The sequence below is a fragment of the Pseudomonas tolaasii NCPPB 2192 genome (genome assembly GCF_002813445.1).
GTDB classification, from domain to species: domain Bacteria; phylum Pseudomonadota; class Gammaproteobacteria; order Pseudomonadales; family Pseudomonadaceae; genus Aquipseudomonas; species Aquipseudomonas tolaasii.
This window is the reverse complement of sequence record NZ_PHHD01000001.1, coordinates 4,403,466-4,460,446: the sequence shown is the minus strand read 5'-3', so window position 1 is coordinate 4,460,446 and position 56,981 is coordinate 4,403,466. Positions and strand designations below refer to the sequence as shown.

General features: G+C 62.1%; 48 protein-coding genes, 2 pseudogenes and 1 riboswitch (2 of these 51 cut by a window edge). Of the genes and pseudogenes, 27 read left to right on the top strand and 23 right to left on the bottom strand.

Annotation, left to right across the window (positions count from 1 at the left end; all coding sequences use genetic code 11):
* A protein-coding gene (locus ATI14_RS20730; protein WP_080520695.1) for an ATP-binding protein crosses the window boundary here: on the bottom strand, window positions 1–623 show its 5' end (the start). It extends 2,683 nt beyond the left edge of the window; 623 of the gene's 3,306 nt are visible here — the first part of the coding sequence; its start codon is at window positions 621–623; its stop codon lies off the left edge, out of view.
* A gap of 214 nt (window positions 624–837) precedes the next feature.
* Window positions 838–1,617, bottom strand: coding sequence for an IclR family transcriptional regulator (locus tag ATI14_RS20725; protein ID WP_016970504.1), 780 nt, complete (start codon window positions 1,615–1,617; stop codon window positions 838–840).
* A gap of 216 nt (window positions 1,618–1,833) precedes the next feature.
* On the opposite strand from ATI14_RS20725, the gene ATI14_RS20720 reads away from it, so the two are divergent.
* The 6 genes from ATI14_RS20720 (at window position 1,834) to ATI14_RS20690 (ending at window position 6,583) form a co-directional block, all read left to right on the top strand.
* Entirely contained in the window at window positions 1,834–2,616 is a 783-nt protein-coding gene (locus tag ATI14_RS20720) for an ABC transporter substrate-binding protein (RefSeq protein WP_080520694.1), read from the top strand.
* Window positions 2,613–3,281, top strand: a complete 669-nt coding sequence (locus ATI14_RS20715; RefSeq protein WP_016970502.1) for an amino acid ABC transporter permease — start codon at window positions 2,613–2,615, stop codon at window positions 3,279–3,281. Before ATI14_RS20720 ends, ATI14_RS20715 begins: the two co-directional genes overlap by 4 nt.
* Entirely contained in the window at window positions 3,278–4,030 is a 753-nt protein-coding gene (locus ATI14_RS20710) for an amino acid ABC transporter ATP-binding protein (RefSeq protein WP_016970501.1), read from the top strand. Before ATI14_RS20715 ends, ATI14_RS20710 begins: the two co-directional genes overlap by 4 nt.
* Window positions 4,027–5,292, top strand: a complete 1,266-nt coding sequence (locus ATI14_RS20705) for an NAD(P)/FAD-dependent oxidoreductase (RefSeq protein ID WP_016970500.1) — start codon at window positions 4,027–4,029, stop codon at window positions 5,290–5,292. Before ATI14_RS20710 ends, ATI14_RS20705 begins: the two co-directional genes overlap by 4 nt.
* Before the next feature lie 87 nt (window positions 5,293–5,379).
* Window positions 5,380–5,823: a cupin domain-containing protein gene (locus ATI14_RS20700; RefSeq protein ID WP_016970499.1), complete on the top strand. Its 444-nt coding sequence runs from the start codon at window positions 5,380–5,382 to the stop codon at window positions 5,821–5,823.
* A 424-nt stretch (window positions 5,824–6,247) separates the two neighbouring features.
* Window positions 6,248–6,583 (top strand): DUF6124 family protein, encoded by a 336-nt coding sequence (locus ATI14_RS20690; RefSeq protein ID WP_016970498.1) that lies wholly within the window; start codon window positions 6,248–6,250, stop codon window positions 6,581–6,583.
* Between the two features lie 54 nt (window positions 6,584–6,637).
* Here the strand turns inward: ATI14_RS20690 and ATI14_RS20685 are convergent, their stop codons facing one another.
* Complete coding sequence (locus ATI14_RS20685; RefSeq protein ID WP_031319677.1) at window positions 6,638–7,006, bottom strand: hypothetical protein; 369 nt, start codon at window positions 7,004–7,006, stop codon at window positions 6,638–6,640.
* Between the two features lie 217 nt (window positions 7,007–7,223).
* On the opposite strand from ATI14_RS20685, the gene ATI14_RS20680 reads away from it, so the two are divergent.
* On the top strand, window positions 7,224–7,736 hold the full coding sequence (locus tag ATI14_RS20680; protein ID WP_031319675.1) for a signal peptidase II: 513 nt from the start codon (window positions 7,224–7,226) through the stop codon (window positions 7,734–7,736).
* A gap of 146 nt (window positions 7,737–7,882) precedes the next feature.
* Here the strand turns inward: ATI14_RS20680 and glsB are convergent, their stop codons facing one another.
* Both glsB and ATI14_RS20670 read right to left on the bottom strand, forming a co-directional pair.
* A complete protein-coding gene (glsB, locus tag ATI14_RS20675; protein WP_016970495.1) occupies window positions 7,883–8,791 on the bottom strand; it encodes a glutaminase B in 909 nt (302 codons plus the stop codon).
* 227 nt (window positions 8,792–9,018) lie between these two features.
* Window positions 9,019–9,429: a hypothetical protein gene (locus ATI14_RS20670; protein ID WP_016970494.1), complete on the bottom strand. Its 411-nt coding sequence runs from the start codon at window positions 9,427–9,429 to the stop codon at window positions 9,019–9,021.
* 109 nt (window positions 9,430–9,538) lie between these two features.
* Between ATI14_RS20670 and ATI14_RS20665 the strand changes: the two genes are divergently transcribed.
* Together ATI14_RS20665 and ATI14_RS20660 are read left to right on the top strand one after the other, a co-directional pair.
* Entirely contained in the window at window positions 9,539–10,438 is a 900-nt protein-coding gene (locus ATI14_RS20665; protein ID WP_016970493.1) for an AraC family transcriptional regulator, read from the top strand.
* Window positions 10,439–10,621: 183 nt separating this feature from the next.
* Window positions 10,622–11,710 (top strand): LLM class flavin-dependent oxidoreductase, encoded by a 1,089-nt coding sequence (locus ATI14_RS20660; RefSeq protein ID WP_016970492.1) that lies wholly within the window; start codon window positions 10,622–10,624, stop codon window positions 11,708–11,710.
* Window positions 11,711–11,728: 18 nt separating this feature from the next.
* Here ATI14_RS20660 and ATI14_RS20655 read toward each other — a convergent pair whose 3' ends face one another.
* Genes ATI14_RS20655 through ATI14_RS20645 form a run of 3 tightly spaced genes read right to left on the bottom strand, consistent with a single transcriptional unit; the run spans window position 11,729 to window position 15,815 of the window.
* Window positions 11,729–13,057, bottom strand: coding sequence for an MFS transporter (locus ATI14_RS20655; RefSeq protein WP_016970491.1), 1,329 nt, complete (start codon window positions 13,055–13,057; stop codon window positions 11,729–11,731).
* A gap of 43 nt (window positions 13,058–13,100) precedes the next feature.
* On the bottom strand, window positions 13,101–14,633 hold the full coding sequence (locus ATI14_RS20650; protein WP_080520693.1) for a class I adenylate-forming enzyme family protein: 1,533 nt from the start codon (window positions 14,631–14,633) through the stop codon (window positions 13,101–13,103).
* A 3-nt stretch (window positions 14,634–14,636) separates the two neighbouring features.
* Window positions 14,637–15,815, bottom strand: coding sequence for an acetyl-CoA acetyltransferase (locus ATI14_RS20645; protein WP_017255598.1), 1,179 nt, complete (start codon window positions 15,813–15,815; stop codon window positions 14,637–14,639).
* A 130-nt stretch (window positions 15,816–15,945) separates the two neighbouring features.
* Here ATI14_RS20645 and ATI14_RS20640 point away from each other — a divergent pair, with 130 nt between their 5' ends.
* Window positions 15,946–16,518, top strand: coding sequence for a LuxR C-terminal-related transcriptional regulator (locus ATI14_RS20640; protein ID WP_016971735.1), 573 nt, complete (start codon window positions 15,946–15,948; stop codon window positions 16,516–16,518).
* Here the strand turns inward: ATI14_RS20640 and ATI14_RS20635 are convergent.
* Window positions 16,505–17,428 (bottom strand): LysR substrate-binding domain-containing protein, encoded by a 924-nt coding sequence (locus ATI14_RS20635; protein ID WP_016971736.1) that lies wholly within the window; start codon window positions 17,426–17,428, stop codon window positions 16,505–16,507. The two genes, ATI14_RS20640 and ATI14_RS20635, sit on opposite strands and share 14 nt — an antisense overlap.
* Before the next feature lie 136 nt (window positions 17,429–17,564).
* Between ATI14_RS20635 and ATI14_RS20630 the strand changes: the two genes are divergently transcribed.
* From ATI14_RS20630 to mntP, 4 genes are all read left to right on the top strand, one after another.
* Window positions 17,565–18,860 (top strand): MFS transporter, encoded by a 1,296-nt coding sequence (locus ATI14_RS20630; protein ID WP_080520692.1) that lies wholly within the window; start codon window positions 17,565–17,567, stop codon window positions 18,858–18,860.
* 15 nt (window positions 18,861–18,875) lie between these two features.
* Window positions 18,876–20,099, top strand: a complete 1,224-nt coding sequence (locus ATI14_RS20625; protein ID WP_080520691.1) for a CaiB/BaiF CoA transferase family protein — start codon at window positions 18,876–18,878, stop codon at window positions 20,097–20,099.
* Window positions 20,096–20,878, top strand: coding sequence for a methylmalonyl-CoA decarboxylase (gene scpB, locus ATI14_RS20620; protein WP_016971739.1), 783 nt, complete (start codon window positions 20,096–20,098; stop codon window positions 20,876–20,878). The genes ATI14_RS20625 and scpB overlap by 4 nt, the downstream gene beginning before the upstream one ends.
* Before the next feature lie 29 nt (window positions 20,879–20,907).
* Window positions 20,908–21,076: riboswitch (yybP-ykoY riboswitch) on the top strand.
* Window positions 21,077–21,088: 12 nt separating this feature from the next.
* Complete coding sequence (gene mntP / locus ATI14_RS20615; protein ID WP_017255593.1) at window positions 21,089–21,652, top strand: manganese efflux pump MntP; 564 nt, start codon at window positions 21,089–21,091, stop codon at window positions 21,650–21,652.
* Window positions 21,653–21,901: 249 nt separating this feature from the next.
* Here mntP and ATI14_RS20610 read toward each other — a convergent pair whose 3' ends face one another.
* A complete protein-coding gene (locus ATI14_RS20610) occupies window positions 21,902–22,777 on the bottom strand; it encodes a LysR family transcriptional regulator (protein WP_080520798.1) in 876 nt (291 codons plus the stop codon).
* 158 nt (window positions 22,778–22,935) lie between these two features.
* Here ATI14_RS20610 and ATI14_RS20605 point away from each other — a divergent pair, with 158 nt between their 5' ends.
* Window positions 22,936–23,934, top strand: coding sequence for an NAD(P)H-quinone oxidoreductase (locus ATI14_RS20605; protein ID WP_016969456.1), 999 nt, complete (start codon window positions 22,936–22,938; stop codon window positions 23,932–23,934).
* A 205-nt stretch (window positions 23,935–24,139) separates the two neighbouring features.
* On the opposite strand, the pseudogene ATI14_RS20600 reads toward ATI14_RS20605, so the two are convergent.
* The 3 genes and pseudogenes from ATI14_RS20600 to ATI14_RS20590 form a co-directional block, all read right to left on the bottom strand.
* A pseudogene (locus tag ATI14_RS20600) lies at window positions 24,140–24,866 on the bottom strand (oxidoreductase); the annotation flags it as partial.
* A 114-nt stretch (window positions 24,867–24,980) separates the two neighbouring features.
* Window positions 24,981–25,658, bottom strand: coding sequence for a type 1 glutamine amidotransferase domain-containing protein (locus tag ATI14_RS20595; protein WP_016969455.1), 678 nt, complete (start codon window positions 25,656–25,658; stop codon window positions 24,981–24,983).
* A gap of 25 nt (window positions 25,659–25,683) precedes the next feature.
* Window positions 25,684–26,034, bottom strand: a pseudogene (locus ATI14_RS20590) (TetR family transcriptional regulator C-terminal domain-containing protein); the annotation flags it as partial.
* 145 nt (window positions 26,035–26,179) lie between these two features.
* On the opposite strand from ATI14_RS20590, the gene ATI14_RS20585 reads away from it, so the two are divergent.
* Window positions 26,180–27,115 carry a GlxA family transcriptional regulator gene (locus ATI14_RS20585; protein ID WP_016969453.1) on the top strand — a complete coding sequence of 312 codons (936 nt, stop codon included), beginning with the start codon at window positions 26,180–26,182 and terminating at the stop codon, window positions 27,113–27,115.
* Between the two features lie 93 nt (window positions 27,116–27,208).
* On the opposite strand, the gene ATI14_RS20580 is transcribed toward ATI14_RS20585, so the two are convergent.
* Window positions 27,209–27,715: a GNAT family N-acetyltransferase gene (locus ATI14_RS20580; RefSeq protein ID WP_026083322.1), complete on the bottom strand. Its 507-nt coding sequence runs from the start codon at window positions 27,713–27,715 to the stop codon at window positions 27,209–27,211.
* Between the two features lie 178 nt (window positions 27,716–27,893).
* Here ATI14_RS20580 and ATI14_RS20575 point away from each other — a divergent pair, with 178 nt between their 5' ends.
* Window positions 27,894–28,766 carry an undecaprenyl-diphosphate phosphatase gene (locus ATI14_RS20575; RefSeq protein WP_016969451.1) on the top strand — a complete coding sequence of 291 codons (873 nt, stop codon included), beginning with the start codon at window positions 27,894–27,896 and terminating at the stop codon, window positions 28,764–28,766.
* Window positions 28,767–28,890: 124 nt separating this feature from the next.
* On the opposite strand, the gene ATI14_RS20570 is transcribed toward ATI14_RS20575, so the two are convergent.
* From ATI14_RS20570 to ATI14_RS20550, 5 genes are all read right to left on the bottom strand, one after another.
* Complete coding sequence (locus ATI14_RS20570; protein WP_016969450.1) at window positions 28,891–29,853, bottom strand: Dyp-type peroxidase; 963 nt, start codon at window positions 29,851–29,853, stop codon at window positions 28,891–28,893.
* A 49-nt stretch (window positions 29,854–29,902) separates the two neighbouring features.
* Complete coding sequence (locus ATI14_RS20565; RefSeq protein ID WP_016969449.1) at window positions 29,903–30,721, bottom strand: sugar phosphate isomerase/epimerase family protein; 819 nt, start codon at window positions 30,719–30,721, stop codon at window positions 29,903–29,905.
* 1 nt (window position 30,722) lies between these two features.
* The gene (locus tag ATI14_RS20560) at window positions 30,723–31,922 is read right to left on the bottom strand and encodes an NAD(P)/FAD-dependent oxidoreductase (protein WP_080520140.1); all 1,200 of its coding nucleotides are present in this window, start codon (window positions 31,920–31,922) and stop codon (window positions 30,723–30,725) included.
* Between the two features lie 2 nt (window positions 31,923–31,924).
* On the bottom strand, window positions 31,925–32,245 hold the full coding sequence (locus ATI14_RS20555; RefSeq protein ID WP_016969448.1) for a MocE family 2Fe-2S type ferredoxin: 321 nt from the start codon (window positions 32,243–32,245) through the stop codon (window positions 31,925–31,927).
* A 123-nt stretch (window positions 32,246–32,368) separates the two neighbouring features.
* Entirely contained in the window at window positions 32,369–33,466 is a 1,098-nt protein-coding gene (locus tag ATI14_RS20550) for a fatty acid desaturase family protein (protein WP_016969447.1), read from the bottom strand.
* 161 nt (window positions 33,467–33,627) lie between these two features.
* Between ATI14_RS20550 and ATI14_RS20545 the strand changes: the two genes are divergently transcribed.
* The 4 genes from ATI14_RS20545 to ATI14_RS20530 all read left to right on the top strand — a co-directional run bounded on the left by ATI14_RS20545 (window position 33,628) and on the right by ATI14_RS20530 (window position 37,034).
* Entirely contained in the window at window positions 33,628–34,677 is a 1,050-nt protein-coding gene (locus ATI14_RS20545) for a LacI family DNA-binding transcriptional regulator (protein ID WP_016969446.1), read from the top strand.
* 99 nt (window positions 34,678–34,776) lie between these two features.
* Window positions 34,777–35,631, top strand: a complete 855-nt coding sequence (locus tag ATI14_RS20540) for an oxidoreductase (protein WP_080520139.1) — start codon at window positions 34,777–34,779, stop codon at window positions 35,629–35,631.
* 184 nt (window positions 35,632–35,815) lie between these two features.
* On the top strand, window positions 35,816–36,538 hold the full coding sequence (locus tag ATI14_RS20535) for a pirin family protein (protein ID WP_016969444.1): 723 nt from the start codon (window positions 35,816–35,818) through the stop codon (window positions 36,536–36,538).
* A gap of 148 nt (window positions 36,539–36,686) precedes the next feature.
* A complete protein-coding gene (locus ATI14_RS20530) occupies window positions 36,687–37,034 on the top strand; it encodes a hypothetical protein (RefSeq protein ID WP_016969443.1) in 348 nt (115 codons plus the stop codon).
* 61 nt (window positions 37,035–37,095) lie between these two features.
* On the opposite strand, the gene ATI14_RS20525 is transcribed toward ATI14_RS20530, so the two are convergent.
* A complete protein-coding gene (locus ATI14_RS20525; RefSeq protein ID WP_016969442.1) occupies window positions 37,096–38,100 on the bottom strand; it encodes a quinone oxidoreductase family protein in 1,005 nt (334 codons plus the stop codon).
* Window positions 38,101–38,202: 102 nt separating this feature from the next.
* On the opposite strand from ATI14_RS20525, the gene ATI14_RS20520 reads away from it, so the two are divergent.
* On the top strand, window positions 38,203–39,066 hold the full coding sequence (locus ATI14_RS20520; RefSeq protein ID WP_016969441.1) for a LysR family transcriptional regulator: 864 nt from the start codon (window positions 38,203–38,205) through the stop codon (window positions 39,064–39,066).
* A gap of 16 nt (window positions 39,067–39,082) precedes the next feature.
* Here ATI14_RS20520 and pvdP read toward each other — a convergent pair whose 3' ends face one another.
* Window positions 39,083–40,711, bottom strand: a complete 1,629-nt coding sequence (pvdP, locus tag ATI14_RS20515; protein WP_016969440.1) for a pyoverdine maturation tyrosinase PvdP — start codon at window positions 40,709–40,711, stop codon at window positions 39,083–39,085.
* A gap of 141 nt (window positions 40,712–40,852) precedes the next feature.
* Here pvdP and pvdM point away from each other — a divergent pair, with 141 nt between their 5' ends.
* The 5 genes from pvdM to ATI14_RS20490 all read left to right on the top strand — a co-directional run bounded on the left by pvdM (window position 40,853) and on the right by ATI14_RS20490 (window position 48,744).
* Window positions 40,853–42,202 carry a pyoverdine-tailoring dipeptidase-like protein PvdM gene (gene pvdM / locus ATI14_RS20510; protein WP_016969439.1) on the top strand — a complete coding sequence of 450 codons (1,350 nt, stop codon included), beginning with the start codon at window positions 40,853–40,855 and terminating at the stop codon, window positions 42,200–42,202.
* 19 nt (window positions 42,203–42,221) lie between these two features.
* Window positions 42,222–43,493: a pyoverdine-tailoring periplasmic protein PvdN gene (pvdN, locus tag ATI14_RS20505; RefSeq protein ID WP_080520138.1), complete on the top strand. Its 1,272-nt coding sequence runs from the start codon at window positions 42,222–42,224 to the stop codon at window positions 43,491–43,493.
* An 82-nt stretch (window positions 43,494–43,575) separates the two neighbouring features.
* Entirely contained in the window at window positions 43,576–44,448 is an 873-nt protein-coding gene (pvdO, locus tag ATI14_RS20500; protein ID WP_016969437.1) for a dihydropyoverdine dehydrogenase, read from the top strand.
* Between the two features lie 107 nt (window positions 44,449–44,555).
* Window positions 44,556–46,205: a cyclic peptide export ABC transporter gene (locus tag ATI14_RS20495; RefSeq protein ID WP_016969436.1), complete on the top strand. Its 1,650-nt coding sequence runs from the start codon at window positions 44,556–44,558 to the stop codon at window positions 46,203–46,205.
* A gap of 115 nt (window positions 46,206–46,320) precedes the next feature.
* Window positions 46,321–48,744, top strand: a complete 2,424-nt coding sequence (locus ATI14_RS20490) for a TonB-dependent siderophore receptor (protein ID WP_016969435.1) — start codon at window positions 46,321–46,323, stop codon at window positions 48,742–48,744.
* Between the two features lie 70 nt (window positions 48,745–48,814).
* Here the strand turns inward: ATI14_RS20490 and ATI14_RS20485 are convergent, their stop codons facing one another.
* Together ATI14_RS20485 and ATI14_RS20480 are read right to left on the bottom strand one after the other, a co-directional pair.
* A complete protein-coding gene (locus tag ATI14_RS20485) occupies window positions 48,815–49,756 on the bottom strand; it encodes an alpha/beta hydrolase (protein ID WP_016969434.1) in 942 nt (313 codons plus the stop codon).
* A 60-nt stretch (window positions 49,757–49,816) separates the two neighbouring features.
* Window positions 49,817–56,981, bottom strand: partial view of a non-ribosomal peptide synthetase gene (locus ATI14_RS20480; RefSeq protein ID WP_100831510.1) — the 3' portion only. 1,967 nt of this gene lie beyond the right edge of the window; the window shows 7,165 of its 9,132 coding nt (coding positions 1,968–9,132); the start codon falls outside the window, past its right edge; its stop codon occupies window positions 49,817–49,819.

Below are 56,981 nucleotides of genomic sequence, written 5' to 3'. Positions count from 1 at the left end.
GCATTCACGGCATCATCTTCGGCTGGCCAGAGTGCAGCCGTACTCACGACCGCTTCATCGGGTACAAACAAAACCTGCGTTGCTGACCAGAGCTCATCGAACAATTTTTTGAAGCCGAACGCTTTAGCCTCATCTTGCCATTGCGCAAGGTCGCTGCCCTTTGCGGCAGCTTGTTGAACAGTTCTTAAAAAATGCGCACGCACTTCAGTCTTTTTTTTCAATGCTCCTGGCAAGTCGCGGAACTCGGCGTAAGCAACGTCGCTAGTCACAAGGCGCAGACTCAGGCGCTCGCGCTGCGTGTCCGCTGTCCACAACCACTTAGGCGCAAAACCGGAAAAGACGGTGGCCAATTTAGCGGGTTCGGTCCAATCGTTACCTTGCTTGCATTGCCACAAGGTGATACCACCATTGGTGTCCAGCTCATCGATATCCTCCGCCCATTCATAACGTATCCACGCCGGAATCTGCGTACTGCATCCCTTGACGACGTGACCAATCAGCATGGATACCAGTCGCAATGTTGCAAAGGCACGCTGGTACTCGAAACCGGCCAGCGCTACGCGCCCACCTCGAGTGGCGGCCAAGCCCTTGAGGCGATCAAGGTCGATAGGGAATCCTTTCAAACAAGCCTCCAAGGCCCACGACAATAAAGGTAGTGCAGTATCGAGACGTGACAAGCGCCGAGAATTCTACTTGATTGGTCCGGATATAAAAGACTGCCAATTGGCAAAAGGCTATCAAAGCGAAATCGCCTGCAGGAACGCCTCGTACTCGGTGGCCCGTAGATGGTTCGTGTAAAAAAAAGGGCAACGCAACACAGGCCGGCCAGAATTTTTGTTATTCCAGGTTCCGCGCCGAGTTGCTCAGCGCCCTTGAACACTGCAACAACGCCGGTGCCAGCTGCCGTTCAGCATCCGCCCTGCTCCAGCGGCTGGTCGGCGCCACCACATGCACCGCCGCCACGGGGCGGCCGTTGGCGCCCAACACGGGCGCGCCGATGGTCATGTCACCCAGAAACAACTCCTGGCCATTCACGGCGTAACCCTGCTCACGCACCTGTTGCAGCGACGCCAGAATCTGGTCGACGTCCGTCAGCGTCTGGCTGGTGTGCGCCACGCGCTGGCTGTTCTCGATCAGCCCCAGCGCCTCATCCTGCGGCAACGCGCTCAAATACGCCCTGCCCGACGCCGTGCAGTACATCGGCACCCGAGAACCGATCGGCATATGCACCGGCACGAACCCGGAGCTTACAAAGCGCGCGATGTAGGTCATGTCGTAGCCCGCAGGCTCGGTGAGGCACGAGGTTTCGCCGGTCAGCCGGGTCAGTTCCGAAAGAAACGGGTTGGCCACCTCGATCAACGAATGCGCATCCAGATAGCTGAAGCCCAGCTCCAGCACCCGGGGTGTGAGTTGGTAATGCCGTGTGCGCGAGTGTTTCCGAAGGTAACCCAGGCTCTCGAGGGTAAACACCATGCGCTGGGCCGAGCTTTTGGTCATGCCGGCCGCCTCGGCCACCTCTGCAAGGCTCATGCTGCGGCGCTGGGCGCTGAATGCCTTGAGCACCGACAGGCCTTTTTCCAGGGATTGATTGTGCAGACTGTTGCGTTCTTCGGACATGGCGAACTCACGACGTTATTCGATCAGACGTGGCGGCATTTCTACCGCAAATCACAAAAATAGACCACTAAATATCGCATATCGATACGAATGGTTCATTTTGTCTATTTTGTATAGCGATAAACGATTTATATCAATCGAAATGGCACAGAGCTTGCGGTTTCATCGCCAGCCGCTCGCGGTACTGACTTTCCGTTTTCCTTCTGGAGTAACCCGATGAACAGTCTTCTGCCCTTGTTTCGCCGCCTTGCCTTCGGTGTGTGCGCCACGCTCTGCGTGACGGCCGTGCACGCAGAAAGTGCGTCCTCGTACAAAGTCGGTGCAACCGCCAGTGGTTCGCCGTTTACCTTCCTCGACATCAAGAGCAACAGCATTCAAGGGGTGATGGTTGACGTGGCCGAAGCCGTCGGCAAGGCCGGCGGGTTTACCAGCCAGATCGAGCAGACCAATTTCGCCGCGCTGATCCCCTCCCTCACCTCCGGCAAGCTGGACTTCATTGCCGCCGGCATGCTCAAGACCGAGGAGCGCACCAAGGTCGTCGATTTCAGCGCCCCGGTGTACGCCTACGGTGAAGGCCTGATCGTCAACGCCGATGACAACGCCGCCTACCCCGACCTTACGCCGCTGAAAGACCAGGTGGTCGGCGTGCAGGCCGGCACCGTGTTCTACGACCAGTTGAACAAACTCGGCATCTTCAAGGAGATCCGCACCTACGACTCCATTGGCGAGATGGTGCGCGACCTGTCCCTGGGCCGCATCAAGGCAGCCGTGGGCGACCAGCCAGTGGTGGCCTACCAGATCCGCCAAAAGCTGTTCAAAGGCGTGAAACTCGCCCCGGACTACAAGCCCACCAACGTCGGCGAAGTGTGCCTGGTGGTACGCAAGGGCGACGCCGACACCCTCAACCGCCTGAACACCGCCATCGCCGCCATCAAGGCCGACGGCACCCTCGACGCCATCCTCAAGAAGTGGGGGCTTGATACCCAGGTGCGCCCATGAACCTGAGTGAATTCCTGCAAAACGCCCAGGACTTCCTGCCGATTTTGCTGCAGGGCGCCTGGGTGACGATCCAGATCACCGTGCTGTCGTTCCTGCTCAGCAGTGCGATTGGTTTGGTGCTGGCGCTGCTCAAACTGTCGCCGATTCGTGCGCTGTCGTGGGCGGCCAGCACCATCATCAACGTGATTCGTGGCCTGCCGATCATCGTGCAGCTGTTCTACATCTACTTCGTGCTGCCGGACATGGGCGTGCACCTCACCGCGTTTTACGCGGGCGTGATCGGCATGGGCATCGCCTACTCGGCGTACCAGGCCGAAAACTTCCGCACCGGCATCATCGCGGTCGAACAGGGCCAGCGTGAAGCCGCCGAAGCGCTGGGCATGCGCTCGGTGCTGATGATGCGCCGGGTGATCTTGCCCCAGGCGTTTCGCATCGCGCTGCCGCCCTATGGCAACACGCTGGTGATGATGCTCAAGGATTCGTCGCTGGTGTCCACCATCACCGTGGCGGAGATGACCCGCCAGGGCCAACTGATCGCCTCGTCGACCTTTCAGAACATGACCGTCTACACCCTGGTCGCCCTGCTCTACCTGCTGATGAGCCTGCCGCTGGTGTATGGCCTGCGCCGCATGGAACAGCACCTGGGCCGGAGGAAAAAAGCATGATCGAGATTCGCCAACTGCAAAAACATTACGGCAGCCACCGTGTGCTGCACGGCGTGGACCTGGACGTGGCCAAGGGCGAAGTGGTGTGCCTGATCGGCCCGTCGGGCTCGGGCAAATCCACCCTGCTGCGCTGCATCAATGCGCTGGAAGCCTACGACGGCGGGCACATCAGCGTGTTCGGCGAAGCCGTGCAGCGCGGCAGCAAAACCGTGCACGCCCTGCGCAGCCGCATGGGCATGGTGTTCCAGCGCTTCAACCTGTTCCCCCACCGCACCGTGCTGGAAAACGTAATGGAAGGCCCGGTGTACGTCAAAGGTGAACCACCGAGGCAAGCCCGCGAGGAAGCCCTGGTGTTGCTGGAGAAAGTCGGCCTCAGCGCCAAGGCCGACGCCTACCCGGAACAACTGTCCGGCGGCCAGCAACAACGCGTGGCCATCGCCCGCGCCCTGGCGATGAAGCCCGATGCCATGCTGTTCGATGAACCCACCTCGGCGCTTGACCCCGAGCTGGTCGGCGACGTGCTGGCCGTTATGCGCACCCTCGCCGATGAAGGCATGACCATGATCGTGGTCACCCACGAAATGGGCTTCGCCCGCGAAGTCGCCGACCGCGTGTGCTTCCTGCACGGCGGCTACATCGTCGAGAGCGGCGCGGCCGAGCAGGTGCTGGGTAACCCGCAGCATCCGCGCACTCAAGACTTTTTGCGACGCGTGCTGCACCCCACCGGCGCTGTGCGGAGCCTGCCATGAAATCATTGTGGTCGGCGACGGCGCCGCAGGCGGTGCCCACGCCTGCGTTGAACGAATCGGTGAAGGTCGATGTGGCAATTGTCGGCGCCGGGTATACGGGGCTGTCCACGGCGCTGCATTTGGCCGAACGCGGGGTGAGCGTGTGTGTGCTGGAGGCCAATGAGCCGGGCTGGGGCGCGTCGGGGCGCAATGGCGGGCAGGTCAACCCCACGCTCAAATACGACCCCGAACAACTGGTGCAGATGTACGGGCCGGAACGGGCCGAGCCATTGATTGCCAGTGTGTCGAACTCGGCGGATCTGGTGTTCAAGCTGATCGAAAAGCACGGCATCGATTGCGCGCCCGTCCGCAAAGGCTGGATGCAGGTGTCGTACACCGAAAAAGGTGTGAACGGCTTGCACGCCCGGGCCGATCAATGGGCCCGTCGTGGTGTGCCGGTGCAACGGCTGGATGCGGCGGCGGTGGCCTCGCGCATGGGCAGTGAAGCCTTTGCCGGCGGCTGGCTGGATGGCCGCGCCGGGGCGATTCAGCCGTTGGCGTATGCCCGTGGCCTGGTCGGCGCGGCGTTGGCGGCAGGTGTGCGCATTCATGGGCAAAGCGCCGTGACCGGGTTGCAGCGCCAGGCATCGGGCTGGCAGTTACACACGGCGAGCGGCGCGCAAGTCAGCGCCGACCAGGTGGTGCTGGCCACCAACGGCTACAGCGGCAACCTGTGGCCGGGCATGGCGCAAAGCATTTTGGCGGCGAACAGTTTTATCGTCGCCACCAAGCCGTTGAGCGGGCGCGCAGCGGACAGCATCCTGCCGGGGCAGGAAACCGTGTCCACGGCGCAGCGCTTGTTGCTGTACTTTCGCAAGGACAGCCACGGCCGTTTGCTGATGGGCGGACGCGGGCTGTTCAACGACCCCACTGCACCGACGGATTTCGCACACCTGGAGCGCTCGCTGGCGTTGCTGTTTCCGCAACTGGAGCGGTTGGAGTTTGAATACCGCTGGGCGGGCCGCATCGCGATCACACGGGACTTTATGCCCCACGTTCACGAACCGGCGCCGGGGCTGACACTGGCCCTGGGCTGCAATGGTCGCGGCATCGCCTTGTGTACCAGCCTGGGTCAGCAACTGGCCGGAAGGTTGTGCGAGCGCAACGCCGAGTTCGCCTACCCGGTGACGCCGCTGCAGCGCTTGCCCATGCATGGGCTGCAACGGTTTTACATTGGCGCGGGCGTGGCCTGGTACAGCCTGCTGGATCGGCTCGCGCTGTAACCGTTATCGCCCGTCAGGAATATTCTCCGGCGCCCAGGCGTTATATCGGCGAATATTCCTGACATCAGGCCCTACGGAAGACAGCCCATGAAAAACACCCTCGCGACTGCCTGCTTTATCGTTCCGCTCCTGTGCACCAGCCTTGCAATGGCCGACACGCTCAAGCCCACCAAAACCTCCCACGCCGACGTCGCCGGCAGCATTTTTTCCCGCGCCGACGCGGTCAAAAGTGTGCCCGGCGAGCCCAAAACCGTCGACGTGGTCACCCATGAATCAGCGGACAAAGCCTTCCAGACCGGCATGTACAAATCCGGCCCCATGCGCGAAGAACTGGGCGCGCCGGGCACGCCGTATGAAGAGTTTTTATACTTCACCGCCGGCGGCGTGACCCTGACCTCCAGTGACGGCACGGTGATGACCGTGAAGGCTGGCGAGTCGGTATCGATTCCCAAGGGCTGGACCGGCGTGTTCGAAACCAAGGGCTACGAGAAGATCTACGCGATCTACGATGTGGCAGCCACCCAAAAATAACCGTGAAAACCAATCAAACGTGTGGGAGCTGGCTTGCCTGCAATAGCGGCGAGCCAGGATTGACACGGCTGGCTGAAACACTGCAATCGCAGGCAAGCCAGCTCCCACAGAGATCGTCACCGCTCGGAGTTTTCCCACAGCGGTTTCAGGTTGTCGCTCGGAACCTCGCTGACTAACCTCGCCAACGTCGTTGCCAATTCAGCGACCGGATTTGACCGTCCGACTTCAAAAGAGCAACTGTGCCAACACCGATCTTGGGCGTTTTTTCTATGCCTGATGTATCTTGTCGCGGCAGCTGTACGCGGGATACCTTCGGGTATGCCGGTTTTGCTCCTTTTGGCCGGTCGGTCAACCCGCGTATAGCTGCCACCCTATTTCGTTTGACCGCGGATCGTGGCAGCTCCATTTATAAAGGAGCTTCACCATGATTAAAGACAGCCCAAATCCCCCAAGCCATCAAGACTTCGATACCAGCATCCTGCACGAAGTGGCTTGCCGCGCGATCGACCACTACCTGAATCCCGGCAAATCCCTACCTGTACCCAGCGAAGGCCTCTTCACCGTGCGCGCTGATCTGGGCACGGAAACCCTGTTGGTCAACGCATCACAGGACCTGGCGTCCATCTGCGATATCGCCAGCCATATGGCTTTTGAAATAGAGGGCTCCCAACGCAATGTCGCGCTGGGCATTTGCCGCATGTTGGAAGGAGTGCAGTTGCTGGTGGACAAGGCACTGAATATGGCCCACCCAACTGTTTGAGAAAATGGCCGTTCCCACGCTTCGCGTGGGAACGGCCATTATAAAACTCAGCTTTTAATTCGTGGCGGTTGTACTGCCGGGGCTAGGCCCTTCGGTAAAAGTGTAATTGATTACGGTGTTGTCCCTGATCAAAACATCCAGGGTTTTCTGAGTGCCTGTGTTAGTGACCTTCATGGTAACGATATAACTCTGAGCATGAGCCGAACCGTTCACATAAGTGTAAACCCACTTTTCGTCCGTTTCGTTCACTGGGCTTTTGGCAAAAGGCTCACCAAAAAGCGCCTTGAGCTCGTTAGCCGTCGTTTTCCCTTTGACGATGCTTGAGACATTTGCTGAAGGAAAGTCTTTGCCACTCGTATAGTGGGACGTTGCACAGCCACTCAGTAAAATGGCGACGACCATTGCAGCCAATACGTGTTTCATATCCATCCTTGATGACGTTATTTTCCGCAGCATAAACCGACCAAAAAGCAAAATGCCATCATCTATTAGCATTTCTTGATAAAAACCTGTCCCTCAATGGCGCAACGATCATTTCCCTTCTGAGTGGTTACGATCCAAACACCAGACAATGGACGAGCTAAAGCGCCTGAGCTATCTTCGAGCGCTATATCGAAAGCCCAAACTAGGAAGTTACCGCTTGAGCACGTCGCCCCTATTGCGAGGCCGCACCTTTGCCCTTCTCGCGGGCATCGCCTTTATTGCCGTGGACCAGTGGGTCAAGTTGCTGGCCTTGGTTTCACTGTCCGCCCACAGCTTCAAAATCGGCGTCACCCCGTTCAACCTCGCGTTGGAACTGAGCCTGAATCCCGGCGCATTCCTGAGCTTGGGCGCCGCTCTTCCCCCTAAGGCTAAACAACTGATTTTTATTGTGGGGGTTGCCGTTGTGGTGGTCTGGGCAATGTGGTGGTCGCTGTCAAACTGGAGCCAACCACTGCGCAAAGTGTTGCCGCTGTACGCCATTGCCTTGGGCGGCATCGCCAACCTGATTGACCGTGTATTCCGGGATGGCCATGTTGTGGACTACATGGTGCTGAACGTCGGGCCGACGCATACCGGCGTGTTTAATATTGCCGATATTGCGATTACTGCCGGGGCGTTGTTCTTGATGATGGATTTGTTTTTGAAACCTAAGACTCAAAGAGATCGCTAACCCCAGTTGTTACGGGCATGCCCGCGAGTGTGGTGTGCCAGCCAATTAATGCATAGCTGACACATCGCCTTCGCGGGCAAGCCCGCTCCCACAGGGGAAATGTGTAGCTGGTAGATTGCATTTCAGCAGATTGATTACATCACACTTCAAAACACCGACCAGCCAATCCGCTCGCTCAGCAACTCCAGCGCCTTCATCCCCGCGAGCGAGTTCCCCGCCGTATTCAGCTCCGGCGACCACACGCACACCGTGAATTGCCCCGGCACCACCGCGACGATCCCGCCGCCGACCCCGCTCTTGCCCGGCAAGCCCACCCGATAGGCAAAATTGCCCGCCTCGTCGTACAGGCCGCTGGTGGCCATGATCGAGTTGACTTGCTTGGTTTGGCGCGCGGTGAGGATTTGCTCGCCGCTGTGGGCGCTCACGCCTTCGTTGGCCAGGAAGCTGAAGGCGCGGGCCAGGTCCAGGCAGCTCATCTGCAGCGCGCAATAGTTGAAATAACTGTGCAGCACCGCGTCCACGTCATTGTGGAAGTTGCCGAACGATTTCATCAGGTAAGCCATGGCCGCGTTGCGCGCGCCATGCTGGGCTTCGGACTCGGCGACGATGCTGTTGACCAGGATCTGCGGGTTGCCCGACAGGCGCCGCACGAAGTCGCGCATCGACAGAATCGGCACGGCGAAGCGGGACTGGTTGATGTCGCAGATCACCAGCGCACCCGCGTTGATGAACGGGTTACGCGGGCGGCCGCGTTCGAATTCCAGCTGCACCATGGAGTTGAACGGCTGCCCCGAAGGCTCGTGGCCCAGGCGCTCCCAGATGGTTTCGCCGCCGTGGTCGATGGCCTGTACCAGGCTGAATACCTTGGAAATACTCTGCACCGAGAACAGGGTGTCGGCATCGCCTGCGCAATAGGCCGAGCCGTCGTTGCCGTAGACGGCAATGCCGAGTTGATTGGCCGGCACGTCGGCCAGCGCGGGAATGTAGTCGGCGACTTTGCCGAGGCCGATCAGTGGGCGCACTTCGTCGAGGATCGACTCCAGCAGCGCCTGCATGTCTTGTCCTGTCATCTGTCTTTGAATCGGTGATAAGCGGGGCGCGGAGGATACCTCAAAGCCGCCGGTCAGACAGGAATGGGTCGTGTCGCCTGGACCGAGCCACACCTCGGTCAACTGTGGGAGCTGGCTTGCCTGCGATGGCGGCTGGCCAGTTACTCCACCAGTGCCTGATGTACCGCTATCGCAGGCAAGCCGGCTCCCACAGGAGATTGCGGCAATTCATCTTAAAAATACGCCACATCCGACACGCGCTCATCCAGCACATCCTGCGCCAGGGCCCAGGCGCGGTCTTTGGATTCGACCACCAGCAGCGGGTAGCCCCAGGCCTTGCCGAAGGTCGCGGCAAAGGGTTTGAGCGCCAGGCGTTTGGCCGCGCTGGGTTCCACCTGGATCATGCCTTTGACGAACGCACGCAGCGCCTGTTTGTTTTTCTTCATCCAGATCGAGGCGTGTTTGCGCTCTTCGTGGGAGTGTTCGTGGTTGTTCTCGTCCACGGCCTTTTCGTGCAGCAGCATGAACGGCTGTTGGCGCGCCAGCAGGTTTTCGAAGACCCGGAAGGCATCGTCCGGACCGTCTTCGTTGGGGGCGTCGAAGACGATTTTCACCACGGGAAAAGTTGAACTGTCGAGTCGCATGGCAAAGCTCCTGAATGAGAGTGGATCTCACTATAGTGATCGCGCCACTGGACGGCATTGCACAAAATAGCCAGTATGTTTCGCAATTCAGCCAAAATACGAAACCCGCATGAAACGCCACCGCCTCGATATGCGTGACCCGCAGATGTCCAAAGACGCCGACCTGATCCCCCGCGCGGTGGTGGCCGTGGGCGCGACCAGCACCGCCGAAAGCTGGGAGCATGAGCAGCATTCCCATCGCAAGGCGCAGTTGATGTACACCCTGCGCGGGGTCATTCACTGTGAGATCGAGGCCGGCATCTGGATCGTGCCGCCGCAATGCGCGCTGTGGATTCCCGGCGGCATGTCCCATGCGGCACGGGGCTCGGGCGAGGCAGAGGTTTATTGCCTGTTGATCGACCCCGACGCCTCCAGCGCCCTGCCCCCGCAATGCTGCACCCTCGGCGTTTCAGGTTTGTTGCACGAACTGATCAGCAAGGCCGTGAGTTTCCCGCAGCTGTATGACGAGCATGGCGCTCAGGGCCGCCTGATCAACACGTTGCTGGATGAACTGGCCGACGCGCCTATCGAAGGCCTGCACCTGCCCATGCCCCAGGACGCCCGGTTGCGCCGTCTGGCCGACAGCCTGCTCGCCGACCCCGGCGACAAGTCCACCCTGGGCCAGTGGGCCGTGCGCATCGGCATGAGCGAGCGCAGCATGACCCGCTTGTTGCTGGAGGAATTGGGCTTGAGTTTCGGGCGCTGGCGCCGGCAGTTGCATGTGATCCTGTCACTGCAACGCCTGGCCAGGGGGGAAAGCGTGCAGCGCGTGGCGCTGGACCTCGGTTATGAAAATGCCAGCGGCTTTATCACCATGTTCCGCAAGGCCGTGGGCCAGCCGCCGGCGCGCTACCTGGCGGATCGCGGTGTCACCACCGGCAACGCCGGGCAGCCCGGTATCGCGATGGTCGAAGCGCCCGACCAACGCCGGGCAGCGCTGCCAGCCGACAGGCTCACCGAGCCCGCGTGAAGCGTTTTCAATACTAAAAATGCGTATTTCTGATAGTTAAGCACAATATGATTCTTTATTTTAATAATTAGGTTAGAACCAATCAGCCTTTTACAAGGCGCGCCGCTAGACCTACTTTTGACTTCGATGACCGACCCCTTGCCCGGTGGAGGTGTTAATCCCTGCCTGATCAAGGAACTGACCATGAGCGTTGAATTCATCGGCTATATCGGCGGCCACCACTCTTCCGAAATTCACCCGCGCAGCGGCCCGGTGCTGCAACCCGAGTATGTGGAAACCGTGGCCCGCGCCCATGAAGCCGCCGGTTTCGACCGCGCTCTGGTGGCCTTCCACTCCAACAGCCCCGACAGCACGCTGATCGCTTCCCACGCGGCCAGCGTGACCCAAAAGCTGCAGTTTCTGATCGCCCATCGCCCGGGGTTTGCCCAGCCGACCCTGGCCGCGCGGCAGTTCACTACGCTGGATGTATTCAATGGCGGCCGCACCGCCGTGCACATCATCACGGGTGGCGACGACCGTGAGTTGCGCGCCGACGGCAGCCATATCGGCAAGGATGAACGCTACGCGCGCACCGACGAGTACCTCAGCGTATTGCGTCAGGAATGGACCAGTGAAAAGCCCTTCGACTTTGCCGGCAAGTACTACCAGGTCGAAGGCGCGCATTCGACGGTGAAGTCACCGCAGCAACCGCATATTCCGCTGTACTTTGGCGGCTCATCGGCCGCCGCGATTGCCGTGGCGGGCAAGCATGCCGATGTGTACGCGCTGTGGGGTGAAACCTATGAACAGGTGCGCGAAACCGTGACCCGGGTGCGCGCCGAGGCGGCCAGATATGGGCGCACGGTTCGCTTCAGTTTGTCGCTGCGCCCCATCCTCGCCGAAACCGAGGAGCTGGCGTGGGCGCGTGCCGACAGCATCTTGCAACAGGCCACCGCATTGGCCGAGAAAACCGGCTTTGTACGGCGTGAACCGCCAAATGAAGGCTCGCGCCGTTTGCTCGCCGCCGCCGCGCAGGGCTCTCGACTGGACAAGCGCCTGTGGACCGGCATCGCCGGGCTGCTCGGTGCCCAAGGTAATTCCACTGCCTTGGTCGGCACCGCCGAACAAGTCGCCGACGCGCTGCTGGACTACTACGACCTGGGCATCACCACGTTCCTGATACGTGGCTTCGACCCGCTCAATGACGCGATCGATTACGGCAAGCGCCTGATCCCGTTGACCCGCCAACGGGTCGCCGAACGCGAGCGCCAGACCGCCACACAAGTGGCCTGACGCCTGACGCGGTGGGCGTTAATTCAGCACCACCGCACCCTGCGTGGCCGGTGCCGCCACCGGGCTGCCACTGGCAACGAAGTCTTCCTTGCGCAAGATCACCAGGGCAATCAGCGAAACCACGCCGGTGGCCACATAGAAATACCACGGCGAGGTGATATCGCCTGTCACCTTGATCAGCCAGGTGGAAATCAGCGGCGCACTGCCGCCAAACACCGCGACCGGCACGTTATACGCCACGGCAATCCCGGTGGAGCGGATGCGCGTGGGCAGCAGCTCGCTCATCAGCGCATAGGTGGACGAGGCATACAGCCCGAACAGGATCGCCACGGCCATCAGCGGTGCGAAGAACGTCGCAGGCGTGGCTGTGGGAGCGATCTTGAACAACCAGAACATTGCCAGCGTGGCCAGGGTGCCGACCACCATCAGAAACGGCTTGCGCCCGTATTTGTCGGTAAATGCGCCGCCAAACGGCATCACAAAAGCCGCCGAGAAGCTGGCAACGAACACGTAGAGCAAGGTGGTGCCGCTGTCGAACTTGAGGATCTTGGCCATGTAGGTCGAGGCGAAGGTCAGCACCAGATAGAAGATCGAGCTGTGCAAGGTAATGATGAAGAACACCAGGGCAATCGCACGTTTCCATTGCCAGACCTCACGCAGCGGCGCGCGGGAGGTTTGCCCGGCCCGTTGCAGGGCGAGGAACTCCGGGCTGTCTTCCAGCTTGAGGCGGATGTACATGGAGATAAAGCCCAGGGGTGCGGCGATCAGGAATGGCACGCGCCACGCCCATTCCTGCATCACGTCGGCGCCCAGCAACCAGGTCATACCGTTGGCCACGGCGCCGCCGAGCAACAGGCCGAGCACCGCAGTCACCATCAGCCAGCAGGTGGCAAACCCCCGGCGGCCGGGGCCGGCGTATTCGGAGATAAAGCTGGTGACGGTGCCGATTTCGCCACCGGCCGAGAAGCCCTGCACGCAACGCACCAGAATCAACAGGATGGGTGCGGCAATGCCCAGCGTGGCGTACGTCGGCAACAGGCCGAGCAGCACCGTAGAGCCGGTCATCATCACCAGTGCCATGATCAGGGTTTTGCGTCGGCCGATCTTGTCGGCCAGCGGGCCGAAAAACAGCCCGCCCAACGGCCGGATGAAGAAGCTCAAGGCAAACGCGGCGAAGCTCGCCAGCAGGCTGGTGGTGGGGTCGTCGGAAACGAAAAACGCCTGGCCGATGTACACGGCGAGAAAGCCGTAGACGCCGTAGTCGTACCACTCGATCAAGTGGCCGGAGGTGGCACCGAGAAACGCACGGCGCCGCTTGCGGACCGTGTCTTGCGCGTGATTGCCCATCGAAGGGACTCCTTGTCGTGTATCAATCCATGAAATGGCGGGTTCAGCGAACGGCGGCGATACTCGCCTCTTTCAACACCTGCCGCAAGTCGGTCTTGAGGATTTTGCCGTAGCTGTTCTTGGGCAGCTCGGCGCGAAATACATACTTCTTCGGTTTCTTGAACGAGGCCATGCGCGCGACAAACCAGGCGGTGAGTTCAGCCTCGTCGAGCGCCTGCCCGTTGCGCGGCACCACGAACGCCACCACTGACTCGCCCCACTGCTCATCCGACTCGCCCACCACGCAGACCTCAAACACGTCGGGGTGTTGAGCCAGCACTTCCTCGACTTCGCGCGGGTATACGTTGCTGCCGCCGGTGATGATCACGTCCTTGGAGCGATCGGTGAGGGTCAGGTAACCGGCGGGGTCGAGAAAGCCGATGTCACCGGTCAGCAACCAGCCATCGACCAGGGTCTGACGCGTGGCCTCGGGGTTGCGCCAGTAGCCTTGCATCACCGTGGCGCCACGCACGGCGATTTCGCCGCGCCGGCCCACCGGTACCGGCTGGTGTTGCGCGTCGAGAATGCGGATCTCCACGGCAGATTGCGCGTGGCCCACGGACGCCGCAAGGGTGGCCCAGTCCGCGCGTTCGCGGTCGGCAATCAGGGCGCGGGGCAATACGCTGATGGTCATCGGGCTTTCACCCTGGCCGTAGATCTGCACCAGCCGCGGGCCAAAGGTAGCCACCGCTTCGCGCAGGTCCGCCAGGTACATCGGGCCACCGCCGTAGACGATGGTTTTGATGCCCTCGCCGCTGTAACCCTGGCAGCGTGCCTGCTCGACCATGCGCTTGACCATGGTCGGCGCGGCAAACAAGGAAACCTTGCCCGTTGCCGGCGCCAGGGCGAACAGCTCCGCAGCGTCAAAACCCCGGGACGCCGGCACCACATGCCGTGCACCGCAACGCACATGAATGAAGTTGTAGAGCCCGGCGCCATGGGACATGGGCGCGGCATACACCGCCGCGTCTTCGGCACTGACCGAATCCACATCCGTGCAATAGCACAGCGACATGGCGACCAGATTGCCGTGGGACAGCATCACGCCCTTGGAACGCCCGGTGGTGCCGGAGGTGTAGAACAGCCAGGCGAGGTCATTGTCGTGTCGCGCCACCGGTTGTTCGAGGGTTGGCCAGCCGCGCGTGGGCGGCAGCGCATGACCATCCAGTTCCTTGCAGCGCGGGGGTAAATCCTGTGATGAAAACAGCCGGCCGCCGTCGGTCAATATCAACTTCGCGTCGGCATTGTCGGCAATCCACACCGCCTCCGTCGGGTGCAGTTTGGCGTTGATCGGCACCGCCACCGCGCCAATCCACCAGATGGCGTAAAGCACTTCCAGGTAGTCGCAGCTGTTCTTCATCAGCACGGCGACCGCATCCCCCGCCGCAATGCCGTGCTGGTCGACCAGGCAGGCCGCACGCTGGCGGACATGGGCGGCGAAGGTGGCGTAGTCGGCGACGTGCCGGGTGCCGTCAAACAGGGCTGGGGCTTGCGGCATGCGGCGTGCGGTGTCGTGCAGCCAGTGGGCAATATTCATGGCTCAGCAACGCCGCGCGTGCAGGACGGACGCATAGTTGGCCACCGCCATCCCGCCCATATTGAACACCAGGCCGAACTCAGGATTGGGTACCGCCAGGCCAATCGGCTCGCCGGTCAATTGGCGGAACGCCAGCGCATGCATCGACACGCCCGTCGCGCCCACCGGATGCCCCTTGGCCTTGAGCCCGCCGGAGAGGTTCACCGGCAACCGCCCGCCGTGGCGCACCACGCCGCTGTCGAGTACGCGGTGGCCCTCGCCTTTCGGCGCCAGCCCCATGGCTTCGTAGATCAGCAGCTCAGCGATGGTGAAGCAGTCGTGTACCTCGGCGAAGCTCAAGTCATTCAAGGTGATATTTGCCGCGCGCAATGCCGTGTGGATTGCACGTTGCGGGCCTTCGAAGGCGAGGATGTCGCGCCCGGCAATCGGCAGCAGGTCATTGACCTGGGTCATGGCGCAAATCTGCACATCGCGACGGAAGGCCCGCGCGCGTTTGGGCGACGCGAGGATAATGGCGGCCGCGCCGTCGCTGATCAGCGAGCAGTCCGTCAGGCGCAACGACTCGGCCACAAACGGGTTGCTCTTGGAGACGTTGTTGCAGTGCTCGAAATCCATCACCCGGTGCATCTGCGCCAGCGGGTTGGCCATGGCGTTGGAGTGGTTTTTGGTGGCGATGGCCGCCATCGAGCCCAGCGGGCAGTGGTAGCGCTCGGCATATTGGCGCGCGGCGCGACCGAACAATTGCGGAAAACTCATCCCCGCTTCCGCCGGGTCGTTCTGATAACCGGCGCCGGCCAGGGCCTGGGTGACGTCGGCAGTCGAGGTGTGGGTCATCTTTTCCGCACCCACCACCAGCACCAGCTCGGCGCTGCCGGACAAAATCGCGTTGACCCCGGCCTGAATCGCCGCCGCGCCCGAGGCACAAGCGTTTTCGCAGCGCGTAGCCGGCGTGAAACGCAGCCCGGGGTCGGCCTGCAGCAGCAACGAGGCAGCAAACCCGTCGGGCACCAGCCCCGAATTGAAGTGCCCGAGAAACAACGCGTCAATCTCGGACGCCTCAATGGCCGCGTCCGCCAGGGCTTCGCGGGTGACTTGCACAATCAAGTCTTCGAGGGTGGTGCCTTCCAGGCGACCAAACTTCGAATGACCGGCAGCAACAATGGAGACGCAATCAGCAGGCATAGGTAATTTCTTCTGTTCTTGGTGCGGACATTCCTTACAATGACCCACCCTTGGCCGCTCGCCAATTCGTGTAACTACTTACACGACTAAGTAGCCGCCCTGAGCGAAACACAATGAGGCAGGACGCCCAATGAATGCATTTACACAGCCTTTCCAGGACATCCAGCGCCTGGCGTTCCAGCACTCCCCGGCGCCGCAGCTGGTCACGCGCCACCGCGTGATCGTCGACTGCAACGAGGCGTTTGTGCAGTTGTTCGGCTACGCGCGAGACGCCCTGCTCAACCAGCTGACCCTGCTGATCTACCCGTCCCAGGCCGACTACCATGCCATCGGCAAACGCAGCCACGACTGGTTGCTCCACAGCCCGAACGGCTTCTACTCCGACGAACGCTTCATGCAACATAAAAGCGGCGAAGTGTTCTGGGCCAAATCCCATGGCTACACCCTCACCCCGAAAAATCCGTTCGAGCTGATGGTCTGGCACTTCGAACGCCTGGACCGCACGCACCAGGGCACCGGCGACCTCACGCCACGGGAGCGGGAAATCGCCATGCACATCGTCAACGGCCTCAAATCAAAGGAAATCGCCCTGCGCCTGGGTATTTCTCACCGCACGGTGGAAGTGCACCGCGCGCGGCTGATGAGGAAGCTGCAGGCCAAGACCGTGGTGGAGTTGGTGTCGAAGATCATCATGGTGGCGTAACGGCGGCCCAGCCCGGCTGCCGTTCAAACCCCTCGAACAGCTCGAGAATGGTTTCCTTGACCTTCTGCACGGCGTTGCTTTGCACCGCCGTGTCCGGCCAGCACATCGACAGCTCGCGGCTGAACAGACGGTGGTCAATGCGCGCCAGTTTCAGCCGGTTCTCTTCCAGTTCCGCATGGGCCGCCGCCCACGGGAGCACGGTGACGCCCAGGCGCGCCAGCACCGCCGAAAACAGCAAGTCAGTGGAGTTGGCCTCAAACTCCACCGCAAATGGCAACCCGGCCTCCTGCATCGCCGCTTCAACGCGGCTGCGGATCGTATTTGGCGCACAAGGCAGCACCAGTGGCATCTGCGCCAGGTGTTTGATACTCACGCCGGCCGCCGGCAACTCAAACGCCGGCCACGCCACCAGATACAGGGTTTCGGTGAACAGTCGCCGCGACAGCACGCCACGCGTGGGCACGCCATCGACCTGCACCGCCAGCGCCACGCGCCCGGTGGTGATCAAGCCGCCCAGGTCGGCACTGGGGGCGTCGATCAACTCCAGCTTGATCCCCGGATAACGGCTGCGAATGGTGCGCGCCAGCGGCATGGCGAGCATGCGCGCAGTGCTCGACGGCATGCCTACCGAGACCTTGCCCTGGGGGTATTGCGCGTCCTGGCGCAGCAGTTCGTGGGTGACGTCGGCCTGGCGCAGCAGGTCCACGGCATGCCGGTACAACGTGTGCCCCGCTGCCGTCGGCACAACGCCTTGGGCGCTGCGTTCGAGCAGTTGCATGCCCAAGTCCTGTTCGAGGTTGCGCATCTGTTGGCTGATCGCCGGCTGAGCAATGTGCAACGCCTCGCTGGCGCGAGTGATATTGGCGCATTCGACCACTTTGACGAAGTAGCGCAGTTGGCGCAGGTCCATGTGAGCCCTCCTTGAAAGCTTGAACTCTATATAAAAATCCGATACCTCCAAAGGAATTTCATATTTGTTGCTTATGCCTCCCTTACTTAGATTGACCTCACAACAAAAGGCCCGTTCAGGGTCACGGGAGGTCGTCATGTTCAAAGCGTTAAGCGCATCGGCAACGCAGGAAAAAGCCGCAAAAACCCCTTTATCCCGCGAACAGATCCGTGGTTTCTGGGCCGTCTACCTGGGCTGGGTGCTCGACGGCGTGGATTCAGTGATATTCGCCCTGGTGCTCATCCCGGCGCTGACCGAATTGCTGCCCCACTCCGGCCTTGAGCCCACCGCTGCAAACATCGCCGCCTATGGCTCGATCATGTTCGGGCTGTTTCTGGTGGGCTGGGGCCTGTCCTTCATCTGGGGGCCGCTGGCCGACCGCTTCGGGCGGGTCAAGGTGCTGGCGGCGAGCATTCTGGTGTACTCGCTGTTTACCGGGGCGGCGGCGTTTTCCGAGAACATCTGGCAACTGGCGATTTTCCGCTTGATCGCCGGGATCGGCGTCGGCGGTGAATGGGCATTGGCTGGCACTTACGTGGCCGAGAGCTGGCCCGAAGACCGGCGCAAGATGGGCGCCGGCTACCTGCAAACCGGTTACTACCTGGGTTTTTTCATCGCCGCGCTCCTCAACTACACCGTGGGTGCCACTTACGGCTGGCGCGTGATGTTCCTGTGCGGGCTGTTTCCTGCGGTGGTAGCCGTTTATACCGCGCTGAAGGTCAAGGAGCCGCAACGCCAACTGGCCAAAACCGGCCCGCGCGCGCCCTGGTGGGAAATCTTCGCGCCGGCCTTTCGCCGTCGCACATTGACCAGCTCGGCGCTGGTGGGCGTGGCGATTATCGGTTTGTGGGCCGGCTCGGTGTATGAAGCCACTGCCGTGGTCACCCTGGCGACCCGCGCAGGTATCGACCACGTAGGCGCAGTGCACCTGGCGTCCATCGGCGCGGCGGTGTTGTCCCTCAGCACCATCCTCGGTTGCCTGGTGGCTCCGTGGCTGGCGGAACGAGTGGGCCGGCGCAAGGCGCTGGGTCTCTATTTCAGCGGCATGGCGGCGGCCATCGTGTTTGCCTTCGGCTGGGTGTTCTACCTGGATGAAGGGCTGAACCTGTTCATGGTGTCGCTGGTGTTCCTGGGCTTCTTCGGCGGCAACTTTGCGATTTTTTCCCTGTGGCTGCCCGAGCAATACCCCACGCGAATCCGCGCAACAGCTTTTGCCTTCAATGCCTCGGTGGGGCGCTTTATCGGCGCCGGGGTCAACTTTCTGCTGGCGGCGGCCATTCACGGGTACGGCTCCATCGGCGCACCGATTGCCTGGACCGCCGCCGCCTTTGTGCTCGGCGTGTTGATCCTGCCGTTCGCGGTGGAAACTCGCCACCAGACCCTGCCTCAATAATCGTTGGAGACGCCCATGCAAGCGCTGCAAGGAATCAAGATCATCGACCTCAGCCGCGCGCTGTCAGGCCCGTTCTGCACCATGGTGCTGGCTGACCTGGGCGCGGACGTGATCAAGGTCGAACCCGGCCCGGATGGCGACATGAGCCGCACCTGGGGCCCGTTCGACCGGGGTGTGAGCACTTATTACCTGTCGTGCAACCGCAACAAGCGCGGGCTGTGCCTGGACTTTCGCAACCCCAGGGGACTGGACACCCTCCAGCAGTTGATCGAAGGCGCCGACGTGGTCATCGAGAACTTCAAACCCGGCACGCTGGAGAGCATGGGCCTGGGTTACGCGGTGCTCAGTGCACGCAACCCACGGCTGATTCTGGGCAGCATCAACGCCTTTGGCAGCGACGGCCCGATGAGCAGTTGGCCAGGCTTTGACCAGATAGCCCAAGGCTATTCCGGGCTGATGAGCCTCACCGGTTTCAGCGACGGCGACCCCACGCGCACCGGCACCGCCATTGGCGACTTGACCTCGGGCATGTGGCTGGTCACGGCAGTGCTCGCGGCCCTGCTGGAGCGCGAGCGCACGGGTTGCGGCCAGCACGTGAGCACCTCGTTGCTGGCCAGCCTGATGGGCCTGCTCAGCGTGCACGGCCAGCGCTACCTGAGCCTGGGCGATGTGCCCAAGCGCACCGGCAATGCCCACGCGGTGATCGCCCCTTACGGCGTGTTCCAGACCCTGGACGGCCCGCTGAACCTGGCGCCGATCACATCTGCCATGTGGACCCGGCTCTGCACGCTGCTGGACCTGCCCGACCTGCCACAGGACCCGCGCTTTGCGAGCAATGAGGCACGGGTGGAGCGCCGCGAGGAATTGAAAGCCATTCTGGAAACCCGCCTGAAAACCCGCAACAAGCGCGACTGGACCGAGCGTTTCATCGCCGCCGGGCTGCCTGCCGGCCCGATCAATACGCTGGACGAAGTGTTCGCCGACCCACAGGTGCTGCACAGCCATTTGACCCATACACTGGCGCATCCGACCCTGGGGGCCTTGCGCCAGGTGGTCACCCCGATCTTCAGCGAAGCACCACCGGGTGACGCGCCGCGGCCACCGCCGCTGCTCGGCGAGCACAGCGTTGAGGTGCTGCACCAGGCCGGGTTTGCTCCGGCAAGCATTCAGGCATTGCTCCAGGCACAGGCAGTTTTTCAGGCCCCCGAACACCCAAGCCACACAGGAACCGCATCATGACGGCCAATGTTTCATTCGAACTTATCGACCTGCGCATCGCGCGCCTGACGTTCAGCAACCCCAGCCAGCGCAACGCGCTCAGCGCGCAGGTACTCGGCAGCCTGGATGAAAGCCTGGTCGCCCTTGCCGCGCAGCGCGTCGGCGTGGTGATTCTGGGTGCCGAAGCGGGCCAGTCAGTGTGGAGCGCCGGCCACGATATCGGTGAAGTCGCCCGCGACCGCGACCCCGTGGCCTACGGCAAGCCGCTGGAGCAAGTGCTGCGGCGTATCCGCGCGTATCCGGGCGTGGTGATCGCCGCGATTTCAGGCTCCGCCTGGGGTGGCGCTGTGGACCTGGCCATGAGCTGCGACATGGTGGTGGCCGACCCCAGCGCGAGTTTTGCCATGACCCCGGCCAACATCGGCCTGCCCTACACCACCAGCGGGCTGTTGAGGTTTTTCAACAACCTGCCGATTCATGTGCTCAAGGAGATGTTCTTCTGCGCGCACAAACTCGACGCCGAGCGCGCCGAGCGTTTCGGGGTGATCAACCGCTTGGTGCCCACCGACGAACTGGAAACCACTGCGCTGGACATCGCACGGGGCATCGCGGCCAAGGCGCCCCTGGCGATTCAGGCGGTCAAGGAACAACTGCGCATCCTTGAAGACTTGCAGCCCATGCCAGTGCAAGCCATGGAGCAGATCGCCGAATTACGCCGCCAGGCGTGCGCCAGCGCAGACTTTGGCGAGGGCCTGGCGGCGTTTGCCGAGCGTCGGCCACCTGCCTTTGAAGGGCGTTGACAGTTTTTTCATATCTGCCCGTTTATGCTCCGGCCCTTCGTTGGGGAGTAACCGGCTTCTGACCCGTTCAGAAGCGTTCGTATCAACATATTCGGCAACCTGCCGTGGTACGAACACCGTTGTGGTTGGTGAGACCAGCGACACAGCCATGCCTGAAGTCGGGCGCGTGGTTGTGTCGTTGACTCATACAGCCCGACTGGAAGCCTTGCCGTGAACCCCATTTCCCTGATTTTTCTCGCACTCGCCATGTCCACGGACGCCTTCGCGGCGGCTATCGGCAAAGGCTCCAGCCTGCACAAACCGCGCCTTGTCGAAGCCCTGCGCGCCGGCCTTATTTTTGGCGTGATTGAAGCCATTACCCCCATGATCGGCTGGGCCATCGGGCATGCCGCCACGCGCTGGGTGGAAAACTGGGACCACTGGATCGCCTTCACGCTGCTGGTCGGCCTGGGCCTGCACATGATTTACAACGGGCTCAAAGACGATGATGAAGAAGTGGAAAAACCGGCCCAGCATTCGTTCCTGATCCTGGCCGTGACGGCCTTCGCCACCAGCATCGATGCGCTGGCAGTCGGCGTGGGCCTGGCCTTTGTCGACGTGAACATTCTGCTGGCTTCGGCCGCGATTGGCCTGGCGACCATGACCATGGTGACGATCGGCATGATGCTCGGCCGTGTACTCGGCACCGTAGTCGGCAAGCGCGCCGAGATGGTCGGCGGCGTGGTGCTGATGCTGGTCGGTGCGACAATCTTGTATGAGCACTTGTCGGCCTGAGTAAGGTGAGAGGCATCAATCGGGTGTGCCTGATGCACCCAGTTGATGCCATCGCAGGCAAGCCAGCTCCCACAGAAAAACAAAGCCTAACTCGGTCAAAACTGTGGGAGCGGGCTTGCCCGCGATGAGGGTGCGTCAGCCACTGCATTCAGCTCTGATACACCGCTATCGCGGGCAAGCCCGCTCCCACACTTGAGGGCTTTTGCTCCACACCACTCAGGCATGCGACCAGGCGCCGTGCTGTTGAGCTCAATCGCCCGTACCGGCAAACGCCGCGACGATTTCATCGATCACCACCCGCACCCGGGCGGTGTGGCGCAAGTCGGCATGGGTCACCAGCCACACGTCATAGGGCAACGGCCGAGTGCGTTCCGGCCAGAGGCGCACCAACCCATCGCGCTCGCCGCTGAGCACTGGAATTTCGCCAATGCCCAGGCCCGCGGCAATCGAGCGGCGCACCAACAGGCTGGAACTCAGCGCGGCCACAACGCGCCCATGGCCCAGGGGCTCGCAGGCCAGTGTCAGGTCCTTTTGGTGTTGCAGGTGCGGTTGGTAGACCACCAGATCATGGCCTTCGAACGGGCTTCCCGGCTGCGGCATGCCGTGGCGCTCCAGGTAACCCCTGGACGCAAACAGGCCCACCGGCCAGCGGGCGATACGCCGGGCAATGAGGTCGGGGTTGTCGGGGCGGGAATTGCGTACGGCAATATCGGCTTCGCGCCTGGCCAGGCTGATCAATTGCGTGGAGGCATCCAGTTGTACGCGCACGTCGGGGTGTTTGTCGTGCAGGCTGGCGATGGCCGGAATCAGGAAGTCGATGGCCATTGAGTCGGTGGTGCTGACGCGCACCGTGCCGGTCAGACGGTCATCCAGGCCCTGAATCCGGCGCTGCAGGTCCAGCGCCGAGTGCTCCATTTTCTCCACCGACAACAGGGCAGCTTCGCCGACTGCCGTGAGTACATAGCCTTCGGAGGTGCGCAAAAACAGGGTCGCGCTCAGGGATTTCTCCAGGGCGTTGATCCGACGCCCTACGGTGGCCTGGTCCACTCCCAGCACGCGGGCCGCGCCGCGCAGAGTCGATTCACGGCACACCGCCAAAAATACCCGCGCATCATCCCAATTCATCTCGCCCCCTTGATGCATTTTTGCATCGCCTTGCCGTGCATTCGCAGCATTATTGCATCACCGGTCTCGAGTATGCTCGGCGTCAGAGAAAAATTCAGAACCGTCGACGGCTTGCCACGGTCCCACCCCATACGCTCATCGCTACAGGAATGCTCAAAATGGCTCTTGCCCAGGAAATGACCCTGATTGAAATCACCACCCCCGGCGGCCCCGAGGTGTTGAAGCCGCGCCAGGAACCGGTACCTGCCCCGGCGGCCGGCGAGATTCTGATTCAGGTGCACGCCGCCGGGGTCAACCGCCCCGACGCCTTGCAACGCGCCGGCAAATACCCGATGAAGCCCGGCATGAGCCCGATTCCGGGCCTGGAAATCGCAGGTGAAGTGGTGGCGCTGGGCGACGGCGTGACCGAATACGACTTGGGCGACAAGGTATGTGCGCTGACCAACGGCGGCGGCTACGCCCAGTACTGCGTGGTGCCCGCCAGCCAGGCGCTGCCGCTTCCCGAAGGCATGGAATGGATTCAGGCCGCCGCGATTCCGGAAACCTTTTTCACGGTGTGGGCCAACCTGTTTGGCATTGGCGGCGCGCACAAGGGCCAACGCGTACTGATCCACGGCGGCACCAGCGGCATCGGCACGACTGCGCTGATGCTGTGCCGCGAGTTCGGCATTGAAGCCTTTGCCACCGCCGGCAGCGAGGAAAAATGCGCCGCCATCCGCGCTCTCGGCGCCGAAGCGATCAACTACCGCGAGCAGGATTTTGCCGACGTTATCGCCGAGAAAACCGGCGGCCAGGGTGTGGATGTGGTTCTGGACATCATGGGCGGCTCGTACCTCAACAACAATCTCAAGGCCCTGGCCATGGACGGACGCATCGTGATGCTGGGCTTCCTCGGCGGCGCCAAAGCCAATGATGTGGACCTGCTGACCATCCTCGGCAAACGCGCGATCGTTACCGGTTCACTGCTGCGCGCGCGCACCAAAGCCGAAAAAGCCGCCATCGCCGACCAACTGCGCGAACACGTATGGCCAGTGCTGTCGGCGGGCCGTTGCCTGCCGATGATCGACCAGGTGTTTGACTACACCCAGGCCGACCAGGCCCATGCCCGGATGGAAGGTGGCGATCATATTGGCAAGATTGTGTTGAAGGTGAACTGATCAAGCAGCTTTCTGTGACAAGCAGACTTCTTGTGGCGAGCGGGCTTGCCCCGCGTTGGGCTGCGTAGCAGCCCCAGCAAAGCCACCGCGTTTCTCCATGTGGAATGCGGCAGCAGGTTTTGGGGCTGCTTCGCAGCCCAACGCGGGGCAAGCCCGCTCGCCACGACAGGCCCTCTCGCCACAAGAAGCGCGTTCGCCGCGGGGGTTAATCGGCGTAAACGGGATAGTCGATATACCCCGCCTCGCCGCCCCCGTACATGCCTTCAGCCCGCAGCGGGTTCAACGGCCAGCCGTTGATCAGCCGTTGCGGCAGGTCAGGGTTGGCAATGAAAGGCCGCCCGAACCCGATCAAATCCGCCAACCCGGCTTCCAGCAGCTTTGCGCCGCGCTCCGCGGTGTAGCGGCCGGCGTAAATAAGCCGCCCACTGAACGCGGCGCGCACCGCACGACGGAAGGTTTCCGGCAGCTCGGGGGCGTTGTCCCAATCGGCTTCAGCGATCGACACGTACGCGATACCCGCCGTCTCCAACATCTCTATCGCCGCAAGGTAGGTCGCGTGCGGATCGTCTTCCACCAGCCCGATGTACACACGGTCCTGGTCGGTGCCGCTGAACAACGGCAGAGAAGCGCACACCCAGGCGTTCCGGCCCGACCACCGCGCTCACGGCCTCAACGATTTCGCGCAGCAAGCGCAGGCGGTTGTGCAGCGAGCCGCCGTATTCATCGTCGCGCCTGTTGGCGTGCGCCGAGATGAACTGGTTGACCAGATAGCCATTGGCCGAGTGAATTTCTACCCCGTCAAACCCGGCATCCAGCGCATTGCGCGCGGCCTGGGCGTATTGCCCGACGAGCGCCTTGACCTCGGCAGTGGTCAACTCCCGAGGCACAGGCGGTTGCACCAGCTCACCAGCGCCCGGCGCGGTCTCGATGAAGCCAGTTTCACCGGGGTGCCTAGAATGTGATTGGCCATAAAGGGTTCCAGATTTTGGGCGTGCAAAAGCATCAGCGGCTCAAAAGAGCCGCCGATGGATCAGAGGTTTTTTAAGTTAAGCGGTGAGTTTCAGCAGGGCTTGGGCAACATCAGCGGAACTTGCAGGGTTTTGCCCGGTAACGAGCAAACCGTCTTCAATCACGAAAGATTGCCAGTCAGCGCCCTTCTCATAGCGGCCGCCGAGTTTCTTGAATTCGTCTTCCACCAGAAACGGCACCACATCGGTCAATTCCACCGCAGCCTCTTCCGAGTTGGAGAACCCCGTCACGCGACGGCCCTTGACCAGTGGCTCGCCATTGGCTGCCTTGACGTGACGCAGCGCACCCGGTGCATGGCAGACAAAACCGATTGGCTTGCCGGCGCGCTCGAAGGCTTCGATCAACGCGATTGATGTGCTCGACTCCGCCAGGTCCCACAGCGGGCCGTGGCCACCGGGGTAGAACACGGTGCCAAAGTCGGCGGCCTTGACCGTCTCCAGCTTCACCGTGTTGGCCAGGGCCTGCTGCGCGGCCGAGTCGGCGGCAAAGCGGTGGGTGTATTCGGTCTGGAAATCCGGCTGGTCGCTGACCGGGTCCAGCGGAGGCTGACCGCCCGCCGGGGATGCCAGCACGATATCGGCACCGGCGTCCTTGAACGCGTAATACGGTGCGGCGAACTCTTCGAGCCAGAAGCCGGTCTTGCGGCCGGTATCGCCAAGCCTGTCGTGAGAAGTCAGTACGATTAATACTTTCATGGTCCAGTGCCTCGATCGATGGGTTTCAGTGAGTGTTTTCAGGGCTGCCAAACAGCTGTCGGGTCAGCCACAGCGCCTCGTCAAAAGGCGCGGTTGTACGGGTGATCTTGTTCATCACGCTGCTGCCGAGCCACAGCGCATACAGGCGCGAGGCCAGGTGGTGCGGCTGTTGCTCAGTCAGTACCGAGCCGTCGTCAATGCCCTGCTGCAAGGCCTGGGCAATGCAGGCAATGGTGCGCGCGGTGCCGCGTTGCAGTGCCAGACGCATCGGCTCTGAAAGGTCTGACACCTCGGCACCCAGTTTGACGGCAAGGCATTTGCCTGTGTCGGTGCAGCCGGTCTGGTTGTCGATCCAACAGTGCCAATAGCGCATCAATCCAGTTCGTTGAGGGAATGTTAGGCGTGGCGACAAACCTCACCAATGTCATATCCGCAAGGATTCCGGACACGACACGCTACCGGTTGCCGTTTACCCGGCACACGCCGACAATCGCCCCAGCAAATGCCCCTGGAGAAGCACGATGCACAGCGTTGCGCTGTTGGTTTACCCGAATTTCGAGTGCCTGAGCCTCAGTACCGGCTCGGTGTTCGAGTGCGCGAACCTGTTGCGGGGCGAGCCGGCTTACGAGTTTCATTTGGTCTCGCAAAACGGCGGCGCGGTGATGACGTCACAAGGCTTTTCGGTGAACACCACGCCCATTCGGCCCCAGGGTTATGACACCCTGATCGTCAGCGGCTATATGGATTTTCGCTTGCCCGAGGCCAGCCTGCTCGAGTGGGTCAAGGCCGCTGCCGCGCAGCCGCGGCGAGTGGCTTCATTGTGCATGGGTATCTTTGTGTTGGCCGAAGCCGGGCTGCTGGAAGGCAAGCGCACCACCACTCACTGGATTCACGTACCCGCGTTTCGCAAGCGCTACCCGAACATTCATCTGGAAGAAGACAAGCTGTTTGTGGTCGACGGGCAGATCTGGACCTGCGCCGGCATGAGCGCCGGCCTGGACCTGGCGCTGGCCATGGTGGAGAACGACCTGGGCGGCGACCTTGCGCGGCGTATCGCGCGCAAACTGGTCATCGCCCAACGTCGGGGCAGCGAACAGTCGCAATTGTCGGCGCTGCTGGAACTCGACCCCAAGTCGGACCGTGTGCAACTGGCCCTGGCCTACGCCCGCGAGAACCTCACCCATGACTTGTCGGTGGAAGCCCTGGCCGACGTGGCGCGGCTCAGCCCGCGCCAGTTCAGCCGGGTGTTTCGCGAAGAAACCGGGCAAACCCCGGCCAAGGCCATCGAATCCCTGCGGGTGGAAGCCGCGCGGGCGATGATGGAAACCAGCCGTCACCCGGTTGAAGTGGTGGCCCGTGAGGCCGGCTTCGGTGATCGCGAGCGCATGCGCCAGGCGTTTCTCAGAGCCTTTGGGCAGGCGCCGCAGACGATGCAGCAGGCGTTGTTCAAGGTTTAAAACGATCAGCGACAGTGGCAAGGGCTTTCGCTGTTGAGTTCTTTACCCGTGGCGGTCAAGAGCCGCCCTGCTCCGGCGAGTTCAACGTTACGTTTAATGAAGCGCCGCGTGGGTGATCAGGTAACTGACCAGTTGCGGGTCATCGTCCAGTTCAAGGCTTTGCACCGGGCGCGGCAGGTAATCCAGCACCGTGCGCCAGAATGCCTGGGACACCTCATCCTGATCATAAAATCGCACCAGCCAGTTGGCCTCGCCGCTGCACAGCACCTGGCTGGCGATGGCACGCCCGATGCCCTTGCGGCGGTAGCGCTTGAGGATGAACAAATCCGCCAGTTCCAGGGCATCAATGCCCGGCAACTCACTGCCTTCGATCAACAGGAAACCGGCGATGTAGCCGTCCACCAGCAGCAGGTTGGCGCTCCACTGCGGGTCTTGCCAGTAGCGGGACAAGTGTTCGTCGTGAATATAGAAGCGGCCATCGGCTTCGACATCTTCCTGTTCCCAGTCCGAGGACTCGTAGGCGTAATACTGGTAGAGGTTGCGAATCAGCTCGGCTTCTTCGGGGCCGGTCTGGATCAGTTCGACGGTGGTTTCAGGCATGGGACTCTCGGTCAAAAAACGCAGGGCGCCATTGTTCACAAAACCCGTGTACAGGCCAATACATTGCATAACCTTTCTGTTTGCTGAACCGATTGCGGATTTATGGTGGCCCCGCCAAAATCTTGAAACATTTAGAATAAACTTTGCCCGCCTCCCCCTTTCCTCAAGGACCTGAATTTTGACCAACGTCTGTACCGCCGGCCTGGATGTGGGCTTTGCCTCTCTGGATTACCTGCAGATTTTCATCCTGGGCGTCATCCAGGGCATTACCGAGCTGCTGCCGGTGTCGTCCACCGCTCACATGCGCGTGGTCCCGGCCCTGCTCGGCTGGCAAGACCCCGGCTCGGCGTTTTCGGCGGCGATGCAATTGGCGGCGCTGGCAGCGGTGGTCAGTTACTTCTGGCGTGATGTGCGCCAGGTCACCACCGGCAGCATCAGCGCGGTGCGACGCGGTGACTATAACGACCAATGGTTCAAGCTGGCGGTGGCGATTGTGCTGGCGACCATCCCGATTGGCATCGCCGGCCTTGCGTTGGCCTCAACCCTGAACGCCTGCAACTCGCCTTTGCGCGGCTTGATGGTGATCGGCATTTCCTGCGTGGTGATGGCGGTGCTGCTGGCCGTGGCTGAAGTGCGGGCCCGCCATACCCGTGAAGTCAGTGAAATGCGCCTGCGTGATGCGCTGATCGTCGGCATCGCGCAGATCGGCGCGTTGATTCCGGGCGTATCGCGTTCAGGCTCCACACTGACCGCCGCGCTGTTTCTTAATTTCAAGCGTGAAGAAGCGGCGCGGTTTTCCTTCCTGCTGGGCCTGCCGGCCATCGCCCTCGCAGGCCTGAAAGAGCTGTGGGTGCTGCTGCACGCCGACATGCCGGTGCACGCCTGGCCGCATCTGATTTTCGGGTTGGTGGTTGCCAGCGTCTCGGCATTCTTTGCGATCTGGGGCCTGATGAAGTTCCTGGAGCGCTTCTCTACCTGGCCGTTCGTGATCTACCGCGCGCTGTTGGGGATCTTTTTGATTGTGGCGGTGAGCACCGGGTTGTTGAGCTAAACCACCACCATCCAAATGTGGGAGCGGGCTCGCCCGCGATAGCAGTGTGTCAGGCGACACACGTTGGCGGGATGACAGACCGCTATCGCGGGCAAGCCCGCTCCCACAGGTGGACCGTGTTGTGCTACAGACCGGGCGTACGCTCGGCCAGCGCTTCAAGCAGATCGGCCGACGGCACGAAAAACAGGCCGCCGGTCACGGCGGTACTGAAATCCAGCAAACGGTCGTAATTGCCCACCGGACGGCCGACAAACATGTTTTCCAGCATCAGTTCCAAGGGTTGCGGCGAGCGTGCGTAGCCGATGAAGTAGGTGCCGAACTCCCCGGCGCCGGGCCTGCCGAACGGCATATTGTCACGCAGGATTTTCACTTCTTCGCCGTGCTCATCGGTGATGACCGTCAACGCGCTGTGGGCGTTGCTCGGCTTGCTCTCTTCATCCAGCTCAATGTCCGACAGTTTGGTGCGCCCAATCACCTTCTCCTGTTCTTCCACCGTCAGGCCGTTCCAGGCCGTCATGTTGTGCAGGTACTTCTGCACCAACACATAGCTGCCGCCGCTGAACGCGCTGTCTTCATCACCGACAATCGTGAACCCTTCGGCCTTGCGCCCTACCGGGTTCTCGGTGCCGTCGACAAAGCCGATGATGCTGCGCATGTCGAAGTAGCGAAAACCCTGCACCTCATCCACCACTTTGACGCTATCGCCCAGGGCCGCCATCAGTTGCGTGGCCAGTTCGAAACACAGGTCCATCTGGTCGGCACGGATGTGCAGCAGGATGTCGCCCGGCGTCGAGACCGCTTTGCGCCCTTCCACGCCGAACTCGCGAAACGGGTGCAAGGCTGCCGGGCGTGGCAGGCCGAACAGCCGGTCCCACGCATCCGAGCCAAACCCGCACACACAGGTGAGATTGCCCGAAGGTACGCGCTTGCCCACCGAGCGCACCAGCCCGGCGATGTCGGCACACCAGCCGCGCACGCTATCGAGGTCGTCGGCGTTCAGGGTCGCGACCATGAAAATCGCGCTGCTGGTGATCGGGTGGCAAACGGATTGCGGTTCCAGAGGTGGCTGAACGGGGCATGTTTTCATGAGCGGGTCCACAGGCGATGGGCAAATTGAACCCGCGCAGATTAGCAGATCAACGTTGACAGCTCTGCCACACCTCGCGAATCAACGTCTTCATTTTCAAGGCCTCGGCCCAGCGGTCAGTAAGCTCGTGGCCATCGGCGCCGGTGATCGCATAGGGTGGCGGGCCCAGTTCGCAGGTGAAGGACAGGCTCTGTGGCGTCTCGGTACGGCTCAGCCAGTGTTCGATCCCATAGCGCCACCAGCCGGTAAAGCGCTTGACCCAGGCCTGGTGCTGAGGAAAGTCCAGCGAGACCTGCACCTGTTCACTGCTCGCAATTCGGCCATGAAAACCCCAGCTGTGGCGCAGGATTTCATGGATGTGCCGGTCATCGTCAACGGTGCCGGATTCGGGCAGCTCACGACCGACGACGTAATGCGACAGGTCCGCCAGCAGCTTCAAATCAGGCATGTGCGCCAGCAAGTCGAGGGTAAATAACAAGTCGCTGGTGAGGCGATAACGATGGGTTTCCAGCAGCACCGGGAAATCCACCTGCTCGGCCAGCCGCTGCCAGCCTTCAATCAATCTGACGGCCTCGGCCTGGCTGCGCGGGCGCACGTCGGCTTGCAGGGTGAGGTGGTGACAACCATAGCGGCTGATCACATCCAGGGCCGCCGCCAGGTCGCCCACCGATTGCGGAAACAACTGGCCTTCGACCTGCAAGCCCCGCGCTGAGGCAGCGGCGTGCAGGCGCGCGACGTCGGCCGGTTTCCAGTAATGATCGGTGACGCCGTCAAACCCGGCGGCTTTGATGCGGTCCAGTTGGGCGTCGAGCGCACCGGGTTCGATTTGCATGGCCCACATCGATTGAAATACCAGAAATTCGCGCATATCAACCTCGCAGCCATTGTTTGAGGGGCAGTGCCGGATCGGCCAGGCTGGCGTCGTGCAAAGGGACGGCGGCAGTGATCAGGCGTTCGCACAGCTTGATGTCCCTGGCCACATTGTTGCCGGGCGCCCAGCCGCAGGCGCCTTGCAAACGCTGTTCGGCATCGAGGTAAAACAACAGCAGACCACCGTCTGGAAGCGCTCGGCTGACGGTGTGCGCAGTCATCACGCCGACTGTGTGCAAGCCCCAGTCGTATTGATCCGACCAAAAGCCCGGGGTCGCCGCGAACGGTAACTCACGCCCCAACAGATTCAGCGCAGCATGCCGGCCCTGGGCTTCAGCATTGCGCCAGGTTTCCTGACGTTGATAGGCGCCATTCAGGCGAAATTCGCACACGTCGCCTGCTGCGTAGATGTTCGGCGCGTTGGTGCGCAGGCACGCATCCACGCGAATGCCCTGCCCCACGTCCAGCCCTGCGGCGACAGCCAGTTCAAGATTGGGCTGCATGCCGATGCCGACCACCACCAGATCGCAGGCCAATCGTTCCCCGCCCACCAACAGCACGGTGTCGGCCTGGATCGATTCCAGTGCCGCATTCAATCGCACGTCCACGCCCTGGCTGCGATGCAGGTTGAGCAACGCTTCGCCAATCACCGGCGGCAGTACTCGGCCTGCCAACCGGGGCCCGGCTTCCAGCACCGTTACCTCACAGCCCAGGCTGCGTGCCGACGAGGCCACTTCCAGCCCGATAAAACCACCGCCGACCATCACCAGTCGCGTACCCGGGCGCAAAGCGGCTCGCAAGGCCAGCGCTTCATCGTGCGTGCGCAGGTACAACAGGTTGTCGTGGTTCTGCGGCCACTTGCGCGCCCGCCCCCCAGTGGCCAATAGCAAACCGGTGTAGGCCAGCCACTGACCATCGGCGAGTTGCACACGATGGTGCTGCGGCTCCAACCGGGTCACGGGGTTGCTCGCAATATGCTCGATGCTCAACTCGGCGAGCCGGGCGCCGTCGAACAGGCTGCAGCCGGCCAAATCCGCCGTGCCCTGCAACAAACCCTTGGACAGCGGTGGCCGCTCGTAGGGCAAGTGCGCTTCATCCCCGATCAGGATCAGGCGCCCGGTGTAACCTTCTTCGCGCAAGGTCAGCGCCGCACGGCCACCGGCATGGCCGGCGCCGACGATAACAAGGGGAGCGTTCATCATCACGCCGTGACGGCGAGCAACACCCGCCCCGCTTCAACCCGCACAGGGAAGGTCTTGAGGTTAACGCACACCGGCGCGCCGAGGGCCTTGCCGGAGCGGTAATCAAAGCGCCCGTTGTGCTTAGGGCATTCGATGACGTGGTCCATGACCAGGCCGTCGGCCAGGTGGATTTTCTCGTGGGTGCACAGGCCCGCGGTGGCGAAGAACTGATTGTCGGCAGAGCGGTACACCGCGTAAGTATGTGGCCCGTGGTCAAAGCGCATCACGTCTTCCTCGTCTATTTCGCCCACGGCGCAGACGTCGATCCATTGATCGTTCATTGCAATTGTCTCCAAGTGACCTGTGGCGAACGAGCCTTTTGTGGCGAGCGAGCTTGCTCGCGCCGGGCTGCGCAGCGGCCCCAGAATCGTCAGCCCGGTGAATTATTTGAAACCACGGTGAATTTATTGGGGCTGCTGCGCCGCCCAGCGGGAGCAAGCTCCCTCGCCACGGGAAGCATCTTCGCCATAAGGGCGTTGCACGAAATAGGCGGGATCGCTGCGCTGCTTCCAGATCGTCGGAAGGATCTCTTTGTAGGCCTCAAACAGGTTGGCGTATGGCGGCGGGCAGTCGCTGCGGATTTCCTCATGCAGTTGCGCCAGTGCGTGGAACGGCACCATCGGGTACATGTGGTGTTCGAGGTGGTAGTTCATGTCCATGTAGATGAAACGCAGCACGCGGTTCATATAAATGGTGCGGCAGTTGCTGCGGTGGTCGAGCACGTCTTCAGCCAGGCCCACATGCTGGGTCAGGCCAAACACGTAACCCAGCCAGGCGCCGTAGAGGCTCGGCAGCCCCACCAGCATCAACGGCAGCCAACTGTGCAGGTACAACGCCGTGCCGATGACGACCCCATAAATGCCGACCCAGATGCGTGCCGCACGGAACACCTTGGGCCACTCGGATTCAGGAATGAAATCCCGCTCTTGGTCACTCATCCTGCCAACGGCATGGCGCGCCACGCCGCTGAAGGTCTTCCAGGCGAGCGGCAAATTGAACAGGCTTAAAAACATCATCCAAAAGCTGGGCGGACGCGGCTCGACGATCTCCGGGTCGCGCCCGACCACGATGGTGTCGGTGTGGTGGCGGGCATGGCTCCAGCGCCACACGTGGGGCTCGAAAATACACATGAAGCTGGCGACCTGATAGAGCCCGTCGTTCATCCAGCGGGTCTTGAACGCAGTGCCGTGGCCGGTTTCGTGCCAGCGCGGGTTGGACGCGGTGCCGTACAGCACGCCATAGGCCAGCAAAAACGGCACGCAGGCCCAGGAACCCCAAAACCAGTAACCGCCGACACCCGTGACCAGCAACCCGCTCACCCACAGGGCGGTGTCGCGCAGGGCCGGGCCGTCGCGGCGCTGCATCAGTTCTTTCATGCGTTTACGCGAAATGGGCGATTGGTACCAACTGGCCGACACCAGGCCTTTTTCTGCCGCACGGGCAGCTTCGGGGCCGGTGAGGCTGTAGTCGCGCCGAGCGGGACGGGCGGTGTGTTCAGGCATTGTTATTGTTCTCCGCAAGCGTGGGTTTCAGGTGCTTTGCGAAACAGACGATAGAGAACCGGTTATTGCCCCTCAAGGCCTTGAATCCATTCCCTATCAAGCTATCATCAGGCCCCAGCGCAGCTTGATGGTTTTCTATCAAGGCGCCCAAGGGGCCTGTCATGAACAACAATAAACGCCCAACCATCGCCACTGTCGCCGCCCATGCGGGGCTGAGCGTGGCCACCGTCGACCGGGTGCTGAATGCCCGCGCACCGGTGAAGCCGGAGACTGCCGAACAGGTGTTCCAGGCCGCCGAAGCCGTGGGCTATTTTGCCGCGCGACTGATTGGCCAGCGCATTCGCGAGCGCCGCCCGACGTACCGGTTCGGCATCCTTTTATTGGGCACGGCGCAGGCGTTTTACGCGAACCTCGCGCAGTCGATCAGCGACGCTGCGCACCATCACGCCACGGCCAACCTGACCTGTCAGTTCGAATACATTATTGATCGCACGCCGGGCGCCATCGTCGGGCAAATCGAACAGCTGGCCGTGCAGTGCGATGCCCTCGCCGTGGTCAGCTTCGCCCATCCCTTGATCAACGCCACCATCGCGCAGATTCGCGAGGCCGGTGTGCCGGTGGTGGCCCTGCTCTCGGACATCCACGAACAGGCCGCCGAACCCTACGTGGGCCAGGACAACCATGTGGTCGGGCGCACCATGGGCTGGCTGCTCGCACGAACCTGCGGCGCACGCAAAGGCAGTGTGGGAATCTTGTTGGGCGGCCATCGCTTTCTTGGCCATCAGGCGCGGGTCGAGGGGTTGCATGGCTACCTTGCCGAACAGGCCCCCGGGCTCAAACCGCTGGAACCCTTGATCAACCTGGACAACTGCGACATCACCGAAGAAGCCACCCTCGACCTGATCAGCCGCCACAGCGACCTGCGCGGCCTTTGCGTGGTGGGCGGCGGCGGTGACGGCGTCATCAGCGCGCTGGCGCAGTTGCCCAAGCGCCCGGCGCTGTGCTGCATCCTGCAGGAGTCCACCGAGCTGTCGCGCCAGGCGTTGCGCCAGGGCTTGATCGATGTGGTGATGGATTCCCAGCCGCGCCAGACGGCCACGGCGCTGGTGCAGCTGCTGGTGCAATTGCAGAGCGCCGAAGCGTTCGATCCGGCGCGGCACCGGCTGTACATTGCGCCGCAGATCGTGACTTCGGAGAACATGGGCGGCTGACGACTGTGAAGCCCGCCTTCAAAGCCTTCGCAGGACCTGCCCGATTGTGTGCCTGGCATTAAACGCCAATGATTCCAGGCACATTCAGAGGAGGTCACCATGCCCGCACAACCACAGAAAACCTGGCTTATTACCGGCATCAGTTCCGGCTTCGGCAAGGCCCTGGCCGACGCCTTGCTGGCTGCCGGTGAACGCGTCGTCGGCACCGTGCGCACGCCCGAAGCCATGGATGCATTCGATAACCTCAAACCCGGCTATTCCTTCGCGCGCCTGCTGGATGTCACCGACAGCCTGTTCGTGCCGGCGGTGATCGCCGAGATCGAAAAAAATGTCGGCGCCATTGATGTGCTGGTCAATAACGCCGGTTATGGCTTTGAAGGCGTGCTGGAAGAGTCGTCGCTGGACGATGTGCGCCAGCAATTCGAAGTCAATGTGTTCGGCGCGGTGGCGATGATGCAGGCGGTATTGCCGTTCATGCGCAAGCGTCGTCGCGGGCACATTCTCAACATCACCTCGATGGGCGGCCTGACCACCTTTCCCGGTCTGGGCGTTTATCACGGCAGCAAGTTTGCACTGGAGGGCATTTCCGAGGCGCTGGGCAAGGAAGTGAAGCCGTTCGGTATTCACGTCACCGCCATTGAGCCTGGCGGCTTTCGCACCGATTGGGCCGGGCGTTCGATGGTACGAGCTGAACGCACGATTGCCGACTACGACGCCACGTTTGACGCGGTGCGCGCCGCGCGCCTGGCCCGCAGCGGGCGGCAGGACGGTGACCCGGCAAAAGCCGCGCAGGTGATGATGCAGGTGGTGGCCAGCGCCGAGCCGCCCGCGCATGTGCTGCTGGGCAACGATGCGGTGGACCATGTGACGGCAAAACTCAACGCCCTGCGCGCCGAGATCGACGCCTGGGAGCCGATTTCACGCAGCACCGATTTCACGCCGGCAGCACACTGAACCCAGGTCGATCAACGCGCAGACGGTGTACTCCGGTAGCCGTCGCGCACGACATCAACTGTCAACCAGAAGGAGACAGTGATTAAAATTACAGCCTCTTAATCAATCCAATGGTAACCAGTAACCTTCTTCTCAACGCAAGCGCCCTGCCTCTCGCAGCCCGCGCTCACTTGAGGACGAAATCATGCTGACCCTTCGCAAAGCTTCCGAACGCGGCGCCGCCAACCATGGCTGGTTGAAGTCGTTCCATACCTTTTCCTTCGCCAGTTACTGGAACCCGGCCGAACAGGGGTTTTCCGACCTGCTGGTGATCAACGATGACCGCGTCGCGGCCGGTAAAGGCTTCGGCCAGCACCCGCACCGTGACATGGAGATCTTCTCTTATGTGCTCGAAGGCGCCCTGGAACACAAGGACACCCTGGGCACCGGCTCGGTGATTCGCCCTGGCGATGTGCAATTGATGAGCGCCGGCAGCGGCGTGGCCCACAGCGAGTTCAACCACAGCCACACCCATGGCGTGCACTTTCTGCAGATCTGGATTGTGCCGAATGAAGCCGGCGCCGAGCCGCGCTATCAACAGGAGCACTTCAGCGAGGCGCAGAAACGCGGGCGCTTGCAGTTGATCATCTCGCCCGAAGGCACCGACGGTTCCCTGCACGTTCGCCAGGATGCGCGGGTGTACGCCGGGCTGTTCAACGGCGATGAAAACGCGAGCCTGGATCTGCCGCCGGACCGCCACGTGTATATCCATGTCGCCCGGGGCAGTGTCGAGGTCAACGGCCAGCGTTTGCAGGAAGGCGACGGCGCCCGCCTGCGGGATGAGCGCCAGATCCGCCTGAGCCACGGCGAGGATGCCGAGGTGCTGGTGTTCGACCTGCGCCCCCAGGAACGGCCACAGATGCCTTGACCGTCATTGCGATGGCCCGCCCCAAAACGGGTCATCGCTGGCGTCGATAGTCACCATCAGTGCAATGAAGTTCTCTTAAAAAAACCAGCGCGTAACATCAACTCCATACCCGGCATCACCCCAACTAAAACACTCGGAGCACACCACCATGAAACGCCAAATCTTGCTTAGCCTTGCTTTCTCGGTACTCGCTGCAAATGCTTTTGCCCACCCTGTCGTTGCTGAAGGCGGTTCGGATCGCCTGATGGAAAGCCGTGTGGCTGAAAACGGTTCTGACCGCCTGCAAGAACGCCGCGTTGCCGAAGGCGGTGCTGATCGTCTGCAGGAACGTGGCCTGGCTGAAGGCGGCGCTGATCGTCTGCAGGAACGTGGCCTGGCCGAAGGCGGCGCTGATCGTCTGCAGGAACGTGGCCTGGCCGAAGGCGGCGCTGATCGTCTGCAGGAACGTGGCCTGGCCGAAGGCGGTTCGGACCGTCTGCACAGCAACAACGCGTAACCCTCGCTGCTGGCGAGGTACCCCAAACCGGCCTGATCAGCCGGTTTTTTTTCGCCTCCGATTAATGCAGGTCGCGGTCAACCCACAGCACCGCTTTGCCGATTTGCTGCCGCGCTTCAATGCGTTCGTGTACCTGCTGCACGGTTTCCAGCGTGTAATGCCCCTCGATTGCCACGCTCAACGACCCTTCCAGCATCGCCGCGAATACCGCGTTGGCACGCCGTTGCACGGTGGGTCCGTCGGCCATGTGGTCGGCCAGCCGCGGGCGGGTCAGGAACAATGAGCCGGCCTCACCCAGCTCAATCGGGTCAAGATCGGTCAACGAGCCCGAGACATTGCCGTAATTGACGATCAACCCACGCGTTCGGCAGGCGCGGAAACTGTCGCGCAGTGTGGCTTTGCCCACAGAATCGAATACCACATCGACGCCCTGCCCGCCCGTTGCATCAAGCACACACTCGGCGAACCGGCCTTCGTCATAGGTAAAGGCCTGGTGCGCGCCGCGTTGCAGGGCGATCGTGCATTTTTCGGCGGTGCTGCCGGTGGTGAATACCTGGGCGCCGAGCCGGCGCGCCATCTGCACCAGCAACTGGCCGATGCTGCCGGATGCGGCATGAATCAGGCAGCTGTCGCCAGCCTTGAGTCGTGCGACATCTTCAACCAGATAGTGAGCCGTGCAGCCCTGAAACATCGCGGCAGCGGCCTGATCGAAGGTAATCGCTGCGGGAATCTGCGCCACTTTCTCCATCGGTACATTGGCGTATTCGGCGTACGCACCCCAGGCGATGCACCAGGCCACCCGGTCGCCCACCGCCAAGTGGCTGACACCTGCCCCCACTTCCACCACCACGCCCGCGCCTTCCATGCCCAGGGTGCAAGGCAAGCGCACCGGATAGGTCACCGACTGCGCGTATTTGCCCTGACGGGTATGGATGTCCATAAAGTTGATGCCTGCGCAGGCCACCTTGACCAGCACATGGCCCGGCAACGCGTGAGGTTTGGGAACGTCGTGACGCAATTGCGCAACATGCGGGCCGCCATAAGCTTGCAGGGTGATGGCTTTCATCGGGAAACAACTCCGTTTGCACTGGGAAGCCGCCATGGTAAAAGGGCCGTATCAGCATGAAAATTCCCCAATAACTCACGGTCTCTGTGCGGAAATAACCCGATGTTCGACTGGCAGGATCTGTATTACTTCACCGTCCTGGCGCGCACGCAGTCATTGTCGGCAGCGGCGCGCGAGCTGCAGGTGGAACACGCCACCGTGGGGCGACGGGTGGACGCGCTGGAAAAGGCCCTGGGTCTGAAGCTGGTCGACCGCTTGCCCCGCAGCCGGCCACTCACCGCACAAGGTTTGGCACTGGCCGAACTGGCGGCGGACATGGGTGACATGGCCACTCAAGTGATGCGCCTGTCACGGCTGGCCTCCATCGAAATGGCCGGCACCGTGCGGGTCAGTTGCCCGCCGTCCATCGCCAACCACTGCATCGCGCCCCATATCGCGCGGCTACGCGCGCAATACCCGCTGCTGAACCTGGTGTTGATCCCGTCCACCCAACTCGCCGCCCTGGACAAGGGCGAAGCCGATATCGCCTTGCGCACCGTGCGCCCGGATGAGGATGCGCTGGTGCGGCGCAAGGTTGGTGCGGTGCGCTTCGGGTTATATGGCTCCCCCGAGCTGCAACGACTGCCTGCTGCACAGTGGGCCTTTATCGCCTACGACAGCAGCCGCGACCACCTGCCCCAACAGGCGTGGATGCACCAAGTGCGTGGCGCGCGCCCGATTGTGTTTGCCGCCAGTGAGTTGATCACCCAGCAATTGGCCGCGCGCGCTCACGTTGGTGCGGTGGTGCTGCCCACGCTCGTGGGGGATCACGACCCGTTGCTGACAAGGCTGCCCACCGCCGGCGAAGGCCCGGTGCGCGATATCTGGCTTACGGTTTACCCGGACATGCGCCGCTCGCCGACGGTAAAAGTGGTGATGGAATTTCTGGTGGCGTGTATCGAAGCGCAGGTGCAGCTACGCCGCTGACTGCACGGCAATACGCTTACGCCTCCCGCGCCTTGACCTTCAAGTGCCGCGCATACCAGGGTCGCTGCGGCACGCGTTTGAACAGGCCCTTGAGCAAGTCGTCGTCGGAGCCGAAGGTAATGCGCAGTGCCAGTTTCATGGTTTCCGGGTCCATTTCCATGGAGCGCCCCATCTGCAGCCCCGGCGTGGTGCTGCAGCCATGGGTGTCCGGGCCCAGCCACGGGTCGCCCACTTCAACCCAGCGCCCCGGCGCAAACCATTGCACGCCGTTGACCTCAAGCCGGCTGACTTCACCCGGATTGAAGCGCTCGTGAGCGCGGAACCAGTCCTCGACACGGTCGTCGATCCAGCCATGAAAATGCCAGAACACCGGGTTGACGTGGGACGAGAACGGGTCGCCGAGGAAGTCGTTTTCCGGCGCATACCAGCGTGCGGCAAAGTCCGCCGGGTCGCGGGCAAACGGCACCGGAGCGCCATTGGAGGGGTCGCGCGGCACCGAGGCCCAGCGCATGTGCAGCCAGTCGTGCAGGCCCAGTTCCATTTCCGACCCCAGTTGCCCGAGGGTCAACTTGGCCAGGTAACGCGGGTCACGGTATTGGGACTCCCACACCTGGAAGTTGCTGTGGTAGGTCTCGGCAGCCTTGATATCGCTGACCCACTGGGTGTAATCGGCGTCGTCGGGGGCAGACCAGGCAGGTGGCAGCGCATAGCCGTCACTGTTGTCGAAGTAGCGCACGAACCCCAGGCGGTCCCGCTCCAGCGCCGGTTGCGGTTCAGGAAAAGCCGGCCATGAAGGCAGGTCCTGCATTGAACGCGCGGTGCCGAGCATGTGCCGGTGCATGAAAAAAAAGTCGATACCCGAGCCGTTGCGATCCTTGAGTTTGCCGCGCGCGTCACGCTCCTGGCCACGCGGGCCGGGTTGCCAGCCGATGCCGCGCAGGGCGTCGCGCTTTTCCTCGGAGAGCTTATGCCACTGGTCACGGGTGGCGTGCCACAACTGGTGAAACAAGCGATGTTCGGGGGAAATCAGCCAGGCCAGCAACGTGGGATTGAGGCCAATGCGTTGGCGGGCCTCGGGAAACAGTTGTTTGTGGGCGACGAAACGGTTGTCGCGCTCAGGCAACGCCAGCGGGCGATTCAGGTTCAGGATTTGCCCGCTCAGGGTGCCGCTGCCGGCGTTGCCGAAGTCGGCCCAGACTTCGTCGAGGGTCATCTTGAATTCGTAGGCAGGCGTGCCGTCAGCGCGATCGCGATCGATCAGCCGCCAATACAAAACCTTGCTGTCACCCGTCAGCAAATCACCCAGCACACGGTAACGGGGCTCGGCTTGCGCGCGCAGGTTTTGCGCGGTGTCCAGATAGCCGCGCAGGCCACGGCCACGGGGGGCGATGTCGAGCAGCAGCTCAAGGCCGTGCAGCGGCAAACCTTCCAGGCCGGCGTCGGCGCCTTCAAAACGCAGGTTCCACACGCCGCGCAGCCGGTTGGCCAAGTGCTGGCCGTCGGTGTCGGCGAGGTCCACCGTGGCTTCGCCGGGGGTGATCGGAAATTCTTCGCGCGTCAGCTCGCGATGGGCATAGAAGGCCGCGGGCACCGCAGCGCCGGTCAGCGCCAGGCCTGCGATGAACCCACGTCGAGAGATGGTCATTGTCTACCTTAGGAAACGGCTTGATCAGAGCTAGAACGTTTGCAGCCTTGAAAAATTTACCGCCACCCTCGCCCGCCTAAATTTCCCCGGTCATCGCTCGTTCCTCCCTGATAGCTAAGGCCTCAACTGACTGAGATGGCAATGACAAAACCACGTTCGAAAAAGGCGCTGTACCTGGGCCTGCCGCTGGCATTGGCCGTGTGCGCCGGGGCTGGCTTTCTGGTCTGGGATCACTGGTTCAAGGGCAACGCCGGCTACCCGCTGGAGGTGATCAAGCAAGCCAATGAAATGCAGGACCGTTTGTTGTCGTTCGACAGCCATATCACCGTACCGCTGGATTTCGGCACCGCAGGCAACGAGGCCGACAAGGATGGCAGCGGCCAGTTCGACCTGGCCAAGGCCAGCCGCGGGCGGCTGTCGGGGGCGGCGCTGACCATTTTCGGCTGGCCGGAAATCTGGAGCGGTGCCAATGCGCCGCACAAACCCACCGAAGGCTTTGTCGAAGAGGCCCGCCACGAGCAGGAAGTGCGCTACAAAATCATCTCCGGCATGGTGCGCGACTACCCCAACCAGGTCGGCATCGCCTACACCCCGGACGATTTCCGCCGCCTGCACGGCGAGGGCAAATTTGCGATTTTCATCAGCATGCTCAACGCCTACCCGCTGGGCAATGACCTGAACCAACTGGACCTGTGGACCGCGCGCGGCATGCGCATGTTCGGCTTCAGTTATATCGGCAATAACGCCTGGTCCGACTCGTCGCGCCCGCTGCCGTTTTTCAACGACACCACTGACGCCCTGGAAGGCCTGTCGCCCATCGGCCAGCAGGCAGTGCACCGCCTGAATGACCTCGGCGTGATCATCGATGTGTCGCAAATGTCGACCAAGGCCCTGGAGCAAGTCGCGCAGTTGAGCCGCACGCCGATGGTCGCCTCGCACTCGGCGCCGCGCGCCTCGGTAGACATCCCGCGCAACCTCACCGACAAGGAAATGCAACTGATCAAGAACAGTGGCGGCGTGGTTCAGGTGGTGGGTTTCCCGGCTTATCTGCGCCCGCTGAGCCAGCCGACCCAGGACAAGCTCAACGCCCTGCGTGCACGTTTTGATTTGCCGCCGCTGCCGAACCTGGCCATGGCGCTGATGCCGGGCGATGCGATCATCGCCGCCTGGCCCGAACAGAAGTTCGGCCAGTACGCCAGCGCGCTGTACGCCATTCTCGAAGAGGAACCCAAGGCCACGCTCAAGGACTTTGGCGACGCCATCGACTACACGGTGCGCAAGATCGGCATCGACCACGTGGGCATCGCATCGGACTTCAACGACGGAGGCGGCATCCAGGGTTGGAACAATGTCGGCGAGGTGCGCAACGTCACCGCCGAGCTGATTCAGCGCGGCTATTCCGAAGCCGACATTGCCAAGCTGTGGGGAGGCAACTTCCTGCGGGTGTGGGACCAGGTACAAAAAGCCGCCAAGCCTTTGGCCAACCGCTAATCCGATGCGAAGTGAGTCCATGACCGACCGCCGTACGTTTCTCAAGCAGGCAGGCGTGCTTGTCGCCAGCCTGCCGCTGGGCACCGCCCTGTCTTCCCGGGCCATCGCCGCCACACCCGCCGCCACTCCGTGGGCGGGCCTGAAACAACTGTTCAACCAGGACCCGGACTACCTGCACTTCTCCAATTTCCTCATCGCCTCGCACCCCAAACCGGTGCGCGACGCCATCGAGCGTTACCGCGTGCAAATCGACCGAAACCCGGGCCTGGCGATGGACTGGGACCTGCAGGAAACCTGGAAACGGGAAGGCCAGGTGCGCGAATGGGCAGGCCGCTACCTGGATGCCAAACCGGCACAGATCGCCCTCACCGGCAGCACGTCTGAAGGCCTGGCGATGATCTATGGCGGCATCAAGGTGCGGCCCGACCAGGAAATCCTCACCACGGTTCACGAGCACTATGCAACCGAGTTCAGCCTGAACTTTCGTGTTGCAAAGGAAGGCACCCAGGTGCGCCGGATCAGCCTGTTCGAGAATGCCGCCAAGGTCTCCGTCGACGAAGTGCTGGGCAATATCAAACGCAATTTCCGCCCCAATACCCGCGTGCTGGGCATGACCTGGGTGCAGTCCGGCAGTGGTGTGAAGCTGCCGATCAGTGAAATAGGGCAACTGGTGGAGGAACACAACCGCAACCGGGACGACAAGGACCGCATTCTGTATGTGGTCGACGGCGTGCATGGCTTCGGCGTGGAAAACCTCGATTTCCCGGCGATGAACTGCGATTTCTTCATTGCCGGCACCCATAAATGGATGTTCGGCCCGCGCGGTACCGGGCTGGTCTGCGCCCGCGACAGCGAGAATAAATACGTCACGCCGATGGTGCCGACCTTCTCCGAAGACACCAGTTTCGCCACCACCATGACGCCCGGCGGCTACCACACTTTCGAGCATCGCTGGGCTGCCGACGAAGCCTTCAAGCTGCATCTGCAACTGGGCAAGGCACAGGTGCAGGCACAGATTCACGCCCTCAATACCGAGCTGAAAAACCAGCTGCTGGCCCACCCGCAGATCGAGCTGGTGACACCGCGCAGCCCTGAGCTGTCGGCCGGTTTTACCTTCTTCCGGGTCAAGGGCCAGAACAGCGACGAAGTGGCGGCCTACATGATGAAAAACCGGGTGGTCATCGATGCGGTGGACCGCGATGTCGGCCCGGTGATTCGTACGGCGCCGGGTTTGCTCAACAGCACCGAGGAAATCCAGCGCTTCATGACCTTGCTGACCGCGCGGCTGTAATGAGCGCGCATGACGCGCCCGCTCGCCACAAGGGAATGGCCGCTGGAATGATGCACCTTTTTTACTTGAACGAGATGCCCACATGAATCCATCCCGACTCAAACCCCTGGCCGCCCTGGCCTTGACCGCCGTGTGCGGCGCACTGCTGCCGGGCCTCGCCCAGGCCGCCACGCCGCAACCCGGCAAGGTGTTCAAAGACTGCAAGGACTGCCCGGAAATGGTGGTGTTGCCTGCGGGCACCTTCACCATGGGCACGCCGGAAGATGAAGTCGGCCGCGAGCCGGATGAAGGCCCGATGCACGACGTGACCTTTGCCAAACCTTTCGCCATGAGCCGCTTCCACGTCACGGCCGGCGAATGGGACAGCTATATCCGCCAGACCGGCGTCAAGATTGCCAACGGCGACGACCGCCCTGGCCGCGAGTGCATCGCCAGCAAGCCTCGCTACCCGCAAGGCCCGCGCCAGCCGGCGGTGTGCATGGACATGGACGACATCAAGGCCTACGTGGCCTGGCTCTCGAAAAAAACCGGCCAGCGCTACCACATGGTCAGCGAAGCCCAGCGTGAATATGCCGCTCGCGCGGGGTCCACCGGGCCATTCCCGTTCCCGTTCGACGAAGGCAAGGGCTACAGCATCGCCCAGCACGCCAACACCTACGGGCCGGCGGACGGATACAGCTACTCGTCGCCGGTGGGCAGCTACCCGCCGAACGCGTTCGGCATGTATGACATGCACGGCAACGTCTACGAACGGGTGGCCGACTGCGAGCACCCCAACTATATCGGTGCGCCCACCGACGGCAGCGCCTGGATGGAGCCGAACTGCGAGTCCTATCAGATTCGCGGCAACGACTGGGGCGAGGCACCGGTGTTTTCGCGCTCGGGCAACCGCAACAACATTTACCCGCAGACACGCGGGGACTGGATCGGTTTTCGCGTCGTGCGCGACCTCTGAAACAGCCTGCCCTCCTCGGCCGCCATTAATCGGCGGCCGTCTAAATTAAGCACGCGACCAGACGTTCTACAGGGTATCTGCCTCTGCGACCCAAGGAACCGTCTTCCATGAACCAACCTCCACGCGGCGCCCTTCACGAACTGCTCGTGTTGCTCAAGCCTTTTCGCCTCATTGTCACGCTCTCGGTCGTACTCGGCATGGTCGGCGGCCTGAGCGTGACGGTGCTGCTGGCGACCATCAACAGCGCCCTGCACGCACAGGACGGCCTGACCCAGGGTGTCGTCATGCTGTTCGCCGGGCTTTGCCTGCTGGCGCTGTTCAGCTCGATCTGTTCGGACATCGGCACCAACTATGTCGGCCAGCACATCATCGCCAGGCTGCGCAAGGAACTGGGTGAAAAAGTACTGTCGGCGCCAATGGAACAGATCGAACGCTACCGCAGCCATCGCCTGATTCCGGTCCTCACCCATGACGTGGACACCATCAGCGATTTCGCCTTCGCCTTTGCACCGCTGGCCATTTCCATGACCGTCACACTGGGCTGCCTGGGTTACCTGGCCATGCTCTCGTGGCCGATGTTTCTGATGATGGTGGTGGCAATCATCATCGGCACCGCCGTCCAGTACCTGGCGCAGGGCCATGGCATCAAGGGCTTTATGGAGGCACGCGACGCCGAGGACGAACTGCAAAAGCATTACAACGCAATCGCTGAAGGTGCCAAGGAGCTGCGCATTCACCGCCCGCGCCGCCAGCGCATGTTTGTTTCGGGCATTCAGGCGACCGCAGACTTCATCTGCAGGACCCAGATCAAATCGATCAACACCTTTGTGATCGCCAAGACATTCGGCTCGATGCTGTTCTTCGTGGTGATCGGGCTGGCGCTGGCGCTGCAGTCGTTCTGGCCAAGCGCCGACAAAACCGTGATGAGCGGTTTCGTGCTGGTGTTGCTGTACATGAAAGGCCCGCTGGAGCATCTGATCGGCACACTGCCGATTGTCAGCCGTGCGCAAATCGCGTTTCGCCGGATCGCCGAACTGTCCGAGCAGTTTTCTTCACCCGAGCCGCATTTGATGCTGGCCGACAAAGGCACCAAGGCCAGCCCTGTTCAGCAACTTGAATTGCGTGATGTCAGCTTTGCCTTCCCGCCGGTGGCCGGCAGCGACGCGTTCCGCCTTGGCCCGGTGAACCTGACGATCAATGAAGGCGAGATCATCTTCATCGTAGGTGAAAACGGCTGCGGCAAAACCACTCTGATCAAATTGCTGCTGGGCCTGTACCCGCCACAACAGGGCGAGGTGCGCCTCAACGGGCATCTGGTCAATGCCGAAAACCGCGATGATTACCGTCAACTGTTCACCACCATCTTCGCCGACTACTACCTGTTCGACGACGTGGTGCAGGGTGACCAACATATTCCCGAAGACGCCAACACGTACCTGCAGCGCCTGGAAATCGCGCACAAGGTCAGCGTACTCGACGGGAAATTCACCACCACCGACCTCTCCACCGGCCAGCGCAAGCGCCTGGCGCTGGTCAACGCCTGGCTGGAAGAACGCCCGGTGCTGGTGTTCGACGAATGGGCTGCCGACCAGGACCCGACGTTCCGGCGGATTTTCTACACCGAGCTGTTGCCGGACCTCAAACGCCTGGGCAAGACCATCATTGTAATCAGCCATGACGACCGTTACTTCAACGTGGCGGATCAGTTGGTGCGCATGGAAGCGGGACGCGTAATGACAGAAATGGCCCCGGCCTGAGGCATTGCGCCAAAGCGCGAATTTATTTTTCCGGGTTTCGGACGTTGATGCGTCTAATTGTCATTAACAACAAAACTTGAAAACTGCGCACTACTTTTCTGGAGCATCGAGAGCAATGCAAAGCCCTACCCTGTCCCGAACGCCGCTGGCAAAAGCGATCCGCCCACAACCCGCCCGGCGTGCGGTCCTGCCTGGCGCCCTGTTGGCCCTGTTGCTGCTCAGCGGCACACAAGCCCAGGCTACCCCGGTAGCACTGGATATCCCTGCCCAACCGCTGGCGACGGCGCTGCAGCAACTGGGGAAACAGGCCAACCTGGAAATTCTCTACAGCCCGGATTCGATCAAGGGCCTCAAGTCGGGCGCCGTATCGGGTTCGCTGGAGCCGGGCCAGGCACTGGGCACCATGCTGCTGGGGAGCGGCATGACGTTTCAGATGACAAACAACACCGTGTCGCTGGTGCCGGCCACCGGCGAGTCCGGCGCCTTGCAACTGGGTGCCGTGTCCATCTCCGGCATGGCGCCAGGCTCGACCTCCGAAGGCACCGGTTCTTACACCGCGTACTCCTCCAGCAGTTCGACACGGCTGAACCTGACCCAGAAGGAAACGCCGCAATCGGTGACCGTCATCACCCGCCAGCGCCTCGATGACCAAAAGCTCACCAACCTCACCGAAGTGCTGGAAGCCACACCGGGCATCACGGTATTGCGCGTCGGCGTGGGAGCGGAAAACGACACTTACTGGTCCCGTGGTTTCCAGATCAACAACTTTGAAATCGACGGTGTGCCCACCTCGTCGCGTCTGGACAACACCACCCAGAACACCGCCATGTATGACCGGGTTGAGGTGGTGCGCGGCGCCACCGGCCTGATCAGTGGCTCGGGCACGCCTTCAGCGACCATCAACCTGATCCGCAAGCGCCCGACCGCCGACGCCCAGGCCAGCATCACCGGCGAAGCCGGCAGTTGGGACCGCTACGGCACGGGCTTCGACGTCTCCGGCCCGCTGAACGACGCCGGCAACATCCGTGGTCGCCTGGTGGTCGATTACAAGAAGCAGAACTCCTGGGTCGACCGGGTGAAGTCCGATTCGCAGCTGGTCTACGGTATTTCCGAATTCGACCTCAGCGACGCGACCATGCTGACCGTAGGTTTCAGCTACATCAACAACCAGGTCAACGACCCGCTGCGCACCGGTTTCCAGACCTTCTTCAGCAACGGCAACCGCACCCACTTCGGCCGCTCCGCCAACAGCGCGCCGGATTGGTCGTATAACGACCGCAAACAAACCAACGTCTTCACCTCCATCGAGCACCAGTTCGATAACGGCTGGAGCGGCAAGGTCGAAGTCAGCCACACCCAGAACCAGTTCGATGAGCTGATCAACTACATGAACGGTGATATCGACCAGGCCACCGGCGCCGGGGCCTACCTGTACCCGAACCGCTGGTCCGGCACACCGCGCCAGAACAACCTCGACGCCTACCTCACCGGCCCGTTCAACCTGTTCGGCCGCGAGCATGAGCTGATCGCCGGTGTCACCATGTCGCAGTACAACGAAAACACCCCAAGCCATGGCGGCTGGTTCGGCCCATGGACCGGGTATGACGGCACGGTGCCCAACATCTATAAATGGAACGGCAGCGGCGCCAACCGGCCAGACACCACAACGGTCGGCAAGAGCTACATCGAAGAAAACCAGTATGCGGCCTACCTGACCTCGCGTTTCCACGTCACCGACGACACGGCACTGATTTTGGGCGGCCGCGTGACTGACTGGAAACGTAACAACAAAGTGATCACCTACGCCGACCCTACCCAGAACTCTGAAAGCAAGGAAACCCGCAACGGGGTTTTCCTGCCTTACGCCGGTATCGTCTACGACCTGAACAGCACATGGTCGCTGTATGCCAGCTACACCAAGATCTTCAACCCGCAGGCCTATGGCATCAAGGACGAAAACCGCAAGCCGCTGGACCCTCAGGAAGGCACCGGGTATGAGGTTGGGGTCAAGGGCAGTTTCAACGACGACAAGCTGAACGCCAGCCTGGCGTTGTTCAAGATCGACCAGGACAACCTGGCGGTGTTCGTGCGTGATCCGGACGTCTATCGCTCGGTCCAGGGCACCACCACCAAAGGCGTGGAGCTGGAACTCAACGGCGAACTGAGCGAAGGCTGGCAGGCCTCCGCCGGCTACGCCTACAGCGTCAGCACCGACGACAACGATCAACGTATCGTGACCACCAGCCCGCGCAACAGCCTCAAAACCTTCACCAGCTACCGTCTGCCCGGCATGCTGGACAAAATCACCGTGGGCGGTGGCGTAAACTGGCAGAGCAAGACCGGTATGGACCTGCACAAGTTCGAACAAGGCAGCTACGCAATCACCAACCTGATGGCGCGCTACGACATCAGCAAAAACCTGAGCGCCACGCTCAACGTCAACAACGTATTCGACCGCACCTACTACGCCTACGCCGACAACTGGAGCGTGTACGGAGCGCCGCGTAACTTCATGACGAGCTTCAAATACACGTTCTGATCCTTACCGAACGTCACGCAACAAAAAAGCGCACCTGATATCAGGTGCGCTTTTTTTATGCCTCAACGCTTCAGTCGATGGCCGCCGCCAGCACCTGCGCCAAGTGCGCGTACACCGCGTCAATTTCCTGCGTCACCATGCGCATGCGCAGGAAGTCATGCACCAGCCCTTCGAATACCTGGCATTGCACATGAACGCCCTGCTGCGCCAGACGTTCGGCGTAGGCGCGGCCTTCATCGAGCAACGGGTCAAAGCCGGCCAGGGCGATGAACGCGGGTGCCACGCCACTCAGGTCGGGGGTCAGCAACGGTGAAAAACGCCAGTCGGTTCGATCCGCCGGGGTACGGGCGTAGTGGTCATAAAACCACTCCAGGCTGTCGCTTTCCAACAAATAGCCTTCGCCTAACAGTTCCATGGACTCGCTGCGTCGCGAGGCATCGGCCACCGGGTAGCACAGCAGTTGCAGACGCGGCTGGAGCACACGTTCAAAGCGTACCGCGTCGATCGCCAGCACGGTGGCCAGGGTCGCGCCAACGCTGTCACCGCCGTACACCAGCCGCGCAGTGTCCAGCCCGTAGGCCTGGGCGTGCTCAGCCAGCCAGGCCAGGCCGTCGGCGCAGTCTTCCAGTGCCGTGGGGAACTTGTATTCCGGGGCGCGCCGGTATTCCACGGCGAGCACCGCGCAGGGCGTGCGCGCGCAAAACTCCCGGCAAACGCCGTCGTGGGAGTCCAGGCTGCCCACTACAAAACCGCCGCCGTGCAGGTAAACCAGTACCGGCAACGCGCCGCCGCCCTGCCCCTGCGGCCGGTACAGGCGCAGCGCCTGATCGGTGCCGTCGCGTGCGGTAAAGCTCAGGTCCTGGCTGTGGACTTCAGGCACGGCCCAGCGCATCTGCGTCGAAGCCTGCTCGAATGCCGAGCGCGCCTGTTCAGGCATTTGTTGATGAAAGGGCTCATCCTGGCGGCTGTCGACCAGATCGAGAAAGGCCGCAATTTCCGGGTTCAATGACATGACTGGGTTCCAGGGGCGCCACCGTCAGGTCGGCGCCCGTTTTCAAAAGGGCTAGAAAGATCAGGCGGCGCTTTGCATCACGCAATGCTCGATCAAGGCTTGCAGTTCGGCCTGGCACTGCACAGCCAGGGCGTCCATGGTCGAGGGGCGATAGCGGCGGTTGCTGTAGATGCAGCGGAAAGCCAGTCTCCCATTGAACACTTGGCCGACCCATTCCAGGTGGTTGGCCATCGGCGCATCGGCACCAAAACTGTCGCCCACGCTTTCCGGGGCCGGCAACAACAGGGCTTGCTCGTCGAAACTCTGGTCAAGCTGGCCCAGGTAGTTGAAGGTCACCCGCGCCGGGGCCAGGTTCGCCAACTGTTCGGTCACCGAGGAGTCGGCCATGTAACGCAGTACGCCATAGCCAATGCCCTTGTTCGGTACTTCAGCCAACTGGTCGCGCACGGCCAGGATCGACGTGCCGAAGTCCAGTTGCGCCGAAGGGGCCAGACGCACCGGGAACATGCTGGTAAACCATCCCAGCGTACGACTCAGGTCCAGCGCTTCGAACAAGTCTTCACGGCCGTGGCCCTCCAGTTGGACCAGAATCGACGGCTGGCCGCTCCAGCGGCACATGGCACGGCTCAACGCCGTCAGCAACAGGTCGTTGATTTGTGTCTGGTAAACCGCCGGCGCCTCTTTGAGCAACTGCTGGGTGTGCGCTTCGCTGAGACTGAACGACGCCTCGGCGCGGTTGCACATCAGGTTCTTGCCGCGGGGGTTGTCGCAGGGCAGTGCATCGTCCTGTTGGCTCAATTGGGCCAGCCAGTAATCGAGTTCCTGCGTCCGGATCGTTTGCGCATGGCCTGCCAGGTTTTCCGTCCACTCGCGCACGCTGCTGGTTCGAATCGGCAATTGCGGCTCGTTACCCAGGCAGTACGCGTCATAGGCTATTTGCAGGTCTTGCAGCAGCACGCGCCATGACACACCGTCGATGACCAAGTGATGAATCACCAACAACAAACGCACTTCACCATTGCCCAGGGTTGCAAGCAGGCCGCGCAACAGCGGCCCTTTTTCCAGGTCCAGGCTGCGTTGCAGCTCATTGGCCGCGGTTTCCAGTGCCTCCTCATCTGCAACATCACGTACCCACAGCAGCGGGTCTTGCTCGACGTGCCGCAGGCTGTCCTCGAGCGTCTGGTAATGCTGGCTCCAGCGCCCGCCCTGCTGCGTGAAGCGCAGGCGCAAGGCGTCATGTTGATCGAGCATGCGCACCAGGGTGCGTTGCAGCGCGCCCACATTCAGGGCTTCGCGGGCCCGCAGAATCAGCGCCTGGTTGAAATGCTGAGGTGTGCGCATCTGCTCGCCGAAGAACCATTCCTGAATCGGCAGCAACGGGAATGCGCCCTCGCGCATCACCTGGGTGACCGTGTCAGTTGCGCTGGTACGGGCCACGGCTTGCTGGTCGAACAGGTTGGCAATCGTCTGGCAACGCATCAGGTCACGCAGCTTCAATTCCAGGTTCAGTTGCGAATGGTTACGCACCTGCGAGATCACTTGCAGGCTGAGGATCGAGTCACCCCCGAGCTCGAAGAAGTTATCGCTGATGCCGACGTCCTCGACTTGCAACACCTGCGCCCAAATGCCTGCCATCAGCCGTTCTTCTTCGCTGCGCGGCGCCTGGTACTGCGCCGTGTCGAACGTCGGTTCGGGCAACGCCTTGCGATCCAGCTTGCCATTGGGTGACAACGGCATGCTTGCCAGGCAAATGATCTGGGGCGGCACCATGTAGTCGGGCAAGGTTTCGCGCAGCGCGGCCCTGAGGGCCTCGCCTTTAAGCTCGGGATCGGCACTGACCACATAACCGATCAGCTGTTTGCCGGATACGCCGTCACGCGCGATCACCACGGCGTCGTTGACACCGGGCTGCAACCGCAGGCTCGCCTCGATTTCGCCGAGTTCGATACGGAAACCGCGCACCTTGACCTGATGGTCCAGGCGCCCCACGTAATCCAGCACGCCACTGTCGCGCAGGCGCACCAGATCGCCGCTGCGGTACGTACGGCTGCCAGGCGCTCCAAACGGGTCCGGCACGAAACGTTCCGCCGTCATCGCGGCGCGGCCATGGTAACCACGGGCCACGCCATAGCCACCGATGAACAGTTGCCCGGCGAAACCTTGGGGCAGCGGGTTCAAGTCGTCATCCAATACCCACAGCGAGCGTTGCCCCACCACTCGGCCGATGGGTGCATACGCCGCACCACAGGGTTCATCGGCTGCCGCTTTCCAGAGCATCGGCGTGACCACTGTCTCGGTCGGGCCATAGCCGTTGGTGATGTAGCGTGGCTGCAGGATGGTGCGCACCTGCGCCAGGGTCTGCTCGGGAACCGCGTCGCCCCCCAGGCAGTAAATGCGCACCGGCGGAGCAGCGTTGCCGCTGGCCTGCACAAACTCGGCGACCTGTTTGAGATAGGCCGGCGGGAAGCAGGCAATATCAATGTTCAGGTGCTGCAGGGCATGACAGGTCTGTTCCGGCGTCCACAGTTCATTGTCACGCAGCACCAGCGTGCCGCCCACCGATAGCGTGGTCAGCCAGCGCTCATGGGCGCCGTCGAAGGCGAACGACATGAAGTGCAGCTCGCGGGTGCGCGCATCCATTTCGTAGAGCTGGGCAATGGCCTGGCAATGCATGCTCAGCGGGCCATGGGTCACCGCCACCCCCTTGGGCAAACCGGTGGAACCTGAGGTGTAGATCAGGTAAGCCAGGCTGTGCTCACTGATGGCGACCATGGGCGCCGTCTCGGGGCAAGCCGCAATGTCCATGTCCAGCCGTGAAAGGTCGACCCGTTGTACGTGCTGCGGCAGTGGCAGGCCTGCAGCCAGCTCAGCGCGACTGATCAGGTGCTTCATGCCCGAGTCTTCGATCATGAACGCCAAGCGTTCAGGCGGGTAATCGGTATCCAGCGGCACATAGGCAGCGCCACTTTTGAGCACCGCCAGCAGAGCCACCAGCACGTCCAGGGAACGCTCCAGGGCAACGCCGATCACCTGTTCCGGCCCCGCGCCCTGGGCAATCAGGTAGTGGGCCAAGCGGTTCGCCCGCATCTCAAGCTCGCCGTAGCTCAAGACCGCGCCCTGGCACTCGGCGGCCGGCGCGTGCGGCCGTTGCTCAGCGTGGCGGGCGATCAGCGTCGGCAAATGTTCACGCGAATGCACCGGCGCAGGCTCGCTCGCCCATTCGCTGAGCGCCTGCCATTGCGGCGCGGCCAGGCGTTGCAGGTTGCCCAGGTATTCGGTGGGCGCTGCAATCATCGCCAGCAACGTGGTTTCCATCAGTTGGCGGATGCCTTCGACGGCGCTGGCGTTAAAACAGTCGCGCAGGAACAGGTACTCAATCGACAACTCCTGGCCAAGGTGCACCGCCAGGTCCATGGGGAAGTTGGTGACGTCATGGTTGGCCGAGGCGCCGAAGCGCAGCCCGCCCTGGGCTTGCTCCAGGCGTTCGTCGATCGGGTAGTTTTCGAACACGATGATGCTGTCGAACAACGCCTGACCGCCCTGCCCCGACCAGCGCTGGATATCGGCCAGCGGCGCATGGGCATGCTCGCGCAGGTCCAGGTTGCTGGCTTGCAATTGGGCAAGCCAGTGGTCAAGGCGCTCTGCCGGCTCCACCGTCTGGATCACCGGCAACGTGTTGATGAACAGGCCCAGCATGTTCTGCGCATTGGGCAGGCTTTCCGGACGGCCGGCCACGGTGGCGCCAAAGGCAACCGTCGACTGCCCGGTGTAACGCTGCAACACCAGCAACCACGCGCCCTGGATCAGTGTGTTGGGGGTAATGCCCTGTTGCCGGCAATGGTGCAGGAGCGTGCCGGTACGCGTGGCATCCCAGCGGGTGTACAGCGCTTCGTGCCCGGCCAGTGCTTCGGTATGCCGTGGGTGGATCGCCTGGCTGAGTGCGGTGGGCTCGGCCAGCGTTTGCAGGCGCGATTTCCAGTAGTGCTCGAGGCGATCCTGGTCCTGGCCTTGCAGCCAGGCGATGAAGTCGCGGTAGCGCCCGCTGTCGCCGCTCACTTCGCCGGTGGCGTAGTGTTGCAGGACTTCGCCGAACAATTGCGAGCTGCTCCAGCCGTCCATCAGGATGTGGTGGCTGGTCCAGATCAATTGGTGTTCGTTGGCGCCCAGACGAATGAGCACCAGACGCTGCAACGGCACCTGACTCAATTCGAAGCCGCGCGCGCGCTCGTCACGGGCACACTCGGCGAGGCGGTCCGCATCGACCGGCGTGCCTTGCCAGTCCAGCAGGCGCAAATCCACTTGCGCCTGGCGTTGCACCACCTGGATCGGCGTGGTCTGGCCACCCTGCCAATGGAACGAGGTACGCAGGATGGCGTGACGGCCGATCACATGCTGCCAGGCTGCACGGAAACGCTCCGGGTCCAACCCTTCCACGGGCAGGCTCAGTTGGTTCACGTACAGGTCGTCGCCATCGTCCGACAAGGTGTGGAACAACATGCCTTGCTGCATCGGCGACAGCGGGTAAATATCCTCGATGTCCTGCACGGCCACAGGCAACGCATCGAGCTGGGTCTGGGTCAGCTTGGCCAGAGGGAAATCAGACGGCGTCACGCCCATTGACGTGCCGTCACAGCAATGGGCAATCAACGCGGCCAACTCGGCGGCATATTCATCCGCGAGGCCGGCAATGCTCTGTTCGTCGAACATTTGCGCACTGAAGGTCCAGCCCAGGCTCAATTCACCGCCGTAGACCTGGCCGTTCAACACCAGCCAGTTGCCCAGCGGTGCCAGCGGGCTCTGCTCCTGGCCGGCACTTTCGGCGGCAGGCACAAACAAGGCGTGCTCGTCGAACTGCGCGTCAAACTGGCCGAGATAATTGAAGGTGATCCGCGGCTCCGGCAGCGCACGCAGCGTTGCCTGGGCGTGGTCGTCCCCCAGATAACGCAGCACACCAAAACCGATGCCTTTGTTGGGCACCGCGCGCAGTTGTTCCTTGGTTTGCTTGATCGCATCGCCCCACTGGGCGGCTGCCGGGATGCACACCGGGAAGGCGCTGGTAAACCAGCCAACCGTACGGCTCAGGTCCACATCATCGAACAACTCTTCACGGCCATGGCCCTCAAGCTGGATCAGCGCCGAATCGGTGCCGGCCCAGCGGCAGATCACCCGCGACAGGGCCGCCAGCAGCAGGTCATTGACCTGAGTGCGATAGGCCTGGGGGGCAACCTGCAACAGTTGCCGGGTCAGGGTCTTGTCCAGCCGGGTGTGCACACTCACAGCGTGGTGATTCTGCAGGCTCGCACCGGGCTTGGCGCCCGGCAGGGTCTCGGGTTGGCCCTGGCATTGGCGCTCCCAGTAGGCCAACTCGCTATTCAAATTCACCGCGTGAGCTTGCAGCCGCTCGCCCCAGACCTTGAACGCGCTGGTCTTGGCGGGCAGCTTTAATGGCTGCCCGGCCAGCGCCTGGCGGTAGGCCGTGTGCAAATCTTCCAACAGGATGCGCCACGACACGCCATCCACCGCCAGGTGATGAACCACCAGCAGCAAGCGTTGGGCTCCATCCGGCAGGTTAACCAGCACCGCACGCAGCAGTGGGCCGTGCTGCAGGTTCAGGCTGCGCTGGGCCTCCTGGCACACCGCTTCAATTTCATCCGCCCGGCTCACTGCGCTTTGCCACAACGTCTCAGGTTCCGCGCCGACCGAGCGGTGCGTGGCCTCCCAACCGTCGGCAAGGGGGGCAAACCCCACGCGCAGGGCATCATGGTGTTCCAGCAACGCGCGCAGGGCTTGCTCCAGCGCTGCGCTTTGCAGCGGCTCGGCAGGCTTGAGCAGAACGGATTGGTTCCAGTGATGCGCCTCAGGCATGGCGCTGTCAAAGAACCACTGCTGGAACGGCAACAACGGCAGGCTGCCAGTCACCGGCCCCTGATCAATGGTGGATGCCGGTTCGCCGCGCCGGGCGATAGCCGCCAGGCCTTGTACGGTCTGGTACTGGAACAGCTCTTTGGGCGTGAAGTGCAGGCCGGCCTGTCGCGCGCGACTGACCACCTGGATCGACATGATCGAGTCGCCACCCAGAGCGAAGAAGTTGTCGGTGATGCCCACCGGCTCTCGCCCCAGCACCGCCTCCCAGATCCGGCTCAATACCTGTTCGTTTTCCGAGACCGGCGCTTGATAGGCCAACGCCATCTGTTCTACATCCGGTTTCGGCAGCGCCTTGCGGTCCAGCTTGCCGTTGGGCGACAGCGGCAGTTGCTCCAGCAGCATCCACTGGTTGGGCACCATGTAATCCGGCAGGCTTTGTTGCAGGTAGGCACTTAAGGTTTCGCGCCAGTTGTCGCGGGTTTCAGCGAGTACCACGTAAGCCAGCAGGTGCTTGCCATCAATGACGGTGACGGCGGTTTCACGCACGACTTCATGCTCAAGCAAACGCGCTTCGATCTCGCCCAATTCGATACGCAGGCCACGCAGCTTGACCTGATGGTCGATGCGCCCGGCGTATTCGATCACGCCATCGGCGCGGTAGCGCGCCAGGTCACCGGTGCGGTACAGGCGCTCGCCGTGGCCAAACGGGCTGACCGCAAAGCGTTCGGCAGTCAGGGACGGGCGACGATGGTAACCGCGTGCCAGCCCTTCCCCGCCCAGGTACAGCTCGCCGAGGACGCCAACAGGCACTGGCTCCAGGTTGTCGTCGAGGATGTAGCAGGCCAGGTTGGCAATCGGGCGACCGATCGGCACGCTGTCGCGGCCCTCTTCGACACAGGTCCAGTGGGTCACGTCGATGGCGGCTTCGGTTGGGCCGTAGAGGTTGTAGAGATTGGCTTGTGGAAGCTTGGCGAATACCTGTTGCTGCGCGTCCGCCGGCAAGGCTTCACCGCTGCACACGATGCGCGTGAGGCTGGTGCACTGGCTGACGCCTGTGTCCTGCAGGAACGCCTGCAACATCGACGGCACGAAGTGCAGAGTGCTGACCTGCTCGCGGTTGATCAGCTCGACCAGTTTGGCGGGGTCGCGGTGGTCGCCGGGGGCGGCGACGACCAGGCGTGCGCCGGTCATCAGCGGCCAGAAAAATTCCCACACCGACACGTCGAAACTGAACGGGGTTTTCTGCAGCACCGTGTCGCTGGCACCCAGTTGATAGGCCTGCTGCATCCAGCACAGGCGGTTGGTCAGCGCGGAGTGGCGGTTGCCGGCGCCTTTGGGTTTGCCGGTGGAACCGGAGGTG

Excerpts from the sequence above, each read along its gene's own strand:
- ATI14_RS20540 (WP_080520139.1), top strand. The coding sequence starts at position 34,777 with ATGCCCGCACAACCACAGAAAACCTGGCTTATTACCGGCATCAGTTCC.
- ATI14_RS20490 (WP_016969435.1), top strand. The coding sequence starts at position 46,321 with ATGCAAAGCCCTACCCTGTCCCGAACGCCGCTGGCAAAAGCGATCCGC.
- ATI14_RS20495 (WP_016969436.1), top strand. The coding sequence starts at position 44,556 with ATGAACCAACCTCCACGCGGCGCCCTTCACGAACTGCTCGTGTTGCTC.
- ATI14_RS20485 (WP_016969434.1), bottom strand. The coding sequence starts at position 49,756 with ATGTCATTGAACCCGGAAATTGCGGCCTTTCTCGATCTGGTCGACAGC.
- ATI14_RS20570 (WP_016969450.1), bottom strand. The coding sequence starts at position 29,853 with ATGAAAACATGCCCCGTTCAGCCACCTCTGGAACCGCAATCCGTTTGC.
- ATI14_RS20605 (WP_016969456.1), top strand. The coding sequence starts at position 22,936 with ATGGCTCTTGCCCAGGAAATGACCCTGATTGAAATCACCACCCCCGGC.
- ATI14_RS20580 (WP_026083322.1), bottom strand. The coding sequence starts at position 27,715 with ATGCCTGAAACCACCGTCGAACTGATCCAGACCGGCCCCGAAGAAGCC.
- ATI14_RS20565 (WP_016969449.1), bottom strand. The coding sequence starts at position 30,721 with ATGCGCGAATTTCTGGTATTTCAATCGATGTGGGCCATGCAAATCGAA.
- ATI14_RS20665 (WP_016970493.1), top strand. The coding sequence starts at position 9,539 with ATGAAACGCCACCGCCTCGATATGCGTGACCCGCAGATGTCCAAAGAC.
- glsB (WP_016970495.1), bottom strand. The coding sequence starts at position 8,791 with ATGCAGGCGCTGCTGGAGTCGATCCTCGACGAAGTGCGCCCACTGATC.
- pvdO (WP_016969437.1), top strand. The coding sequence starts at position 43,576 with ATGAATCCATCCCGACTCAAACCCCTGGCCGCCCTGGCCTTGACCGCC.
- pvdP (WP_016969440.1), bottom strand. The coding sequence starts at position 40,711 with ATGACCATCTCTCGACGTGGGTTCATCGCAGGCCTGGCGCTGACCGGC.
- ATI14_RS20550 (WP_016969447.1), bottom strand. The coding sequence starts at position 33,466 with ATGCCTGAACACACCGCCCGTCCCGCTCGGCGCGACTACAGCCTCACC.
- ATI14_RS20585 (WP_016969453.1), top strand. The coding sequence starts at position 26,180 with ATGCACAGCGTTGCGCTGTTGGTTTACCCGAATTTCGAGTGCCTGAGC.
- ATI14_RS20630 (WP_080520692.1), top strand. The coding sequence starts at position 17,565 with ATGTTCAAAGCGTTAAGCGCATCGGCAACGCAGGAAAAAGCCGCAAAA.
- ATI14_RS20535 (WP_016969444.1), top strand. The coding sequence starts at position 35,816 with ATGCTGACCCTTCGCAAAGCTTCCGAACGCGGCGCCGCCAACCATGGC.
- ATI14_RS20525 (WP_016969442.1), bottom strand. The coding sequence starts at position 38,100 with ATGAAAGCCATCACCCTGCAAGCTTATGGCGGCCCGCATGTTGCGCAA.
- scpB (WP_016971739.1), top strand. The coding sequence starts at position 20,096 with ATGACGGCCAATGTTTCATTCGAACTTATCGACCTGCGCATCGCGCGC.
- ATI14_RS20650 (WP_080520693.1), bottom strand. The coding sequence starts at position 14,633 with ATGAATATTGCCCACTGGCTGCACGACACCGCACGCCGCATGCCGCAA.
- pvdM (WP_016969439.1), top strand. The coding sequence starts at position 40,853 with ATGACAAAACCACGTTCGAAAAAGGCGCTGTACCTGGGCCTGCCGCTG.
- ATI14_RS20660 (WP_016970492.1), top strand. The coding sequence starts at position 10,622 with ATGAGCGTTGAATTCATCGGCTATATCGGCGGCCACCACTCTTCCGAA.
- ATI14_RS20640 (WP_016971735.1), top strand. The coding sequence starts at position 15,946 with ATGAATGCATTTACACAGCCTTTCCAGGACATCCAGCGCCTGGCGTTC.
- ATI14_RS20560 (WP_080520140.1), bottom strand. The coding sequence starts at position 31,922 with ATGAACGCTCCCCTTGTTATCGTCGGCGCCGGCCATGCCGGTGGCCGT.
- ATI14_RS20720 (WP_080520694.1), top strand. The coding sequence starts at position 1,834 with ATGAACAGTCTTCTGCCCTTGTTTCGCCGCCTTGCCTTCGGTGTGTGC.
- ATI14_RS20655 (WP_016970491.1), bottom strand. The coding sequence starts at position 13,057 with ATGGGCAATCACGCGCAAGACACGGTCCGCAAGCGGCGCCGTGCGTTT.
- ATI14_RS20700 (WP_016970499.1), top strand. The coding sequence starts at position 5,380 with ATGAAAAACACCCTCGCGACTGCCTGCTTTATCGTTCCGCTCCTGTGC.
- ATI14_RS20635 (WP_016971736.1), bottom strand. The coding sequence starts at position 17,428 with ATGGACCTGCGCCAACTGCGCTACTTCGTCAAAGTGGTCGAATGCGCC.
- ATI14_RS20710 (WP_016970501.1), top strand. The coding sequence starts at position 3,278 with ATGATCGAGATTCGCCAACTGCAAAAACATTACGGCAGCCACCGTGTG.
- ATI14_RS20645 (WP_017255598.1), bottom strand. The coding sequence starts at position 15,815 with ATGCCTGCTGATTGCGTCTCCATTGTTGCTGCCGGTCATTCGAAGTTT.
- ATI14_RS20595 (WP_016969455.1), bottom strand. The coding sequence starts at position 25,658 with ATGAAAGTATTAATCGTACTGACTTCTCACGACAGGCTTGGCGATACC.
- pvdN (WP_080520138.1), top strand. The coding sequence starts at position 42,222 with ATGACCGACCGCCGTACGTTTCTCAAGCAGGCAGGCGTGCTTGTCGCC.
- ATI14_RS20690 (WP_016970498.1), top strand. The coding sequence starts at position 6,248 with ATGATTAAAGACAGCCCAAATCCCCCAAGCCATCAAGACTTCGATACC.
- ATI14_RS20555 (WP_016969448.1), bottom strand. The coding sequence starts at position 32,245 with ATGAACGATCAATGGATCGACGTCTGCGCCGTGGGCGAAATAGACGAG.
- ATI14_RS20625 (WP_080520691.1), top strand. The coding sequence starts at position 18,876 with ATGCAAGCGCTGCAAGGAATCAAGATCATCGACCTCAGCCGCGCGCTG.
- ATI14_RS20545 (WP_016969446.1), top strand. The coding sequence starts at position 33,628 with ATGAACAACAATAAACGCCCAACCATCGCCACTGTCGCCGCCCATGCG.
- ATI14_RS20725 (WP_016970504.1), bottom strand. The coding sequence starts at position 1,617 with ATGTCCGAAGAACGCAACAGTCTGCACAATCAATCCCTGGAAAAAGGC.
- ATI14_RS20520 (WP_016969441.1), top strand. The coding sequence starts at position 38,203 with ATGTTCGACTGGCAGGATCTGTATTACTTCACCGTCCTGGCGCGCACG.
- ATI14_RS20670 (WP_016970494.1), bottom strand. The coding sequence starts at position 9,429 with ATGCGACTCGACAGTTCAACTTTTCCCGTGGTGAAAATCGTCTTCGAC.
- ATI14_RS20715 (WP_016970502.1), top strand. The coding sequence starts at position 2,613 with ATGAACCTGAGTGAATTCCTGCAAAACGCCCAGGACTTCCTGCCGATT.
- ATI14_RS20530 (WP_016969443.1), top strand. The coding sequence starts at position 36,687 with ATGAAACGCCAAATCTTGCTTAGCCTTGCTTTCTCGGTACTCGCTGCA.
- ATI14_RS20685 (WP_031319677.1), bottom strand. The coding sequence starts at position 7,006 with ATGAAACACGTATTGGCTGCAATGGTCGTCGCCATTTTACTGAGTGGC.
- ATI14_RS20705 (WP_016970500.1), top strand. The coding sequence starts at position 4,027 with ATGAAATCATTGTGGTCGGCGACGGCGCCGCAGGCGGTGCCCACGCCT.
- ATI14_RS20610 (WP_080520798.1), bottom strand. The coding sequence starts at position 22,777 with ATGAATTGGGATGATGCGCGGGTATTTTTGGCGGTGTGCCGTGAATCG.